Annotated in this window: 43 protein-coding genes (2 of these 43 cut by a window edge); 29 read left to right on the top strand and 14 right to left on the bottom strand. The window is 72.6% G+C overall.

The annotated features are described in order from the left end of the window. Positions 1-363 carry the 5' portion of a hypothetical protein gene (locus tag F6W97_RS34490; RefSeq protein ID WP_155374734.1) on the bottom strand. Its footprint begins 21 nt before the window's first position, so 363 of the gene's 384 nt are visible here — the first part of the coding sequence; the start codon lies at positions 361-363; its stop codon lies off the left edge, out of view. After that, positions 360-803, bottom strand: a complete 444-nt coding sequence (locus F6W97_RS34485) for a YbaB/EbfC family nucleoid-associated protein (RefSeq protein ID WP_196279445.1) — start codon at positions 801-803, stop codon at positions 360-362. Before F6W97_RS34485 ends, F6W97_RS34490 begins: the two co-directional genes overlap by 4 nt. Before the next feature lie 192 nt (positions 804-995). On the opposite strand from F6W97_RS34485, the gene F6W97_RS34480 reads away from it, so the two are divergent. The 4 genes from F6W97_RS34480 to F6W97_RS34465 all read left to right on the top strand — a co-directional run bounded on the left by F6W97_RS34480 (position 996) and on the right by F6W97_RS34465 (position 13778). Continuing rightward, a complete protein-coding gene (locus F6W97_RS34480; RefSeq protein ID WP_155374732.1) occupies positions 996-11111 on the top strand; it encodes a toxin glutamine deamidase domain-containing protein in 10116 nt (3371 codons plus the stop codon). After that, complete coding sequence (locus tag F6W97_RS34475) at positions 11108-11680, top strand: hypothetical protein (protein ID WP_155374731.1); 573 nt, start codon at positions 11108-11110, stop codon at positions 11678-11680. The genes F6W97_RS34480 and F6W97_RS34475 overlap by 4 nt, the downstream gene beginning before the upstream one ends. A 90-nt stretch (positions 11681-11770) precedes the next feature. Beyond that, positions 11771-12346, top strand: coding sequence for a hypothetical protein (locus F6W97_RS34470; RefSeq protein ID WP_155374730.1), 576 nt, complete (start codon positions 11771-11773; stop codon positions 12344-12346). A gap of 178 nt (positions 12347-12524) precedes the next feature. After that, on the top strand, positions 12525-13778 hold the full coding sequence (locus tag F6W97_RS34465; protein ID WP_155374729.1) for an SUKH-3 domain-containing protein: 1254 nt from the start codon (positions 12525-12527) through the stop codon (positions 13776-13778). Positions 13779-13886: 108 nt separating this feature from the next. On the opposite strand, the gene F6W97_RS34460 is transcribed toward F6W97_RS34465, so the two are convergent. Further along, positions 13887-15245, bottom strand: coding sequence for an SUKH-3 domain-containing protein (locus tag F6W97_RS34460; protein WP_155374728.1), 1359 nt, complete (start codon positions 15243-15245; stop codon positions 13887-13889). 122 nt (positions 15246-15367) lie between these two features. Between F6W97_RS34460 and F6W97_RS34455 the strand changes: the two genes are divergently transcribed. Then, positions 15368-16033 carry a DUF2567 domain-containing protein gene (locus F6W97_RS34455; protein ID WP_155374727.1) on the top strand — a complete coding sequence of 222 codons (666 nt, stop codon included), beginning with the start codon at positions 15368-15370 and terminating at the stop codon, positions 16031-16033. Here F6W97_RS34455 and F6W97_RS34450 read toward each other — a convergent pair. Further along, the gene (locus F6W97_RS34450; protein WP_155374726.1) at positions 16003-16686 is read right to left on the bottom strand and encodes an LON peptidase substrate-binding domain-containing protein; all 684 of its coding nucleotides are present in this window, start codon (positions 16684-16686) and stop codon (positions 16003-16005) included. The two genes, F6W97_RS34455 and F6W97_RS34450, sit on opposite strands and share 31 nt — an antisense overlap. 142 nt (positions 16687-16828) lie before the next feature. Between F6W97_RS34450 and hisD the strand changes: the two genes are divergently transcribed. From hisD to priA, 6 genes are all read left to right on the top strand, one after another. After that, positions 16829-18169 carry a histidinol dehydrogenase gene (hisD, locus tag F6W97_RS34445; RefSeq protein ID WP_155374725.1) on the top strand — a complete coding sequence of 447 codons (1341 nt, stop codon included), beginning with the start codon at positions 16829-16831 and terminating at the stop codon, positions 18167-18169. Beyond that, positions 18166-19245 carry a histidinol-phosphate transaminase gene (locus F6W97_RS34440; RefSeq protein ID WP_155374724.1) on the top strand — a complete coding sequence of 360 codons (1080 nt, stop codon included), beginning with the start codon at positions 18166-18168 and terminating at the stop codon, positions 19243-19245. Before hisD ends, F6W97_RS34440 begins: the two co-directional genes overlap by 4 nt. Further along, complete coding sequence (hisB, locus tag F6W97_RS34435) at positions 19242-19865, top strand: imidazoleglycerol-phosphate dehydratase HisB (RefSeq protein ID WP_155374723.1); 624 nt, start codon at positions 19242-19244, stop codon at positions 19863-19865. Before F6W97_RS34440 ends, hisB begins: the two co-directional genes overlap by 4 nt. Positions 19866-19932: 67 nt before the next feature. After that, on the top strand, positions 19933-20556 hold the full coding sequence (gene hisH, locus F6W97_RS34430) for an imidazole glycerol phosphate synthase subunit HisH (RefSeq protein WP_155374722.1): 624 nt from the start codon (positions 19933-19935) through the stop codon (positions 20554-20556). A gap of 111 nt (positions 20557-20667) precedes the next feature. Next, positions 20668-21000 (top strand): hypothetical protein, encoded by a 333-nt coding sequence (locus F6W97_RS34425; RefSeq protein ID WP_155374721.1) that lies wholly within the window; start codon positions 20668-20670, stop codon positions 20998-21000. Beyond that, complete coding sequence (priA, locus tag F6W97_RS34420; RefSeq protein WP_155374720.1) at positions 21000-21722, top strand: bifunctional 1-(5-phosphoribosyl)-5-((5-phosphoribosylamino)methylideneamino)imidazole-4-carboxamide isomerase/phosphoribosylanthranilate isomerase PriA; 723 nt, start codon at positions 21000-21002, stop codon at positions 21720-21722. The genes F6W97_RS34425 and priA overlap by 1 nt, the downstream gene beginning before the upstream one ends. 98 nt (positions 21723-21820) lie before the next feature. Here the strand turns inward: priA and F6W97_RS34415 are convergent, their stop codons facing one another. Next, positions 21821-22729 (bottom strand): LysR family transcriptional regulator, encoded by a 909-nt coding sequence (locus F6W97_RS34415; RefSeq protein ID WP_155374719.1) that lies wholly within the window; start codon positions 22727-22729, stop codon positions 21821-21823. Positions 22730-22801: 72 nt separating this feature from the next. Between F6W97_RS34415 and F6W97_RS34410 the strand changes: the two genes are divergently transcribed. Together F6W97_RS34410 and hisF are read left to right on the top strand one after the other, a co-directional pair. After that, a complete protein-coding gene (locus F6W97_RS34410) occupies positions 22802-23758 on the top strand; it encodes an EamA family transporter (RefSeq protein ID WP_155374718.1) in 957 nt (318 codons plus the stop codon). Beyond that, on the top strand, positions 23755-24513 hold the full coding sequence (hisF, locus tag F6W97_RS34405) for an imidazole glycerol phosphate synthase subunit HisF (protein WP_155374717.1): 759 nt from the start codon (positions 23755-23757) through the stop codon (positions 24511-24513). The genes F6W97_RS34410 and hisF overlap by 4 nt, the downstream gene beginning before the upstream one ends. A gap of 186 nt (positions 24514-24699) precedes the next feature. Here the strand turns inward: hisF and F6W97_RS34400 are convergent, their stop codons facing one another. After that, positions 24700-25425 (bottom strand): Bax inhibitor-1/YccA family protein, encoded by a 726-nt coding sequence (locus tag F6W97_RS34400; protein ID WP_155374768.1) that lies wholly within the window; start codon positions 25423-25425, stop codon positions 24700-24702. A gap of 245 nt (positions 25426-25670) precedes the next feature. Between F6W97_RS34400 and F6W97_RS34395 the strand changes: the two genes are divergently transcribed. From F6W97_RS34395 to F6W97_RS34375, 5 genes are all read left to right on the top strand, one after another. Further along, entirely contained in the window at positions 25671-28799 is a 3129-nt protein-coding gene (locus tag F6W97_RS34395) for an efflux RND transporter permease subunit (RefSeq protein WP_196279444.1), read from the top strand. Between the two features lie 8 nt (positions 28800-28807). Further along, a complete protein-coding gene (locus F6W97_RS34390; RefSeq protein ID WP_155374715.1) occupies positions 28808-29269 on the top strand; it encodes an efflux RND transporter periplasmic adaptor subunit in 462 nt (153 codons plus the stop codon). A 16-nt stretch (positions 29270-29285) separates the two neighbouring features. Beyond that, positions 29286-32675 (top strand): efflux RND transporter permease subunit, encoded by a 3390-nt coding sequence (locus F6W97_RS34385; RefSeq protein ID WP_196279443.1) that lies wholly within the window; start codon positions 29286-29288, stop codon positions 32673-32675. Then, a complete protein-coding gene (locus F6W97_RS34380) occupies positions 32668-33342 on the top strand; it encodes a phosphatase PAP2 family protein (protein ID WP_155374714.1) in 675 nt (224 codons plus the stop codon). Before F6W97_RS34385 ends, F6W97_RS34380 begins: the two co-directional genes overlap by 8 nt. 184 nt (positions 33343-33526) lie before the next feature. Next, complete coding sequence (locus F6W97_RS34375; protein WP_155374713.1) at positions 33527-34804, top strand: alpha/beta hydrolase family protein; 1278 nt, start codon at positions 33527-33529, stop codon at positions 34802-34804. Positions 34805-34887: 83 nt separating this feature from the next. On the opposite strand, the gene F6W97_RS34370 is transcribed toward F6W97_RS34375, so the two are convergent. From F6W97_RS34370 to F6W97_RS34355, 4 genes are all read right to left on the bottom strand, one after another. Beyond that, on the bottom strand, positions 34888-36831 hold the full coding sequence (locus F6W97_RS34370) for a multicopper oxidase family protein (RefSeq protein WP_230687217.1): 1944 nt from the start codon (positions 36829-36831) through the stop codon (positions 34888-34890). 361 nt (positions 36832-37192) lie between these two features. After that, complete coding sequence (locus tag F6W97_RS34365) at positions 37193-38470, bottom strand: ketosynthase chain-length factor (RefSeq protein WP_155374712.1); 1278 nt, start codon at positions 38468-38470, stop codon at positions 37193-37195. Further along, positions 38467-39735, bottom strand: coding sequence for a beta-ketoacyl-[acyl-carrier-protein] synthase family protein (locus F6W97_RS34360; RefSeq protein ID WP_155374711.1), 1269 nt, complete (start codon positions 39733-39735; stop codon positions 38467-38469). Before F6W97_RS34360 ends, F6W97_RS34365 begins: the two co-directional genes overlap by 4 nt. A gap of 79 nt (positions 39736-39814) precedes the next feature. Further along, a complete protein-coding gene (locus F6W97_RS34355) occupies positions 39815-40627 on the bottom strand; it encodes an AfsR/SARP family transcriptional regulator (protein WP_230687216.1) in 813 nt (270 codons plus the stop codon). Positions 40628-40967: 340 nt separating this feature from the next. On the opposite strand from F6W97_RS34355, the gene F6W97_RS34350 reads away from it, so the two are divergent. From F6W97_RS34350 to F6W97_RS34310, 9 genes are read left to right on the top strand one after another with little or no spacing between them, the layout of a single operon-like run. Then, on the top strand, positions 40968-41900 hold the full coding sequence (locus F6W97_RS34350) for an SRPBCC family protein (RefSeq protein ID WP_155374709.1): 933 nt from the start codon (positions 40968-40970) through the stop codon (positions 41898-41900). Next, positions 41890-43815 (top strand): AMP-binding protein, encoded by a 1926-nt coding sequence (locus tag F6W97_RS34345; RefSeq protein WP_155374708.1) that lies wholly within the window; start codon positions 41890-41892, stop codon positions 43813-43815. The genes F6W97_RS34350 and F6W97_RS34345 overlap by 11 nt, the downstream gene beginning before the upstream one ends. Before the next feature lie 36 nt (positions 43816-43851). Further along, complete coding sequence (locus F6W97_RS34340) at positions 43852-44112, top strand: acyl carrier protein (RefSeq protein ID WP_155374707.1); 261 nt, start codon at positions 43852-43854, stop codon at positions 44110-44112. Beyond that, a complete protein-coding gene (gene accA / locus F6W97_RS34335) occupies positions 44109-45848 on the top strand; it encodes an acetyl-CoA carboxylase carboxyl transferase subunit alpha (protein ID WP_155374706.1) in 1740 nt (579 codons plus the stop codon). The genes F6W97_RS34340 and accA overlap by 4 nt, the downstream gene beginning before the upstream one ends. Continuing rightward, positions 45845-46624 carry an acetyl-CoA carboxylase biotin carboxyl carrier protein gene (locus tag F6W97_RS41075; RefSeq protein WP_230687215.1) on the top strand — a complete coding sequence of 260 codons (780 nt, stop codon included), beginning with the start codon at positions 45845-45847 and terminating at the stop codon, positions 46622-46624. The genes accA and F6W97_RS41075 overlap by 4 nt, the downstream gene beginning before the upstream one ends. Before the next feature lie 9 nt (positions 46625-46633). Next, on the top strand, positions 46634-48019 hold the full coding sequence (locus F6W97_RS34325; RefSeq protein ID WP_155374705.1) for an acetyl-CoA carboxylase biotin carboxylase subunit: 1386 nt from the start codon (positions 46634-46636) through the stop codon (positions 48017-48019). After that, on the top strand, positions 48012-49280 hold the full coding sequence (locus tag F6W97_RS34320) for an FAD-dependent oxidoreductase (protein WP_155374704.1): 1269 nt from the start codon (positions 48012-48014) through the stop codon (positions 49278-49280). The genes F6W97_RS34325 and F6W97_RS34320 overlap by 8 nt, the downstream gene beginning before the upstream one ends. A gap of 40 nt (positions 49281-49320) precedes the next feature. Then, the gene (locus tag F6W97_RS34315; RefSeq protein ID WP_155374703.1) at positions 49321-50088 is read left to right on the top strand and encodes a cyclase family protein; all 768 of its coding nucleotides are present in this window, start codon (positions 49321-49323) and stop codon (positions 50086-50088) included. A gap of 44 nt (positions 50089-50132) precedes the next feature. Then, on the top strand, positions 50133-50597 hold the full coding sequence (locus F6W97_RS34310; protein ID WP_155374702.1) for a nuclear transport factor 2 family protein: 465 nt from the start codon (positions 50133-50135) through the stop codon (positions 50595-50597). A 106-nt stretch (positions 50598-50703) separates the two neighbouring features. Here F6W97_RS34310 and F6W97_RS34305 read toward each other — a convergent pair whose 3' ends face one another. Then, positions 50704-51852, bottom strand: a complete 1149-nt coding sequence (locus tag F6W97_RS34305; RefSeq protein WP_155374701.1) for a ScyD/ScyE family protein — start codon at positions 51850-51852, stop codon at positions 50704-50706. A gap of 298 nt (positions 51853-52150) precedes the next feature. Next, positions 52151-52834: a membrane protein YczE gene (yczE, locus tag F6W97_RS34300; RefSeq protein WP_155374764.1), complete on the bottom strand. Its 684-nt coding sequence runs from the start codon at positions 52832-52834 to the stop codon at positions 52151-52153. A gap of 175 nt (positions 52835-53009) precedes the next feature. Between yczE and yczR the strand changes: the two genes are divergently transcribed. Both yczR and F6W97_RS34290 read left to right on the top strand, forming a co-directional pair. Next, positions 53010-54461, top strand: a complete 1452-nt coding sequence (gene yczR / locus F6W97_RS34295; RefSeq protein ID WP_155374700.1) for a MocR-like transcription factor YczR — start codon at positions 53010-53012, stop codon at positions 54459-54461. A gap of 139 nt (positions 54462-54600) precedes the next feature. Then, entirely contained in the window at positions 54601-55203 is a 603-nt protein-coding gene (locus F6W97_RS34290) for a DUF1349 domain-containing protein (RefSeq protein ID WP_155374699.1), read from the top strand. Between the two features lie 161 nt (positions 55204-55364). Here the strand turns inward: F6W97_RS34290 and F6W97_RS34285 are convergent, their stop codons facing one another. Together F6W97_RS34285 and F6W97_RS34280 are read right to left on the bottom strand one after the other, a co-directional pair. Beyond that, complete coding sequence (locus tag F6W97_RS34285; RefSeq protein ID WP_155374698.1) at positions 55365-57188, bottom strand: AMP-dependent synthetase/ligase; 1824 nt, start codon at positions 57186-57188, stop codon at positions 55365-55367. A gap of 139 nt (positions 57189-57327) precedes the next feature. Further along, positions 57328-57671, bottom strand: partial view of a TIGR03085 family metal-binding protein gene (locus F6W97_RS34280; protein WP_155374697.1) — the 3' portion only. Its footprint extends 289 nt past the window's final position; the window shows 344 of its 633 coding nt (coding positions 290-633); its start codon lies off the right edge, out of view — the gene reads right to left on this strand; its stop codon occupies positions 57328-57330.

Below are 57671 nucleotides of genomic sequence, written 5' to 3'. Positions count from 1 at the left end.
GTGGTTGCCGGCGGCGTCGGTGCGCTTGGCGGCGGCCACGTCGGTGTCGGTCGTGACGGTGGCGGCCTGGGTGATGTTGCCGCCCATGGACTCCAGGGCCGTGCCCACCTGCCGCCACAGGGCGAGGATGTTAGGCGCGATCTCCGAGTAGCCCTTGTCCAGTGCCTTGCCGACGTCGTCCATCCCCCAGGGCTTGGCCTGCCCGGCCGACTCGATGCTCGCCCCGGTGCCGTTGCGCAGCGCCGTCACGTCCTTGCCGGCCGCCGTCATCCGGCTGCCCGCGTCGCGGGCCAGGTCCAGGTCGAGGTGTGTGCCGTCGCCCGCGGGCCAGCTCATCGGGCGGATCGGGATCCCGTCGCTCATCGGCCGGCTCCGGGCTCGTCGCGCGGCTCCGGGCGGTAGTCCATGATGTCGTCGTGCCGCTTGAGCAGGTCGTTCATGTCGTTGGTACGCAGGAACGTCACCGCTCCCGAGTCCTGCGGCATCACCTCGGCCATCAGACCCGACACGCCCGCCCCCGCGGCGTCGGCCGCCCGCGCGACCGTCTTGGTGATCTCCTCGGCGAGCCCGGCGGCGCTGTAGTTGCGCAGCGCGGCGGGCTCCAGCTCCAGCTTGACCAGCCGGCCACGGGCGTCGACCGACACCTTGATCAGGCCGTCGCGCGACTTCTCCGTCGCCCGGTAGGCCTTGAGCTTGGTCTGCAGGTCGCCCATGCCGTTGCGCAGCCGCGTGTACTGGTCGTGCACCTGTGCGAAGCGTTCCCGCAGCGCCCAGTTGGCGTCGCGATCGGAGCGTTGTGCCACGGCGGCTCCTTCCCTCGTGCGGCCGGAGGCTGTCGACTCTAGCCGGGTTGCGCATGGCATGCCGCAACCGGGTTGGCGCGCTCTTGTCCGGATCGAGTAACTTACCCAGAGCGCCTGCGCGCCACCGGATGTCCCGTGCCCCGGGCACGGACCGGGGCCGCGCGGGAAGGCCGAACTCTGGGGAGGGTGCGGATGTCGTGGTTGCCGTCGCCGATACCGCATCCGCTGTCCTACTTCGACGCACCGGGGTGGATGAAGGAATGCCTCGACTGGGTCATCGGCATGGACTGGCCCGAAGGCGACGAGCAGGCCACCTGGGACATCGCCGACGACTGGTACGCCGTCGCCGGTGACCTCGCCGACCCGCTGACCGAGTCGGAGCGGGCCGCCCTGGACGCGGTCGCCGCGTTCGGCGGCGCTGAAGGCAAGGTCGCCGCCGCGATCAAGGAGGCCTGGGGGCAGATCGGCAGCGGCGAGGAGAAGTCCGCGCTGCAGGCCGCCGCGTACGTCGCGGGTGCGCTCGGCGAGATGCTCGAAGGCGGCGGCTGCGACATCCAGGGCGCCAAGCTGGAGTACTACATCGAGCTGGGTCTGCTGCTGATCGAGCTGATCGCGCTGGCCGTCGCCGCGTTCTTCACCTTCGGCGCGTCCACCGCCGCGGCCGGCCCGGCCTGCATGGCGACCCGGTTCGCCATCAAGGAGATCCTCAAGCGGCTGCTCAAGTCGCTGATCGAGCGCGGCATCAAGCGCGCCCTCAAGGACAAGCTCAAGGACCTCGGCAAGGACTTCGGCAAGAAGCTCGGCAAGTGGGCGATCAAGGCCGGCAAAGAGGGCCTGGACGAGATGAAGGAGGAGCTGCTCACCCAGGGCGCCATCCAGTCGTATCAGACCGCGACCGGCCGCCGCGACGGGCTCGACCTCGGCGATCTCGCGATGGCCGGCTGGGCGGGCTTCGCCGGCGGCGCGGCCAGCACACTCGCGGGCGGCCACAACGGCGGCTTCGTCAGCAAGGTCTCCCACGGCGTACGCGGCGAGGTGCTCGGCGACGTCGGCGGCTCGCTGGCCACGGGGCAGATGCCCGACGTCGGCAACCTGGGCATGGCGGCGACCTCGGGCGCGCGTTCCAGCGTGACCAGCCACCTGACCGGCGAACTCAACAACATGACGAACAACATCGTCAGCAACCTCGCCGGGACCGGGCTCGACGGAGATCCGAGCACGAACATCACCACCGCCGCGGCGGCCACGGCAGCCGCGGGAGGCAGCGGTTCGGGAGGCTCCGGCGGCCCGCACGGCGGGACCACGGGGTCCGGCGGCTCGGGCGGCGGCTCGGGTGGGGGCTCCGGCGGTTCGCACGGCGGCTCCGGCACCGGCTCGGGCGGCTCGGGCGGCCTGGCCGGGGTGGCCCCGCCCGAAACGACCGCGGCCCCGGCGGCTCCTGCCGCCCCGCCACCGGTCGCGAACGTCTCCGCGCAGGCCAACACCGTGATCGCCCCGGCGGCGGCAGCTCCGCAGAGCATGGCCTCCCCGGCCGCCGCCGCACCTGCGGCCGCCGCCCCCGCGTCCGGGCTGGCAGGCACGTCAGCCGCCCCGGCAGCGCCGTCCGTCGCGCCCTCGGCGGGCGCGTCGGCGTCCACCTCGGTGTCGTCAGGGTCCGGGGGTCTGTCCGGCTCGGCCTCCGGCGGCGGCTCGACCTCGGCCGGCGGAACCTCGCCGAGCACGGGCTCCGCCGCTGGCGGTAGCGGCACCGGCTCGGGCGGCCCGTCCGGGTCCACGTCCACGTCGGGTTCCGGCACGGCCCCCGGGTCGAACGCATCGGGGTCGAACACGTCCGCTTCGACCAGCGCGAACCCGGCGAGCAGCGCGCGGCCCACCGCGGGTGTCACCGTGACCGGCCCGTCGACACAGGCCGGCCTGACCGCGCAGACCGGCACGCCGACCCAGACCGGCCCGTCCGTCCAGGCCAATGCCTCGACGACCACCCCGTCGACGCAGACCAACGCCTCCGTGACGACGCCGTCCCCCACGACGAGCGCCACCACGACGAGCGCCACCACGACGAGCGCCACCACGACGAACGCCACCACGACGAACGCCACCACGACGAACGCCACCACGACGAACGCCACCACGACGAACGCCACCACGACGAACGCCACCACGACGAACGCCACCACGACGAACGCTTCCACGACCACGCCGTCCGCGCAGGCCAACGCCTCCACGACCAGCACGCCGTCCACGCAGGCGAACACCAACGCGCAGACGCCGTCCACGCAGACCGGGCCCACGGCACAGGCGAGCACCGGGGCGCAGACCAACCCGGCGAACCAGAGCGGCACCACCACCGGTCCGCAGGGCACGACCCCGTCCACCAGCACGCAGGGCTCCACGGCCACGCAGCAACCGGCGTCGCAGAACCCGGCCAACGCGCAGCACCAGGGGCAGACGACCGCGCCGCAGAGCCCGTCGACCAACCAGCAGCCGGCCCCGGCCCAGCAGACGCCGGGCGACCCGGCCCGCCCGCAGCCGGCCCCGGCCACGCAGACCGACCCTGCGACGCCCGTGGTCGCCGTCGTGCCCGGCACGGACACCCGCGGCCCCGGCCCGGACACCGACACCAGGCCCCCGGCCGCCGACGGGCGGCGCGACGGCGAGCGCAGCCGGGCCGAGGCGCGGCGCTGGAGCGACGCGTACCACGGCGGGTTGCGCGCGCAGCGGCGCGAGATCCTCGCCTCGATGGGCAGGCCCGGTGCGCTCGCCGCGGCGGCCTGGGACGCGCTGAACCGCCACGACGGCGCGGACTTCACCCGCGGCGGCGTCACCACCGACGACACCTCGGCGCTGACCGGCACCGATCAGCCGCCGTCGGTCGACGCGACCCGCCGCTACGACCAGCGCGGCGGCTACCGCCCGGTGCTCACCCAGCACCAGCTCGACCTGGAGAACGCGGTCCCGCGCGACGCGGACGGCCGCCCGCTGCAGTTCCCGCCGCTGCGCTCGGGATGGCTGCGCTTCGCCAACGACGGCGGCCCGCAGGCCGACCCGACCCGCGCGGTGAACTGCGTCGACGTGCTGCTGTCGGTCGCCGACACGTGGCTGCACGGACGGCCGCGCTGCGCCGCGCCGCGTACCCTCGACGGGTTTGCCAGCGGGAACCCGGACCATCCGTCCGGCCCGGAGCCGCGCGGGCCGCATCGCATCGAGGACTTCTTCGGCGGCCGGTTGCAGCAGCTGTGCCCGGACACCCGGGGCCTGGACCGCCAGGCGGCCCGGCAGACGGTCGACGCGTCGTACGCCCGCCTGGCCGACCAGCTGCGCCAGGCCGGACCGGGCGCGATGGCCGTGATCATCCACCACTCGTCCGACGGCACCGCGCACACCTGGCCGGTCTTCAACGACGGCGGCGTCATCATGTACGCCGACCCGCAGCAGCCGCCCGGCACGCCGACGACCACCCCGCCCTACACCGACGGCATCATCCAGATGGACGCCATGGTGATCGGGCCGGACGGGGAGCAGTCCGTGATGGACGGCGCGCCGACCGGGGCCTGGTCGCAGTACCAGGGCCAGCCGGACCCGGCCGCCGCCCCGGCCGGGGTGCACGCGACGCAGCTCGACGCGGACATGCAGCGCCCGCTCACCGACGAGGAGATGGCCGACCTCGGGGTGGGCGAGGCGACCATGGCCGACCTCGGCTATCCGGACCCGTCGGTGCTCGACGACGCCGAACGGGCACGGCTGGAGGCGCTGCTGCCGCAGACGGCGCTGACCAACCCGCAGGACCTGCGGTTCACCCAGCGTTCGGTCAGCCCGAACAGCGGCGACCTGAGCATGGACGAGTTCGCCGCGCAGATGGCCGAGACCGGCTGGCGCGGCGGCCCGGCGCACGTCATCGCGTGGGGCGACGGCTCGATGTCCAGCATGGACAACCGCCGGATGCGCGCCGCCCGGGTGGCGGGGCTCACCTCGGTCCCGGTGTGTGTGCACCGGCCGGACGAGCCGCTCAGCAGCATGCCCGAGGCCGAGGACCCGGATCGCGACAAGTACCGCAGACCGCTCGCGACGGACATCCGGATGGTCGACGGCCGCCTGGTGGTCGGCGGCGACCGCGGCCCAGTGGTTCACCAGGCAGGCACGGTGCCCACGACCTTCGGTGAGGCGGCTCTGTTCCGTGCCGCCGAGCAGCGCAGCCTGCTGCCGGGCCGCCTTTACGGCTCGGACGTCACCCCGGCGACGATCGGCAAGCCGCCCGGCCCGGACCGTCCCCTGGTCGAGCTCAACCCGCACCAGCAGGAGGTGCTGAACGACCTGCGCGCGGCTGCGGTGAGCCGAGCGGAGACGGCGCTACCGGTGCTGCGCCGTATCGCCATAGACCTCAACGCGGCGCGGAACGTCACCACCGACAGGGTGCTGGACGAGGAGATCGAAGGCGATCCGAACGACCCGGACTTCACGCCGGAGCCCGAGCCGCAGGTGCGGCTTCGCGGCACCGGGCAGATGGTCAAATCGCAGAGCTCGCTGGAGCGCAAGTTCTGGACCGAGGGCCGGCGGCAAGGTGTCGACCAGTTCGCCGGCGAGGTCAACGATGCGGCTCGGTTCAGCCTGCAGTTGCCCGGCGGCCCGGAGTACATGGGCAGTTTGCGTCAGGCGATCGCCGCGTTGGAGGACGCCGGTTACGAGCTGACCGATCTCAAGAACTTCTTCCGGCCCGGCAACCGCTACCAAGGTCTGAACGCCACCTTCAAAGCCCCCGACGGCGGCTTGATGGAGATCCAGTTCCCCACGGCCGAGTCGTTCCGCGCGTGGGAACAGACGCATGACGCCTACGCGGTCTTCCGTCAGAAGAACGAGCTGGAACCGCGCCGGGTGCATGCGCTGCTGAGCATGCTCGCGGTCAACCGTGAGCTCGGCCTCAACGAGGCCGTTCCGCCCGGTATCGACGATTTCGTGCGGGAGCGCTTCCCGGACCCCGACCCCTCGGACGAGGACGCTGAGCGGGTGCCGCCGGTGATCGACACCAGCCTCACCACCTGGATCTCCAACAAGCCCGAGATCTGGCAGGCCTACCGAGCGTGGTTGGATCAGCAGGGCGTCTCGCACGACGGCTTCGCGTCGATCCTCGCCGAGTTCGGCCTCGACAGCCAGGACACACCCGTCAACCCGGAACTGGCCGCCCGGCTGGAGGACATCGATGATTCGCTACTACCAGAGCTACGTCAGGCGCAAGGGGGACGGCCTGCCCCGGGGGATCTTCGTGACGGGGACGTACCCGGACGCGATGCTGTGGGACTACGACCAGAAGGCCTGGGTCTACGACCCGTGGTCGATCGACGAGTTCACGGACAAGCCGGAGAACGTGGAGAAGTTCGACCAGATCAGTCGGACCGAGGCGGAAGCCCTGATGCTGGAGATCACGAAGGGAACCGAAGCGCTCCCCGACGAGGAGACGATCCTCTGGATCTTCCAGTGGAAGGGAGCCCCGCCGCAGGACGAGGACTGACCCCGTCCGCGGACACGGCGGCATCGCCCGATCTCGCCACGGACGCGTCGGTGGACTTGTCCGACGCGGCGCAGCGCCCCGCCGGGACGCCGGCTGACCAGGCCGGCCCGCCCGCGGTGCCCGCGCAGCGTGACGGCGACACCGATCCGGGCGACCCCGCGCCCCCGGCGCAGCCGCCGGCGGGACCGCCGCCGGACCCGATGGGCCGCTTCTTCGGGCCGCCGCCGTCCGACCGGCCGGACGGCTACGAGGACGGCATGCTCGACGACGTCTACGAGCGGGCGCTGGAGGCATCCGAGCGCGTCCTGGGCGACCTGCAGCGGATGACCGCTGCGGTGGAGGCGGAACTGGGGCTGCCCGAGGGCTCGCTGCCGCTGCGCGATCCCGAGCACAGGGCCAAGAGCCGGGAGTCGCTGGAGCGCAAGTACCTGCTCGAAGGCCGGCAGGGTGGCCCGGAGCAGTTCGCGTCGACGGTCAACGACTCGGTACGCTTCTCGATCCAGCTGCCCGACGGCGCCGGATACCAGCCGGCGCTGGACGCGGTCGTCGCGCAGTTGACGGCGGCCGGCTACGAGCTCGAAGGAAAAATCAACAACTTCTGGCGTGCGGGCAACCGCTTCTACGGCATGAACACCACGTTCCGGGCGCCCGACGGCACTCTGTTCGAGGTGCAGTTCCCGACCGAGCGGTCCTACCAGGTATGGCACGCCACCCACCGCGACTACGAGGTGCTCCGGGACGACAGGGCCACCCCGGAGGCCCGGGTCCGGGCGTTCCTGCACATGCTGGAGGTCAATCGCCAGGCCGGTATGCTCGACGCCATTCCGCCGGGCGTCTCGGGAGACCGGGCCAAGGACGCGAGTCTGGCCAAATGGATCGTCAACAACGACCAGGTCTGGGGCGCGTTCACCGAGCAGCTTGCGGAGGAGGGCCGTACCGTCGGCGAGATCATCGCCGAGTACGACCTCACGCCGGACGACTTCCCGATCACCCCTGAGGTCGCCGCCAGCTTGGAGGAAATCGATGTTGTACTACAAGGCCATCTACCGCAAGGACATCGAGGACTTCCCGGACCAGGAGCCAGTGGGCCTGATCATCTCGGGACAGGGCTACCGGGAGCACATGATCTGGGACCATCGGGCCCAGAGCTGGCGGTACGACCCGGAGACGGCGGGGTACATCCTGGGCCGGGAGGACTACGACTTCCGGCGCAGGCCGGTGAAGCGGGCCGAGGCCGAGCAGATCGCGATGGCGATCACGAAGGGGACCGACCCGATGCCGAGCGAGGAGGAGATCCTCGAAGTGTTCCGGGAGTCCCACCGCCGCCGCGCAGCGGGGACGCTGGACTAGACAACGCGGGACCGTCCGATCCGGCAGGCCCACCGCCGGAGCCGATGGGCCGGTTCTTCGAGCCGGAGCCGACGCCGCAGGACCTGTCGCCCGAAGAGTTCGCCATGCTCGACGAGGTCTACGAGACCTCGCGGCAGCGCTCGGCCGAGATCATGGCCGACATCCAGGACTCGATGGCGGCCGTCAACGGCTCGCCCGAGCACTCGGGCGCGGACCTGCACCTGCTGGCGGACACCGACGACACCCGGTACAAGAGCCGGTCGTCGTTGCAGCGCAAGTACCTGCTGGAAGGCCAGGCGCACGGGCCCGAGCACTTCGCCGCCACCATCAACGACGCGGTGCGCTTCTCGGTCGTCATGCCGGACGGCGACGCCTACCGCCCGGCGCTCGATGCGCTGGTCGCCGAGATGGCCGAGCGCGGTTACGTGCTGGACGGGCCGCCGAAGGACTTCTGGCGTCCGGGCAACCGCTTCTACGGCACCAACGCCACGTTCCGGGCCGAGGACGGCACGTACTTCGAGGTGCAGTTCCCGACCCAGCAGTCGTTCGAGCTGTGGCAGCAGACCCACCACGACTACGAGGTGCTGCGCGACGACAGCCTGCCGGCCGAGCAGCGCCTGCGCGCCCTGCTGTCGATGATCGAGGCCAACCGCCGCGCCGGTATCATGGACGCGATCCCGGCGGGCATGGGCGGCGACTCGGCCAAGGACAACGGCCTGGCCAAGTTCCTCGCCGAGCAGCCGGAAGTGCTGGACGAGCTGCGTACGCAGCTGGCGCAGGAGGGCCGCACCCTCGCCGACCTGATCGCCGAGTTCGACCTCGACCCGGACGACTTCGCGGTCACCCCCAAGGTGGCCCCCAACCTGAGGGAAGAGGATGCTGCACTACTTCGCTCTCTACGTGAGGGACATCGAGTACCACCCGGACCAGGAACCGACGGGTCTGATCGTCAAGGGCCCGGGGACCCGGGAGGCGCTGATGTACGACCACCGAGCGGGGGGCTGGCGGTATCGCCCGGACGCGGTGTCGGAGATCATGAACAGCCTGAGCTGGGACGACCGGCGTCGTCCGGTGGACCGGGCGGCAGCCGAACGGATCTCGCTGGCGATCTCGCAGGGGACCGGCCCGCTGCCGAGCGAGGCGGAGATCGAGGAGATCTTCGCGGAGTCGCACCGTCGCCGCGCCCAGGAGACGCAGCCCTAACCGACGACGCGAACCAAACCGGCGATGCCGCCTTGGCCGGTGACGCCGACCCGGCGACCGCGGCCGACCCGCAGACCCCGCCGATGCCGGGCAGCACGCCGCCCGAGCCGGTCGGCATGGACCCGTCCGACCCGAACCACCCGCAGTGGCCGTACCGGGCCGGTCTGCAGACCCGGCGTATGTCGCTGGAGCTGCAGCGGCGTCAGCAGGAGGCGGACGCGCTGGCCGCGGAGGCGGCCAAGCACCTCGCCGAGATGCACAAGTACCGGTCCTGGGCGCAGTTCTACACCGAGCAGCAGCCCGACGCCGAGCAGGTCAAGCTGTGCGAGCAGTGGGCCGACCAGCACCAGCAGGCGGCCGCCGAGTTCGGCAAGTACTCCAAAGCGGCGTACAACGGGGCCTGGACCGCGAACCAGACCACCACCGTGCCGGACGCGGACTGGCCCGCGGCCAACACCGACGACGGCGCCCTCGACGGCGCCGACCCGGCACCCGACGGGCGCGTCTACGGCCAGCGCGGCGGGCTGCGCCCACCGCTGCAGCAGCACCAGGACGACCTGGCCGCGGCGATGCCGCGCGATCCCGACGGCAGCCTGCAAGCGCTGCCCGACCCGCGGGTGGGCAACTGGTTCGGGCTGGCCAACGACGGCGGCCCGGAACTGGATCCGGCTCGCGGCGTCAACTGCGTGGACTGCATGATCTCCGCGTGGCGGACCTGGCGGGGGCAGCCGCAGGTGTCCGCGCCGCGGACCTTCGACGCGTATGCCGGCACCGACGTCAACCAGGTCGCCAACGGTGAGACCGGCGGCATGGCGCGCGTCGCCGCGGCGGTCGGCGGGGCCTGGCAGACCGTGTTCCCGAACATGGCGACCGCCCCCGCCGCCCAGGTGCAGCAATGGTCCGACTGGGGCTTCGCGGCGGTCACGCACGAACTCCAGCAGGCCGGGCACGGCGCGGCGATGCTGATCGTCACCGAGTGGCAGGCCGGGTCGTCGCACGCCTGGCTGGCGGTAAACCAGAACGGCACGATCCTGTTCCTGGACCCGCAGACCCGCCAGATCAGCGAGAACGTGTCGATGTACGGGCACACCGGCGACCCGTCGAACACCGGCAACGTCGTCGGCATGCACGCGATCCTGCTGGACGCCCAGGGCGACCCGCAGCCGATCGGCAGCCTCGCCCAGACGTCGTGGGGCCAGGCGGCGCTCGCCCAGCAGCAGCAGCAACAGCAGCAGCCGTCGCCGCAGCCCGCGCCGGACCCGCAGCCCGCCCCGGATCCGGTCACCGATCAGCAGGCCGACCCCGACCCGCAACCCGGCCCGGCCACCGACGAGCAGGCGGCCCCGACGCTGGAGAACCAGGCCGCCGTGGATGAGCAGGCCGCTCCTGCGGTGGATCAGCAGGGCGGCGTGAGCCTGGAGAAGAAGGCCGCGCCGGATCAGCAGGGCGGCGTGAGCCTGGAGAAGAAGGCCGCGCCGGATCAGCAGGGCGGCGTCAGCCTGGAGAAGAAGGCCGTCCCCGAGCAGCAGGCCGGGCCTGTCCTGGAGAAGCTGGTCGATCCGGTTCCGGAGGAGCAGACGGGCCCGCAGGAACCGGCCGGTGCGCTGCCCGATCCGGGTGGTGCGCCGGCGGGTCAGCCGCCGGGTGAGGGCATCCGGCACGGCGGCGAGTCCGAGCCGGGCGCGCAGGACGACTACGCGAGGATCCGGGGCTGGGCCGACGTCGTCGACCGGGTCGCGTCATACACCGGGCACCCGCCGGAGATCATCGAGCGGGCCTGGCGGAACCTCTTCGTCGACACGCACGACGTCGCCGTCGGGCCGGGCCAGGTCGAGCGCGGTGTCTGGTTCCCGGCCTACCACCACAATTCCCGGCCCTGGCTGCGGGCCTACGCCGGGAACTTCCCGGACGACATCGAGGTGCGGGGCTTCGCACTGCTGCTGGCCCACGAATACGTGGAGTCCCGCCTGATCGAGGAGGGTGTGCCGTACAACTCCGCGGATCCGCGCTGCTGGGAGCCCGATGAGGACGAGGAGGGCGCGTGGGTCGAGGGCACCGCGGACGGTGTCTACGCGGCGCACTTCCTCGCGCCGCGGCACAACCCGCTGCACCAGTTCGTCCAGTACCGCGGGATGGGACTGGTGCCGCTGGACATGTCGGTGCTGGCCCCGGAGACGGGTGACCCCCTGAGCGTGGAGAATCTTGAAGCGGTGGTCAGTGCCGTGCTTGAGATCTTGAGGAGCCGGGGATGAAGGTGGAAGCGAGCACCGAGCAGCTGATCGCGCGGCTGGACGCCGTGGTCTGGGACGAGCGCCTCGACCGCAACGGATCGCGGATGAAGCTGATGCAGGAGTACCTGCGCCGGTCGGCGCTGTGGGCGCGGGCGCTCGGCCGCACCGAGTACTGGCCCTTCTTCGACATCGCCTCGTTCGTCGACCCCGCTGCCCGGATCGACGAGCAGACAGCCGCGGCGGTGCGCCGGCGCATGGGCGAGACGGGCGCGCGGCCGATGGACGTCACGATCGTCCGGTACCTGCTGGACTTCAGCACGCTGGAGTTCTGGCCCGACGGGCTGCCCGACCCGTTCGAGCCGCTGCTGATGGTGTACGAGCGCGGCGGGCCTTTCGACCGGGAAGCGGGGCGGGTGCTCATCGGATCCGCGGTGGGCATACCGGAGGGGACCTGGGAGAAGTATGTCGGCCGTCCGCCGCTGGACGACGTGAGCCCGGCGGCGCTGGACCAGCTCGACGAGGCGTGGCTGGCCCGGCGGGCAGAGCGGGCACGTGCTCACCAGGCCGGTGTCCAGCACCGCGACAGCTGATGGCTCGGCAGCACCGCGCGATCCGGCCGCCGTGGCCCGGCGCCGCCGCCCGGTCGCGGCATACCCCTACGGCGACGTCCCGGAGGACAGGTGGACCAGGCACGCGCCCGGACCGAGCGGCTGGTCGCGCGACTCCGCGAGGTGACCTGGGAGGAGGACCTCGCCCGCAATGGTTCGCGGATCGCGCTCATGCAGGAGTACCTGCGCCGGTCCGCCCTGTGGGCGCGGGCGCTGGACCGGGCGGACCAGTGGCCGTTCTTCGACATCGCGGCGGCCGTCGACCCGAGTGCCCGGCTCGACGAGGAGTTCGTGGGTTCGGTGCTGGACGGGCTGGAGGGGCGCGGCCTGCGGCCGCTCGACCGGCGCGTCATCCGGTACATGCTCGACTTCAGCGCCCTGCCGGCGTGGCCGGCGAACCTGCCCGACCCGTTCGATCCGCTGCTCGCGGTGTACGAACGCGGCGGCTCCTTCAGTCGCTCGGCGGGCAGCATCCGGATCGGTGTCGGCGACGGAGTACCGGCGCGGAGGTTGGCGAGCCACGCGCGGCGCGCCCCGGCGGAGGAGCTGGGCCCGGCGGCGCTGGATGCGCTGGACAGGGCATGGGAGGAGCACCGTGCCGAGGTCGCGCGCCGGGTACGTGCGGCGGGTCAGCTGCCGGGCGGCTGATCGGGTCGTCCGTGAGACGCGCGTTGCCGCACTGGAGCATGGCGACCGAGGCGGGCCGGGAATTCACGATGATCGTGGGTCTACATTGGACATGTTACCGGGATCGCCCCTGCCCATGGCAGGGTGAAACCCGGCCCGCGCCCGGCGCGGCCCGGATCGTGCAGGGGAAGGGACTCCGATGACCGTCACGGCGCAGGACGCGCAGCGAGTGGCAGAGCAGCTGGCCCGAGGGGCGGGCGGCTCGCACCGGCCCTACGTCGCCGAGTTCCCCGAGTGCTTCATCGTCTGGACGCTGCCCGACAGCGACGGCCCGCCCGAGCCCGGGGCGGGCGCGCGGGTGGTCATCGACCGGCAGGACGCACGGGTCAGCACCTACCCGTCGGTCCCGCTGGAGCACGTGCGCCGCCTGCACCGGCAGCACCGGGCCGAGCAGGAGCAGGCCGCCCCGGTGACCGCCGACCCGCTGGCGGCGCTGCGGCGGCTGGGTGGCGGCTCGGCTCCCGGGGTCGCGGTGCGCATGGTGCCCGGCGACGGCCTGCCGCGCGAGACGACCGGCGCCAAGGGCGACCAGGTGCTCAACCACCACCCGCTGGTGGTCAAGTGGCTGGCGGTGCAGTCCCCGGGTTCGCTGGTACGCGGCACCCGCCGGCACGCCGAGCTGATCGTGCTGTCCGACTGGCTGCACGAGCTGGAGCACGCGGCGGTGTCCCGGGGCGAGCCGGGCTTGAACATCGCGCAGGTGCGGTCCGCCGCGCAGCAGGTGCAGGAGCTGCGGCTGACCCTGATCCGCGACCCGGGGGACCCGCTCGCCGGGACTCCGGCCGGGCCGTGCGACACCTGCCTGGCCGCCTGGATCCACTTCGGGCTCGCGCCCGCGTCCGCCGCAGTCGGGCCGGTCGAGCCGGTCGCGCCGCCGACGGGCATCCCGGGGCCGCTGGCGAACCTGTCCCCGGACGTGGCGGCGACGCTGGCCGCGGGCGGCTGGGACGTGCCGCTCAAGCTCGACGGGCGCATCGTGTCCGCGACCGAGTGGGCCGAGCTGTCGGTGCGGGCGCTGGGGGAGTACGGGCATCCGCCGCTGGAGCCGCTGCGCGCCGCGATCGAGAAGTTCCCGTACCTGGTCTCGGTGCGGCGCGGGCCGGGGGTCGCGCACTGGGTGCGCCCGTTCGAGCTGGGGGCTGACCTGGTCGGCGCGACGGCGGCGTCGCTGGCCGACTTCGGGCGGGTGATCGGCACCCAGCTGGCCCCGATCGGGGCTGAGCAGGCCGGCGACGCGATCATCGCGGTGGACGCGAACGGCCAGGTGTGGGTCCTGGACCAGGCCGGCGAGTGGTACGCCGGCCCCGACCTGGACACCGCCTTCGTCGTCCTCCTCCAGGGCCACCCGATGCCCCGCGTCCGCGACGACGGCACCCTCGAACCCCCGGCCTGACCCGGCCCTCGCCCGCCCCCGCCCCCTGCGGCGCTGATCATGAAGTTGTGGCGATGACACGCCGTCGAGCCGTGCCATAAGTTCATGATCAACGCGGGGCGGGGGGGCCTACCAGGTGCCGTTGGTGCGCAGGCGCGGGGTGGAGCGGCCGATGAGCAGGGTTTGGACGGCGTCGTCGAGGGTGGGGCCGAGGTACCAGGCGCCGGCGTGGTCGATGGCGAATACGCGGTGGTGCTGGTCGACGGCGAGGATGGAGTGCAGGCCGCCGGCCTCGCCGCCGATGGGGAACAGCCGCGCACCCAGGCGCTCGGCGAGGTCGCCCAGTGTGTCGGCGGTCTGCTCCCGGGTCCACACGTCGAGGGTGAACGACTCCACGCGCTGGGCCGCGCCGCTCTGGCTCTGCAGCACGGGGTGGAACGGCGCGTACGGCTCCAGCAGGTCCACCAGGAACGGCAGCGTGGGCAGCCGGTGGCGGGCCCCGGGCACGGCGATCGTGGCGGCCACCGCCTCGGCCGTGATCGCCCGCAGGGCGGCCCGGCCGACCGCGCCGCGCTGCGGCGGCTCCGGGCGGACCAGGTCGCGCGGCAGCTCACCGGGCATGCCCAGGCTCACCAGCACGGTGCCGCAGGTGTGGCAGGAGGCGGCGGGCGCGGGGCGGTCCGGGTCGGTGCCTTCGCGCAGCAGGTGCAGCCGCAGCGTCGCGCCGACGAGCTGGCGGGCGGCCCAGGCGGGGTCGGTGTGCGCCGCCCCGCCGAGTTCGAACAGGGCCTTGGACACCACGATCAGGTCGGGGTGGCGGTGCGCGCCGCGGGTGCGGCTGCCGGGCGGGATGGCGGCGAGCGCCTGCAGGACGGCCGGGTGGTGCACGGGTTCGGCGTCGGCGGTGTGCCCGAGCGCCTGGAACGTCCGGCCGACCACTTCGAGCGTGGCCACCACCTGCGGCAGTGCGGGAGCGGGCGCGCCGGGGCTGAGCCGGGCCAGCCGTGCCGCCAGTGCGGCGGCGCGCCGGTCCTGCTCGTCGGCGGACAGCCGGGGCGGCCCGAACGGGGAGGACGTCATGGCCGCGTTGGGCGGGGGCGGGCCCGGGGTCAGCGAGAGCGGATCGACCGGGGTGGCGAACGTGGGCGGCAGCGGCGGGGGCATCGTGCCGACCGCGCCGGGCGGGGGCGTGGGCAGCGCAACGGCGGGGTACGCAGCCTGGGCCGTCGCGGCGGGGCCGGTGTACCGGCTCATCGCGACCTGCGGCGGCAGGCCGGGCACGACGGTCAGCGCACCGGTCTCCCGATCGATGATCACGGTCTCGCCGTCGCCGGGCTCGGGCACCGGGCCGCCGGCCGGGCGCGGCGACCAGACCACCCAGCCGCCCGGGAACTCGGTCAGCCGGGGCTCGCACTCGTAGCCGCGGCGCAGGGTCTCGGCGACGGCCCAGTGCCGCGCGATCTCCTGCAGCCGTTCCTGTGAAATCATTGCGGCTCCCGCGTTCGGCGATCGGTCTGGACAACTTATCGCAGCAGGGCACGAAGGGAGGGATCCCGCCCATCCGTGCCCGGACGCGGACCCGGCCGCGCTGAGGGGACTACGGTTCGAACATGCTTTCCGACGACACATCGCAGTACCCGGGCCCGATCGAGCCGGGCCGGCCCGCGTCGTCGCAGCGCGGCGGCCTCGGCGCGGACGTGCTCTGGGCGCTGGCGCTGGCGGCCGTGATCGCCGTGCTGGGGCTGGGGCTGGGCCTGCTGTGGCACGCGCTCGCGCCGACCCTGCCGCTGCGCATCGTCGAGGAGGGCGCGGTCTACACCTCGCCCGAGCCGGAGGAGCTGGCCGCCGCCGAGGGCTGGTTCGTGCTGCTGGGCCTCGGGTTCGGGCTGCTGTGCGCGATCGCCGCCTGGGTGCTGCTACCCGCGCGCCGGGGGCCGATCCAGCTGGCCGGTCTGCTGGTGGGCACCCTGATCGCGGGCTGGGCGGCATGGTGGCTGGGGCACGACATCGGGCTGGCCGCCTACCAGGACAAGCTGGCGAACGCGCCGGTGGACACGCTGATCGAGCGTCCGGTGGACCTGCGCGCGGTGAAGAAGCTGACCTTCTTCCCGTACGCGGTCGGGGGCGCCCTGCTCATCCCGGCGCTCGCCGCGGTGGTGACCTACGCGCTGGCCGCGGCCTGGTCGCGTTTCCCCTCGCTGCGCCGCCACGAGGACGAGCAGGAGTGGGCCGACCGCGACGACGATCAGTTCATCGCGGGCGCCGGGCCGAGCTGAGACAGCTGCGCCGGCACCGCCCGGACCTCGCGCAGCAGCGCGGTCTCCCGGGCCAGCATGGTCAGCTCGTGCCGCAGCCTGGTGGCCGGGTCCGGGGCGGACAGCAGCTGCTGGCGATCGCCGACGGTCAGTGACGCGCTGGCCGCGACCAGGTTGGACAGCACGGTCGGGTCGTCGGGCAGCTGGTCGTCGGGACCGCCGCGCAGCACGCCCAGGTACTCCCGGAACGCGGCCAGCACCCGGGGCGCGAGCCGGTCGGCCAGCTCGTCGGGGGCCGGCTCGGGCAGCCACTCCACGCCGACCACCGGATACGGGTGCGGGCTGGGCACGAAACCGGTGATGCGGAACCGGCGCGCGCCGACGGTGACGATGTCGAACTTGCCGTCGGGCAGCTCGGTGATCTGACGCAGCTGCGCCACGCAGCCGACCTCGTGCACCACCACCTCGGAGGTGGCGACGCCGTCGTGCGGCGGGGGCATGACCTCCAGGCCGCGCTCGATGGCGACCACGCCGAACTCGCGCGCAGTGCCGTCGGGCAGCTCCATCAGGTTGCGCATCAGCGTGCGCCAGCGCTCCTCGAAGATGTGCAGCGGCAGCACCAGGCCCGGGAAGAGCACCGTGCCCAGCGGGAACAGCGGCAGCGTCCCGGTCATTGGCAGAGCCTAACGCCGGAGTGTGTCAACGGCCGATGCCGTAGGCCACCGAAATGGGCGCGTGCCGCAGTGGCCCGGGTCACTGTCCCAGTGCCTGGGCGTGCGCGCCGCCGCGTGCGGGTGCGCCAGTAGACTTTGGGAGGTGTTGACCCGTATCGACCTGCGTGGACGTGACATCGATCCGCGTAACCTGCTGCCCCGTGCCCAGATCGACGTCAGCCAGGCGGTGGAGCAGATCCGCCCGCTGGTCGACGGGGTGCGCGAGCATGGCGTCGAGGCGGTCAAGGAAGCGACGCATCGGCTCGACGGGGTGGACCTGGCCGCGTTGCGGGTGCCGGCGGAAGCGATCAAGGAAGCCGAGCAGGCGCTGGAGCCCGAGGTGCGGGCCGCCCTGCTGGAGGTGATCGCGCGCACCCGCAAGGTGCACGCCGACCAGCGCCGCAGCGACCACACCACCCAGGTGGTGCCCGGCGGCACGGTGACCGAGCGCTGGCTGCCGGTGTCCCGGGTCGGCCTCTACGTGCCCGGCGGCCTGGCCGTCTACCCGTCGACCGTGGTCATGAACGTGGTCCCGGCCCAGGCCGCGGGCGTGCCCAGCCTGGTCGTCGTCAGCCCGCCGCAGAAGGCGACCGGGCTGCCCGACGCGCGGGTGCTGGCCGCGTGCGCGCTGCTGGGCGTCGACGAGGTGTACGCCGTCGGCGGCGCGCAGGCCGTGGCGATGCTCGCCTACGGCACCCGCGGCACCGCCGACCCGGAGCGCGAGCTGCCCGCCCACGACGACTGCGCGCCGGTCGACCTGATCACCGGCCCCGGCAACCTGTGGGTCACCGCGGCCAAGCGCCTGGTGCGCGGCGTGGTCGGCATCGACGCCGAGGCCGGGCCGACCGAGATCGCGATCCTCGCCGACGACACCGCCGACCCGGCGCACGTCGCGGCCGACCTGATCAGCCAGGCCGAGCACGACCCGATGGCGGCCAGCGTGCTGGTCACCGACTCGCCCGCGCTGGCCGACGCGGTCGACGCGGAGCTTTCGGCGCGGGTGGCCCGCACCAAGCACAGCGAGCGGGTGACCATCGCGCTGAGCGGGCCGCAGTCGGCCACCGTGCTGGTCGACGACCTGGCGCAGGGGCTGCGGGTGGTCGACGCGTACGCCGCCGAGCACCTGGAGATCCAGACCCGCGACGCCCGGGAGTGGGCTATGCGGGTGCGCAACGCCGGGGCGATCTTCGTGGGGGCGTACGCGCCGGTGTCGCTCGGCGACTACTGCGCCGGCTCCAACCACGTGCTGCCCACCGCGGGCTGCGCCCGGCACAGCTCGGGCCTGTCCGTGCAGTCGTTCCTGCGCGGCATACACGTCGTGGAGTACACGGCCGACGCGCTGCGCGACGTGGCCCACCACGTGGTGGCCCTGGCCAACGCCGAGGACCTGCCCGCGCACGGCGAGGCCGTGACCGCGCGCTTCGAGGACGGGAGCGCGGCATGAGCGCCGAGTGGGTGCAGGAGCTGCTGCGCGAGGACCTGCGCGGGCTCAGCGCGTACGGTGCGCCGCAGCTGGACGTGCCGGTGCGGCTGAACACGAACGAGAACTCGTACCCGCTGCCCGACGAGGTGGTGCGGGCGGTGAGCCGGGCGATCACCGGGGAGATCGCGGACCTGAACCGCTACCCCGACCGCGACGCCGTGAAGCTGCGCGCCGACCTGGCCGCCTACTGCGGGCACGGGCTGACCGCCGAGCAGCTGTGGGCCGCCAACGGCTCCAACGAGGTGCAGCAGCAGCTGTTCCAGGCGTTCGCGGGGCCGGGTCGCACCGCGCTGGGCTTCGGCCCGGCGTACTCGATGCATCCGCTGCTCGCTGTCGGCACCGCCACCACCTGGGTCGACGGCCGCCGTGACGCGGACTTCGGGCTGACCGTGGAGCACGCGGTCGCGCAGGTCCGGGAGCACCGGCCCGCGCTGACGCTGCTGTGCTCGCCGAACAACCCGACCGGCACCGCGCTGGACTTCGCCGTGATCGAGGCGGTGCTCGCCGAAACGAGCGGCCTGGTCGTGGTGGACGAGGCGTACGCCGAGTTCCGCCGCCCCGGCACGCCCAGCGCGCTGGAGCTGCTCGACAGGCACCCGCGGCTGGTGGTCAGCCGCACCATGAGCAAGGCGTTCGCCTTCGCCGGGGCGCGGGTCGGCTACCTCGCCGCGCACCCGGCGGTGATCGAGGCGGTGCAGCTGGTGCGCCTGCCGTACCACCTCTCCGCGCTCACCCAGGCCGCCGCCCGCGCCGCGCTCGCACACGCGGACGTGCTGCTCGGCACCGTCGAAGCGATCAAGGCGCAGCGCGACCGCATCGTCGCGGAACTGCGCGCGGGCGGCTGGACCGTGGCCGACTCGGACGCGAACTTCGTCCTGTTCGGACGGTTCGCCGACCAGAAGACCGCCTGGCGTAGCCTGCTCGACCAGGGAGTGCTGGTCCGCGACGTGGGCCTGCCGGGCTGGCTGCGCGTCACCGCGGGCACCGAGGAAGAGACCTCCGCCTTCCTGGCGGCTATGAAGGAGTTGGCAGCATGAGGACCGGACGGGTCGAGCGGGTCACCAAGGAGACCAAGGTCCTCGTCGAGATCGACCTCGACGGCACGGGCCGGGGCGAGATCAGCACCGGGGTCGGCTTCTTCGACCACATGCTGAACCAGATCGCCCGGCACGGCGGCTTCGACCTCACCGTGCGCACCGAAGGCGACCTTGAGATCGACGCGCACCACACCATGGAGGACACCGCCCTCGCCCTCGGTGAGGCGTTCGCGCAGGCGCTCGGCGACAAGGCGGGCATCCGCCGGTACGGCGACGCGGTCGTGCCGATGGACGAGGTGCTGGTGCAGGCCGCGGTCGACCTGTCGGGGCGGCCGTACGTGGTGCACGACGAGCCGGAGAACATCGCCGACTACATCAACCCCGGCAGCGGGCCGGTCTACCCGACCTCGATGACGCGCCACATCTTCGAATCGTTCGGGCAGACCGCGCGGATCACGCTGCACGTGTCGGTGCTGCGGGCCTCCCGCCCGGGGCAGAAGCCCGACGCGCACCACGTCATCGAAGGCCAGTTCAAGGCGCTGGCCCGCGCCCTGCGTACCGCGGTGGAGATCGACCCCCGCAGCGCGGGCACGGTCCCCAGCACGAAGGGTGTCCTGTGAGCGCGCGCGGCGAGCTCATCGGCCGGGCTCGGATTCACGCCGCCGACGAGCGCAGCGAGGAGGAGGCATGAGCCCGAAGGTGACGGTGCTCGACTACGGCTCGGGCAACCTGCGCTCGGCGCAGCGGGCGCTGGAGGCGGCCGGCGCGGACGTGGTCGTCACCGAGGACCTGGCCGCCGCCGAGCGGGCCGACGGCCTGGTCGTGCCGGGCGTGGGCGCGTTCGCCGCGTGCATGGCGGGCATCGAGGCCGCGCAGGCCGGGCCGGTGATCGCCGACCGGGTCATGACCGGGCGGCCCGTGCTGGGCATCTGCGTCGGCGCGCAGATCATGTTCGACTCCGGCGACGAGCACGGCGTGGTCACCAAGGGCCTGGGCCTGCTGCCCGGCGCGGTGACCCGGCTGGCCGCACGCCGGGTGCCGCACATGGGCTGGAACCTGCTCGACGCGCCGGCCGGCTCGACGCTGTTCACCGGCGTCGACGCGGACGCGCGCTGCTACTTCGTGCACTCCTACGCCGCGCTGCCCAACGCCGAGCTGGACGCGGTCGCGCTGGTCACGACCTCGACCCATGAGCACGCGACGTTCGTCGCCGCCGCGGAGCGGGGGCCGCTGGCGGTCGCCCAGTTCCACCCGGAGAAGTCCGGGGCCGTCGGCGCACGGGTGCTGCGGAACTGGATCGCCACGTTGTGAACCCGCTCGTTAGGCTCGCCCCGACGTCGAGGGCGATGGAGTGGGCATGAGCGAGCGGATCGAGTGGAGCGGTGCGGCTCCGGCGCGAGCCGGGCACGGCGGAGCTGACGCATGAGCAAGGAGCGGAAGCTGCGCCGGGAAGCGCGCGAGGAGGCGGCCCGCAAGGCTGTGGCCGTCGAGGAGCGCCGGGCGGGCCGCCGGATGGCGCGTCGCGCCGCGTGGCGGCGGCTCAGCCTGTATGAACTGCGCAAGCGCCGTACCGGCCGGTTGTCGGCACGGCGCAGCGCGGCCGAGCGGGCCGGGGTCGCCATCGTGGCGGCGCTGGCGCTGTTCGTGATCTGGACGCTGGTGCCGTCGACGGCGCTGGCCCTGGCGCTGTCACTGCTGCTGGCGCTGACCCTGCCCGTGTTCGTGATCGTCGCATTCGATCGAAGGAGTTCCTGATGGCCCTGGATCTGCTGCCCGCCGTCGACGTCGTCAACGGCCAGGCGGTGCGCCTGGAACAGGGCGCCGCTGGGAGCGAGACGTCGTACGGCGAGCCGCTGGCCGCCGCGCTGGACTTCCAGGCGGCCGGAGCGCAGTGGATCCACGTCGTCGACCTCGACGCCGCGTTCGGCCGGGGCTCCAACGCGGCGCTGCTGGCCGAGCTGGTCGGGCGGGTGGACATCAAGGTCGAGCTGTCCGGCGGCATCCGCGACGACGCCTCGCTGACCGCGGCCCTGGCCACCGGCGCGGCCCGGGTCAACATCGGCACCGCGGCGCTGGAGGACCCGGCGTGGTGCGACCGGGTCGTCGGCGAGTACGGCGACCGGGTCGCGGTCGGGCTCGACGTGCGTGGGCGGGTGCTGTCCTCGCGCGGCTGGACCCGGGAGGGCGGCGACCTGTTCGAGGTGCTGGAGCGGCTCGACAAGGCCGGGTGCGCGCGGTACGTGGTCACCGACATCCTCAAGGACGGCATGTTGCAGGGCCCGAACCTGCAGCTGTACCGCGACATCTGCGCCGCGACCTCGGTGCCCGTGATCGCGTCCGGTGGGGTGTCGACGCTGGACGACCTGCGTGCGCTGGCCACGCTGGAGCCGGTCGGCGTCGAGGGCGTCATCACCGGCAAGGCCGTGTACTCGGGGGCGTTCACGATCCCGGAGGCGCTGGCCGCCCTGGGCGGCTGAGCCGTTTTCATAGACGTTGGCCTATTACATCGAGTTTGATCATCAAATTATCGATGTAATAGGCCAACGTCTATAAGGGGCCGGGTCGGCGGGCGGGGTCAGGCGCCGGCGCGGGCGGTGGTGCGGGTGGACCAGGCGTTGGTGACGGCTTCGAGCACGGCTCTGACGGCGGGGCGCTGGTAGTGGGCGGTGCGCCAGGTGACGCTGACGCGGCGGGTGGGGACCGGGTCGACGGGCACCACGGCGGTGCCCGGGGCGGTGGTGATCCGGGCCAGGCGGGGCAGCAGGGCGACGCCCAGGCCCGCGGCGACCAGCGCCTGCTGCGTCTCGAACTCGCCGACCAGGTAGGCGGGGCGCAGGCCGGGCAGGGCGCGGACCAGCCAGTCGTGGCAGATGGTGCCCTCCGGCGAGGCGATCCAGCGCTCGTTCGCGGCCCGGTCCAGCGGGCCGGGTCCGGCTGTCGCGAGCGGGTGGTCGGCGGGCACGACCAGGTCGGCGGTGTCCTCGCCGAGCACGGTCGAGGAGACGCCGGGAGGCAGGTGCAGGCGCACCTCGCGCCAGTCGTCGATCACGGCGACGTCGACGCGGCCGCGGTCGAGGGCCTGGAGCGCCTCGTACGGGTTGGTCTCCACGACCCGGGGGCGCAGGCGCGGATACGACGTGGCCAGTGCGGTCAGGGCGGGCGGCAGCAGGCCGCGGCAGGCGGTGGCGAAGCAGGCGACGGTGACCTCGCCGACGACCTCGCCGCGGTAGGCGTCCAGGGCGGCGGTGGCGGTGTCGGCGGCGGCCAGCACCAGGGCCGCGTGTTCGGCCAGCAGCCGACCGGCGTCGGACAGGCGCAGCCCGCGGCCGTCCTTGTGGCACAGCACCGTGCCGGTCTCCCGTTCCAGCTTGGAGAGCTGCTGCGACACGGCGGACGGGGTGCAGTGCAGGGCGGCCGCGGCGGCGTGCACGGTGCCGTGGCGGGAGAGCGCGTCGATGGCGCGCAGGCGACCGAGATCGAGCATGTAGCGATTCTAAACGAATACTGAAGAACTATTCGCTGGTGCTGCACAGTTGTCGGGGCTGAGACTCGGCTCATGAAACCCAGGGACATCATGCTGGCCGTGGCCGTCGCCGCCGCGTGGGGCTGCAACTTCGTGGCGATCGAGGTCGGCCTCGGGCAGATGCCGCCGCTGCTGTTCGGCGCTATGCGCTTCGCCCTGGCCGCGTTTCCGGCGGTGCTGCTGATCGGCGGTCCGCGTACGCCCTGGCGATGGGTGCTCGGGATCGGCCTGGTGCTGGGCGTGGTCAAGTTCTCGCTGCTGTTCGCGGGCATCGCCGCAGGGCTGCCGGCCGGGCTGTCCTCGCTGCTGCTGCAGAGCCAGGCGATCTTCACTACGGTGTTCGCCGTCGCGCTGCTGCGGGAACGGCCCGGCCTGCGCCAGTGGGCCGGGCTCGGAGTGGCCGTGCTGGGCGTCGGGCTGGTCGCCTCCCGGCTCGGGTCGGACCGGCCGGTGGAGGGGTTCGTGCTGGTGCTGGCCGCGGCCGTGGCGTGGAGCGTCTCCAACATCATGATGCGCCGGGCCGCCCCGCCGGACATGCTGCGCTTCATGGTCTGGGTGTCGGCGGTGGCGACGCTGCCGCTGTTCGCGCTGTCGCTGCTGTTCGAAGGGCCGACCCGGGTCGGTGCGGCACTGTCCGGGCTGGACCTGTCCGGGCTCGGCGCGCTGGTCTACATCGCGGGTGTCTCCACCCTGGCGGGATTCGCCGGGTGGGGTGTGCTGATCAAGCGGTACGGCGCGGCCACGGTGGCCCCGTTCTCGATGCTCGTCCCGTTCTTCGGGATGAGTTCGGCGGCCCTGTTCCTGGGCGAGCCGCTGCAGGCGGGCGACGTGATCGCCGGAGCGCTGGTGATCGGGGGAGTGCTGCTCGGGGCTACCGGCGGCGGCCGGGTCGCGGACTCGGCGGCCGGCGCGGACGGGCGCCACGCCGTGTCCCACGAGCCGGACCAGCGCCTCGCCGCGGCGGGACGGCAGGTAGCGTCGGGCGCATGAGTGTCGCGGTGCGGGTCATCCCCTGTCTGGACGTGGACGCCGGGCGGGTGGTGAAGGGGGTCAACTTCGTCGACCTGCGCGACGCCGGTGACCCGGTGGAGCTGGCGGCGGCGTACGACGCGGCCGGCGCCGACGAGATCACCTTCCTCGACGTGTCCGCCTCCGTCGAGGGGCGCGGCACCATGCTCGACGTGGTCCGGCGTACCGCGGAGACGGTCTTCATCCCGCTGACCGTGGGTGGCGGGGTGCGCTCGGTCGAGGACGTGGACGTGCTGCTGCGCGCGGGCGCGGACAAGGTCGGCGTCAACACCGCCGCGATCCACCGCCCCGAGCTGATCACCGAGATCGCCCGCCGCTTCGGCAACCAGGTGCTGGTGCTGTCGCTGGACGTACGGCGGCTCAAAGACGGCAGCGGGTTCGAGGTGACCACGCACGGCGGGCGCAAGTCGGCCGGGCTGGACGCGATCGAGTGGGCTCGCCGCGTCGCCGACCTGGGCGCGGGCGAGATCCTGCTGAACTCCATGGACGCCGACGGCACCAAGGAGGGCTTCGACCTCGAACTGATCAAGGAGGTCCGGGCCGTGGTCGACATCCCCGTGATCGCCTCCGGCGGCGCGGGCAAGGCCGCCGACTTCCCACCCGCCATCGACGCCGGAGCCGACGCCGTGCTCGCGGCCAGCGTCTTCCACTTCGGCGAGGTCACCATCGCAGAGGTCAAATCCGCCCTCCGCACCACCGGTCACCCCGTCCGCTGACCCCGCGCCGCCCCGCCGCGTCCGCTGACCCCGCGCCGCCGCCCCGCCGCGTCCGCGCCGCGTCCGTGCTCGCTCCCGGTCGAAGATCGCTGTTTCGTGTCCGAAACTGTGGTGTGACCCGACTTTCTGGCACGAAACAGTGATCTTCGACCCGCAGCGTTAAGAAGGTGCCCTTCCTTCGGCCTCTCAGCGGCCGCGGATGTAGCTGAGGAGGCGGAGGATCTGCCAGTAGAGGAAGATCAGGCCGACGAGCATGCCGAAGGCCAGGTACCAGCCGTAGCGGGGTGGCAGGCCGGCGGCGACCGCGCGTTCGACCTGGTCGAAGTCGACGACGAAGGTCAGCGCGCCGACGACGATGCAGACGACCGCGAACAGCACGCCCAGCGTGCCTGCCTGGTAGATCGGCAGGGCGTGGCCGAAGAAGCGCAGGGCCAGGTCGAGCAGGCTCAGGACCAGGATGCCGAGCAGCGCGCCCGTGATCACCTTGGTGAAGCGCTTGGTCGCGCGCAGGATGCGGGCCCGGTAGAGCGCGGCCATGGCGAAGAAGACTCCGAACGTGCCGACGACGGCCTGCACGACGATGCCGGGGAACTGCTGCTCCAGCTCGCGGCTGACCACGCCCAGGAAGACGCCCTGGAGTAGGGCGTACCCGCTGATCACGAGCGGGTTGGTGATCTGTTTGAAGGTGATCACCAGGGCGAGAACCAGGGTGGCCAGGGTCGAGCCGAGCACGGCGAGCCCGGTCCAGGCCGGGGCCTGCAGCAGGTTCCAGGCCGCGGCGGCGGCGGCCACGGTGACCGCGATGAGCACCAGGGTGCGCCCGCACACGCCGTCCAGGGTCAGGCCACGTCGCTGGTCGAGCACGACCGGCGCTTCGATCGGACGGGTGAGCACGGGATTGGAACTCTGCATCACCACGGACGTCCTCCGCTGACGACGTGACCGGCATTCTCAACCGGACATTAGCCGCCTAAGGGCGCTGAGACTGTGCGTTCACTGAGATATCTCTGAAATCCGAATGAGCCTCTCAATTGGGTCGGATGCGGATTACGGTCAGCTTATGCGTGTTGCGTGAACCGCGTTCGCGCCCCATCGGACGGATACACCTTCCGCTCCGCCGGTCGCTGGAAGGGAAGTCCACGGCCATGATCCGCTGGATGGTCAGCACCAGTCTCAAGTTCCGCCTCCTGATCCTGCCGCTCGCGGCGGCACTGCTGATCCTGGGTGCGGTGCGGCTCAAGAGCGCGCCCGTGGACGTGCTGCCCGAGTTCAGCGCGCCGCGGGTCGAGGTGCAGACCGAGGCGCTCGGCCTGTCCGCGGAGGAGGTCGAGCAGCTGATCACCGTGCCGCTGGAGTCCGATCTGCTCAACGGCGTCGCGTGGCTCGACCACATCAACTCCGAATCGGTGCCGGGGCTCTCCTCAGTGGAACTGATCTTCGAGCCGGGCACCGACGTCTACCGGGCCCGCCAGATGGTGCAGGAGCGGCTGACCCAGGCCGGCGCACTGCCCAACGTGTCCAGCCCGCCGGTGATGCTGCAGCCGCTGTCGTCCACCAACCGCGTCATGATGGTCGGCCTGACCTCCAAGGACGTCCCCCTCACCGAGATGTCGGTGCTGGCCCGCTGGGTCATCAAGCCGCGCCTGATCGGCGTGCCGGGCGTGGCCAACGTGGCGGTCTGGGGCAACCGCGAACGGCAGCTGCAGGTGCAGGTCGACCCGGCGAAGCTGCAGCAGAACGACGTGACGCTCAACCAGGTCATCTCCACCGCGGGCAACGCGCTGTGGGTCTCCCCGCTGACCTTCCTGGAGGCGTCGACCCCGGGCACCGGCGGCTTCATCGACACGCCCAACCAGCGCCTGGGCATCCAGCACATCCTGCCCATCCGCACCCCGCAGGACCTGTCCCAGGTGACCATCGAGAGCGAGGGTGGCGACAAGCGCCTGCGCCTGGGTGACGTGGCCACCGTGGTCGAGGACCACCAGCCGCTCATCGGCGACGCGCTCGTGGAGAGCGGCCCCGGCCTGATGCTCGTGATCGAGAAGCTGCCCGGCGCGAACACCATGCAGGTGACCAAGGACGTGCAGGCCGCGCTCGGCGCGATGAAGCCCGGCCTGACCGGCATCGAGATGAACACCAACGTGTACCAGCCGGCCGCCTTCATCGACCGGGCGCTGGACAGCTCCGCCCTGGTGGCGCTGCTCGGGCTGCTGCTGCTCGCGCTGGTGCTGGCGCTGTGCTTCTGGGAGTGGCGCACCGCGCTCACCGCGTTCTGCGCGGTCGTGGTGTCGGTGGCGCTGGCCTGGGTGGTGCTGAGCTTCGCCGGGTACGGGCTGAACCTGATGCTGCTGGCCGGGATCGTGCTGGGGGTGGTGTTCGCGATCGCGGACGCGGTCGGCGACGTCCGGCACATCGCGGGCCGGCTGCGGGAACGGCGGCTGTCGGGCAGCGAGGAGCCGGTGGGCCGCAGCATCTTCCAGGCGGCGCTCGAGGTGCGCAAGCCGATGGCGTACGCCACCGTCATCGCCCTGGTCGCCGCCGCACCGGTGCTGCTGCTGCCGGAGCTGACCGGGCTGTTCTTCCGCCCGCTGGCACTCGGCTTCATCGCGACCGTGCTGGCCTCGACGATCGTGGCGCTGACCCTCATCCCGGCCATGTCGCTGGTGCTGCTGCGCAACGCCGAGCTGGAACGGCACTCGTCGCCGCTGCTGCGCCTGGCGCACGACTGGTACCCGAAGTCGCTGTCGCCGGTGCTGCGCACCCCCGCGATCGCGTACGGGCTGGCCGGGCTGGTCGCGCTGGGCGGCGTGCTGGCCCTGTTCCAGCCGCTGGCCCAGACGGTGATGCCGTCGCTGCGCGAGCGCAGCCTGCTGGTGCACTGGGACACCACGCCCGGCACCTCCGGCATCGAGATGACCCGGATCACGGAGAAGGTGAGCAAGGATCTCCAGGCGCTGCCCGGGGTGCAGGCCGTCGGCGCGCACCTGGGCCGGGCGATCACCTCCGACCAGGTGGTGAACGTCAACTCCGGCGAGCTGTGGGTCAACATCGACCCGGCCGCCGACTACGGGGCCACCCGCGACGCCATCGCCTCCCTGGTGAAGAGCTACCCGGGGCTGGACACCGACGTGCTGACCTACCCGGAGGAGCGGATCACCCAGCTGCTCGGCGGCGACGAGGAGGCCGTGGTGGTGCGGGTGTACGGCCAGGACCTCGACGTGCTGCGGACCAAGGCGGCCGAGGTGCAGCAGATGCTGGGCACGGTCGACGGCGTGGTCAACCCGACCGCGGACCTGCCGGTGGAGGAGCCGACGGTGCGGGTCAAGGTGGACCTGGCCAAGGCGCAGCAGGCCGGCATCAAGCCCGGTGACGTACGCCGGGCCGCCGCCGCGATGCTGTCCGGCATCCAGGTCGGCAACCTCTTCGAGGACCAGAAGGTCTTCGAGGTCGTGGTCTGGGGCGCGCCGGAGGTGCGTAACAGCCTGTCGAGCATCCAGGACCTCAAAATCAACACCCCGGCGGGGCAGCAGATCAGGCTCGGCGACGTCGCCGACGTGTCGATCGCGCCGAGCCCGACCGTCATCGAGCGGGACTCGGTGTTCCGGTACGTCGACGTGAGCGCGGGCATCAAGGGACGCGACTACCGGGCCGTGGTCGGCGACGTCGAGTCCAAGCTGGCCGCCGTGCCGTTCCCGCTGGAGCACCACGCGGAACTGCTGGGCGCCTACGAGCACCAGCAGGAGAACCAGAACCGGCTGCTGCTGGTCGGCATCGCCGCGCTGATCGCGGTCTTCCTGCTGATGCAGGCGGCGATCGGCAGCTGGAAGCTCACCGCGCTGGCGTTCCTGGCGCTGCCGGTGGCGATGGCCGGTGGGCTGGTGACCGGGCTGATCACCGGTCTGTCGGCGATCACGACGCTGACCGCGCTGGTCGCCGTGGCCGCCATCACCGCCCGGTTCGTGCTCCAGATGGTGGGTCACATGCAGGCCCTCGAACGGCAGGGCGCGGAACCGTTCGGCCCCGGCCTGGTGGCGCGGGCGGCCCGCGAGCAGGCCGGTTCGATCCTGGTCACCGCGGTGTGCGCCGTCGCCCTGCTGCTGCCGCTGCTGTTGCTCGGCGGCCGGGCGGGCATGGAGCTGCTGCGGCCGATCGTGCTGGTCATGCTGGGCGGCCTGGTGGTGGCCGTGCTGCTCAGCCTCTTCGCCGTCCCCGCGCTGTACCTGCGGTTCGGGGCCGGCTCGCAGCGCGAGGATCTCGCGCTCAACACCGAGCCACGGTTGGGGTGAACACTGCGATGAAGCATCGTTTCGGCGAGAAGCTCGACCGGTGGACGGTCGGCGGCCTGCTGGTCGGCCTGCTGGTGGTCGGCGCGCTGGGCGTGTCCGCGGCGAAGGGAGTGCCGACGAGCACCTCGACGCCCGCCAAACCCGCCAAGGTCGAGGCGATCGAGGGCAGCAAGATCAAGAAGGTCACGCTCACCGACGAGGGGGTGGGCCGGCTGGGCCTGACCACGGTGCCGCTGGCCGAGGCGGCGGGCGTCAAGTCCATCCCGTACTCCGCGCTGATCTACCTGCCCGACGGCACCACGTGGACGTACGTCGAGACCGCGCCGTTGAGCTACCAGCGGGAGCCGATCACCGTCACCAAGATCGAGGGTGACCAGGTCAGGCTGTCCCAGGGACCGGCGGCCGGGGCCAAGGTGGTGTCGGTCGGCGCGGCCGAGCTCTACGGCGCCGAGACCGGCATCGGCAAGTGACGGGGGCGGCGCGGCCATGATGCGGTGGATCGTCGGATCGAGCCTGAGGTTCCGGGCGCTGGTGGTCGCGATCGCCTGCGGCATGATGTTCTTCGGCGTCGGCCAGCTGCGCGACATGCCGGTGGACGTGTTCCCGGAGTTCGCCCCGCCGCGCGTCGAGGTGCAGACACCCAGCCTGGGCCTGTCCGCCGCGGAGGTCGAGGCGCTGGTCACGGTGCCGCTGGAACAGGCGCTCAACGGGGTCGAGGGGCTCGCCGACATCCGGTCCAAGTCGGTGTCGCAGCTGTCGTCGATCGTGCTGATCTTCGAGCCGGGCACCGATCTGCTCAGGGCCCGCCAGCTGGTGTCCGAACGGATCAACGAGGCGGCAGCGATCCTGCCGACCTGGGCGAGCCCGCCGGTGATGCTGCAGCCGCTGTCGTCGACCAGCCGGGTCATGAAGATCGGGCTGTCCTCGGACAGCCGGTCCGTGATGGAGATGTCGATGGTCTCCTACTGGACCATCCGCAACCGGCTGCTGCGTGTGCCCGGCGTGGCCAACGTGGCCATCTGGGGCGAGCGCATCCAGATGATGCAGGTGCAGGCCGATCCCGCCAGGATGCAGGCGCACGACGTGTCCCTGAACGAGGTCATGGAGGTCACCGCCGACGCGCTCGACGCGGGTCTGCTGCGCTACTCGGACGGCGCGGTGATCGGCACCGGCGGCTTCCTGGAGACGCCTAACCAGCGCATGGCGATCCAGCACGTGCTGCCGATCGTGACCCCGGCCGACCTGGCGAAGGTCCCGGTGGCCGAGCGCGACGGCAAGACCGTGACCCTGGCCGACGTCGCCACGGTCAAGGAGGACCACCAGCCGCTGATCGGCGACGCCGTGATCAACGGCGGACCCGGCCTCATGCTCATCGTCGAGAAGCTGCCCTGGGGCAACACGCTGGAGGTGACCGAGGGCGTCGAGGCGGCGATGAAGGAACTGGCGCCGGGCCTGACCGGCATCACCGTCGACACGACGATCTTCCGGCCGGCCACCTTCGTGGAGACGGCCATCCACAACCTGGGCCGGGCGCTGCTGCTGGGCTGCCTGCTGGTGGTGCTGGTGCTGGCGCTGTTCCTGTTCGAGTGGCGCACCGCGCTGATCAGCGTCGTGGCCATCCCGCTGTCGCTGGTGGGCGCGGGGCTGGTGCTGCATGCGTTCGGGTACGGCATCAACACCATGATCCTGGCCGGGCTGGTGATCGCCGTCGGGGTCGTGGTGGACGACGCCATCATCGACATTGAGAACATAGTCAGACGGTTGCGTCAGGCGCGGCGGGCCGGCGCCGACGACTCCGTGCCGACGACGGCCAAACTCGTGCTCGACGCCTCGCTGGAGGTCCGGGGTCCGATCGTCTACGCCACGCTGATCATCATCGCCTCGGCCGTGCCGATCTTCTTCCTGGAGGGCCTGACCGGCGCGTTCTTCCGCCCGCTGGCACTGGCCTACATGCTGGCCGTGCTGGTGTCCATGGTGGTCGCGCTGACGGTCACCCCCGCCCTCGCGCTGATGCTGCTGCGCAAGGCCCCGCTGGAGCGGCGCGAGTCGCCGCTGGTGCGCTGGCTGCAACGGGGCTACCAGTCGGCGCTGAGCCGCATCACCAAGCGGCCGGTGCGGGCGTACGCCCTGATCGCGGTCATGACGCTGGCTGGCCTCGCGGTGCTGCCGGGCCTGGGCCAGGCGCTGCTGCCCTCGTTCAAGGAGCGCGACTTCCTGATGCACTGGGTCACCGAACCCGGCGCGTCGCACCCGGAGGAGGTGCGCATCACCGAGCAGGCCAGCAAGGACCTGATGGCCATCCCGGGGGTGCGCAACTTCGGCGCGCACATCGGGCAGGCGCTCATCGCCGACGAGGTGGTCGGGGTCAACTTCGGCGAGAACTGGATCAGCATCGACCCGGACGCCGACTACGACGAGACCCACAAGAAGATCGAAGCGGTGGTGAACAGCTACCCGGGCCTGGTCCGCGACGTGCAGACCTACCTCAAGGAGCGCATCCGCGAGGTGCTCACCGGATCCGGCAACGCGATCGTGGTGCGCATCTACGGCGAGGACCTCAAGGTCATGCGCGAGCAGGCCGACAAGGTGCTCGCGGCGATGGGCGGCATCGACGGCGTGATCGACGAGCACGTCTCGCTGCAGAAGGAGGTGCCGCAGGTCGAGATCGAGGTCGATCTCGCCAAGGCGCAGCAGCTGGGCATCAAGCCCGGCGACGTGCGCCGCGCGGCGGCCACCCTGATGGCCGGCGAGGAGGTCGGCGACGTCTTCCGCGACGGCAAGGCATACGACGTGCAGGTCTGGAGCACGCCCGAGACGCGGGCCAACGTCACCGCGATCCGGCAGCTGCCGATCGACGTGCCCGCCGGCGGCACCGTGCCGCTGAGCGAGGTGGCCGACGTGCGCATCGCGGCGACGCCGAACCAGATCGAGCACGACGGCACCCTGCGCAAGATCGACGTCACGGCCAACGTGCAGGGCCGCGACCTCGGCTCGGTGGTCGGCGAGCTCGACGAGAAGATGGCCGGGATCGAGTTCCCGCGCGGCTACTACGCGCAGACCCTGGGCGAGTACGCCGAGCGCCAGGCCGCCGACCGGCGGCTGCTGGTCTACGCCGTGCTCGCCGCGGTGGCCATCTTCTTCCTGCTGCAGGCCTGCTACGGCAGCTGGCGGCTGGCGGCGCTGTCCTTCCTCACCCTGCCCGCGGCCCTGGTCGGCGGCCTGCTCGCGGCGTTCCTCACCGGCCGGGTGATCTCGCTCGGCTCGCTGGTGGGCTTCTTCACCGTGCTCGGCATCGCCGCCCGCAACGGCATCCTGCTCATCAACCACTACCAGCACCTGGAACGCGAGGAGGGCGAGCCGTTCGGGCTCGGCCTGGTGCTGCGCGGTTCCCGCGAGCGGCTCTCGCCGATCCTGATGACCACCCTGGCCACCGCGCTGGCGCTGGTGCCGCTCGTGGTGCTGGGCAACCTGCCGGGCCACGAGATCGAGTACCCGATGGCCGTGGTGATCCTCGGCGGTCTGGTCACCTCGACCCTGCTCAACCTGTTCGTGCTGCCGGGGCTGTACCTGAAGTTCGGCAAGGGCCGGCGCGGCGACGCGCTCGACGCGGGACCGACCCCGCCCACCACGCCGTCCGGGCCGCGCCACGGCGCGCCGGAACCGCAGCCGGGCGGGCTGTCGCCGGGCGTGGCGATGGACCGGACGCCGCCCGGTCGCCTGTCACCAGGCGCGGCGATGGCGAGCGCGAACCAGCCGGACGGCGGGCCGTCGCCGAGCCTGGGGCCGGTGCGGCGCGCAGACGGCGGCGGGGTGCGCGCAGGACCGGCGGCCGCCGGTCGCCTGCGCACGATCCGGGTGAGGTTGCGCGTTGCCTGATCGTGCGCTGCGAGGGTGGCTGGCCTTCGGTGCGGGCGCGACGCTGGTCGGGCTGTGGGTGCTCGCGGGCATCACCGACGACGTGGTCGCACACGAGGAGCTGAGCAGCACAGATCCGCCGGTCGCGAGTTGGCTGGCGGATCACCGCACGCCCTGGCTGACCCGCTGCATGCAGGCGGTGACCTGGCTGGGCAGCGGCTGGATCACCGTCCCGCTGCTCGTGCTGGCGGCGCTGCTGCTGCCGCTGTGGCGGAACCGGCGGCGCACGTTGGCACTGGTGCTGGCCGTGTCGATGGGCAGCGCGCTGCTGGTCACCATCGGCAAACTGCTCACCGTGCGTCCGCGGCCCGTGGTCGGCGAGGTGCTGACCACGGCCACGGGGTATGCCTTCCCGTCCGGCCACAGCGCGCAGGCCGCCGCCGCGTACGGCGTGCTCGCGCTGCTGGTGAGCCTGCGCGTCGGGCGCGCGGCGAAGCCGCTGGTCTGGCTGGCGGCCACGGCCGTCGCGCTGCTGGTCGGCTTCTCGCGGCTGTATCTGGGCGTGCACTGGCTCACCGACGTGCTCGCCGGCTACGCCCTGGGCGTGTGCTGGCTCGCCGTCGTGGTGGCCGCCGCGGTGGTGCACGACCGCCTGCGGGCTGCCTCGCGTCCTCGGGTGAACGTCTGACCTGGACTGATTCGGTCTCGCGGCGCCTCGCAGTGTGCCAGGGTGCTTAACGGGGACGGTGCCGCTTGAGGTCACGGCGGGAACCGTCGGGCAGCCCTGCGGCGCCGCTGTGCGCCATCGGGACGGTGTGCCGGCGCGCAGGTGCGCCGGTCGGCGACGGTGTCGCGCGACTAAGGAGATCGACATGGACCAGGTCACGGATCGCACGGACACCCGGATGACCACCACTGCGCCTGTGGAGCGCCCCGTCCGCAGTACCCGGCGCTGGCTCGTCGAACGCGACCGGCTGGAGGCGGCCATCGCCGAGACGGGAGTGGACTTCGACCAGCCCCGCTCCATCTACTGGAACGCCTCCTGCGGCGTGGAGGCCGGGGCCGACTTCGCCACGGTGCGGGCCAGGGTGCGCCGGTACGCCGACTTCGCGCCCACCTTCGAGGCGGTCGCCCGCCGCCGCGAGGCGCGCGCCGAGGCCGCCGCCGCCGACGGGCACCAGGTCACCGCCCGCGACAACTACTTCATGGCGGCCGTGCACTGGGGTGCGGCGCAGTGGCCCATCCACAGCGACGACGAGGTCAACCGCTTCTACCACCGGCGCAAGCGGGCCTGCTTCGCCCACTACGCCGAGCTGGCCGACCACCGCATCGAGGCGGTCACCATCCCGTTCGCGGGCGGGGCCCTGCCCGCCTGGTTCCACCTGCCGCCCGGCTACCACGGCGGCCGCCTGCCGGTGGTGATCGCGGTGCCCGGCATGGACAGCTTCAAGGAGGCCACCGTCGCGCTGCACGGCGACCGCTTCCTGACCCGCGGCTTCGCGGTGCTGGCGATCGAGGGGCCGGGGCAGTACGAGGCCGCGATGATGGGCATCCACACCACCGTGCCCGCCTGGGCGCGTACCGGCACCGCGTGCGTGGACTGGCTGTCCCGGCGCGAGGAGGTCGACGCGCAGCGGATCGTGCTCAGCGGCATCAGCTTCGGCTCGTTCGCCGGGACCATCGCCGCCGCGCACGAGCCCCGGATCAAGGCCTGCGCGGTGATGAACACCTGCCACCAGCCGGGCTGGTCGGCGGCGTTCGAGCAGGCGTGGCCGACGTACAAGATGCGCTTCATGTACATGTCGGGGCACACCGACGAGGACACGTTCGACGAGTTCGCCCGGACGCTGACCTGGGAGGGCCACGCCGAGCGGCTGAACATGCCGTACCTGGTGCTGGCCGGGGACCGTGACGAGCTGAGCCCGCTGGAGTGCACCGAGGCGCTGCTGGCCGAGGTGGCCGGCCCCAAGCAGCTGGTGGTGTACCAGGACTCGCGGCACTCCATCGGCGGCGTGCCCGCGGCGAACCTGGGCCCGTTCGCGCCGACGCTGGCCGCCGACTGGCTCGCCGACCGCGTGCGCGGGGTGCCGATGACCAGCGAGCGCTGGTACGTCGACCACGGCGGCAAGGTGACCAGAACCCCGCTCTGAAACCGCAGCTCACCGGGCTTAGCCCGTTAGGAAGGGCACCTTCACATCGCATAGCGATGTGAAGGTGCCCTTCCTTTCCTCAGCTAGGCGACGAGGATGGGGCGCATCATCTCGTTGTCCTCGTGTTCGAGCATGTGGCAGTGCCAGACGTAGCGGCCGGGGCGGTCGAAGACGGCCTTGACGCGCGTCACCTCGCCGGAGTGGACCAGCACGGTGTCCTTGCGGCCGGACTCCCAGGCCTCCGCGGGGCGGGGCTTGGGCGGGATGCCGAAGGGCTGCCGGCTGACCACCTCGAACTGCACCTGGTGCAGGTGCACCGTGTGCGAGTGGTCGGTGAAGTTGAGGATCTCCCAGGTCTCGCTGCGGCCCAGCACCGGCTTCTCGGTCGGGGCGTCGTGCCAGCGCAGCGGCGTCTGGGTGCGGTCCGGCGCGACCGTGCCGAGCGTGGCGACCCGGTGGTTCACCCCGGTCAGCGACGCCGAGGGCAGGTCGTCGAGCAGGACCCGCCAGCTCGCCGCCGAGTCGGGCAGCTTCGGCGCGGCGGGCAGCGTCAGGAACTCCGGCGGCACGCTGGTGTCCTTGCCGCGCAAGCCGACGACCAGGAGCTTCATCACCTGGCCCGTGGTGGCGATGTTGGCCGGCTGGTAGTCCGTGCCGAGCACACCGGCCGCGTACGGCACGTCCGGGGCCTCGTTGATCACGAACAACTCGGTGCCCTCGGCCAGGCCGGTGAGGTCGACGATGACGTCGGCCCGCTCGCCGGGTCCGAGCAGCAGCTGCTCCAGCTTCACCGGCTCGCGCAGCCAGCCGCCGTCGGAGCCGATCTGCCAGAACGGCGTCACCGCGGCAGCCGGGCGCGGCGCGGTCGCGCTGGTCGCGATCTTCAGGATCAGGCTGCGCGAGTTGCTGCCGTTGAGCAGCCGCAGCCGGTAGCGGCGGGGCTCGACGGCCAGCTGCGGCCAGGTGCGGCCGTTGACCACGATGGCGTCGGCGAGGTACGCCGGGTTCCAGATCGGGGCGATGTCGCTGGCCGGCACGTACGGCCCGGCGAACGCGTCGTGGAACTGGCTGCGGCTGTCCGGGTAGTACAGCGAGCCGTCGGTGCGGAACGAGCGGTCCTGGATGACCAGCGGGATCTCGTAGTAGCGGGTGTTCTCCGGGTCGTCCGGGCCGGGGGCCGGGCCGGGCAGCGTGCCCTCGGGCAGGTCCTGATCGCCGCCGCGGATCAGGTAGAAGCCGACCGGGCCCGCGTACACGTTGAGCCGGGTGATGCCCAGCGCGTGGTCGTGATACCAGAGCGTGCCCGGGGCCTGGTCGTTGTCGTAGCGGAACACGGCCTGGCCGGGCTTCCAGCGCGGGCCGTAGCTCTCCGCCTTCTCCCGCATCGCGGCGTAGTCCGAGCCGGTGGCCGCGAATCCGCGCGCCAGCTTGGCGTCGGGCAGGTACCAGGCCGTCGGGTAGCCGTCGGCCTCCTCCGCGGCGTGCGCGCCGTGCACGTGCGTCACGATCGGCACCGGGCCGGTGTAACGCGCCGGCGTGCCGGTGAAGTGGGCGGGCATGTCCCGGTGTCCGGCGCCGCCGGCCGGGTTGGCCCAGTGCAGGGTCGGGTCCACCGGCAGCAGGTGCGGCCGGGCCCGGCCCTTGGCGTCGACCAGCCCGTTGATCCAGGTGACCTCGACCGGCCGGTCGGCGGTGGCCTCGATGGTGCGTGCCGGGTACCCGAACGTCTTCGGGTGGCCCGCGGAGCCGTATCCCCAGACTGTGGTCTGCGGCATACCCGGCGGCAGGATCTGCTGGCGGAACTGGCGCACCTCCACGGCGTACCGGTCGGCCTTGCCGTTCCTGGAGACCGCCGGCATGGCGGCCGGGATCGGCAGCCGCGTCTTGTACTTGTGAATCTTCGAGGCGTCGAGCTTTCCGGCGGCCATCGCCGCGGCCGCGGCGCGCGCAGCGCTCGCCGGGGCCGGGATCAGCATGGCCGCGCCGGACAGCACGCCGGTGGTGAGAAGTTGTCGTCGGGAAGGCATCGGTCGCCCTTCGGTCGCGATGTCGGAAGACCTGGCGACCGGCACAGGACTAGGGAACCCAATTTGTCCGATTTGCCAGGAACTCCGCCACCCTAACCACCGACACCCACCAGCCCAAACAGGCGCACCGCACACCCACCCCCAGATCCCACCGCGCCCCCGCGCCCGCGCCGCCTCCCGCGCCCGCCGCGCACGCCAAGATCGCCGTTTCGTGTCAGAACCTGGGGTGGGACCGAAGGTTATGACACGAAACGGCGATCTTCGGGCGACCGGCGACCGGCGGCGGGCGGCGGGCGGCGGGCGGCGGGCGACCGGCGGCGGGCGGCGGGCGGTGACCGAGTCGCGGGACGGCCTGGCGGTCCTACGGGGCGGTGACCACCACGGCGGCGTTGAAGCCGCCGATGCCGCGGGCCAGCACCAGCGCCCGCCGCAGCGGCGCGGGGCGGGCCGCGTCGAGCACGAGGTCCAGGTCCCGGCAGCCGTCGGCGAGCGAGCCGACGTTGACGGTCGGCGGGATGACCTGGTCGCGCAGGGACAGCAGCGCGGTGGCGACGTCGAGCCCACCCGCGCCCGCGGCCAGCCGCCCCGTCATCGTCTTGGGCGCGGTGACCGGCACCCGGCCCGCGCCGAACACTCCGTTCAGCGCCTTGGCCTCGGCGAGGTCCAGTTCGGGCACTCCGGCTGCGTCGGCGAAGACGACATCGATCTCTGCTGCGGCGCAATGCGCGTCGGCCAGGGCCAGTTCGATCGCGCGGCGCAGGCCCGGCGGGCGGTTGCGGTCCGGGGCCGGGTCGAAGGTGGCGGCGTAGCCGCTGATCTCGCCGTACACCTTCGGCGCGGCCCGGCGGCGGGCGGCCTCGCGCTGCTCGACGACGAGGATCGCGCCGCCCTCGCCCGGCACGAAGCCGTTCGCGTCCCGGTCGAAGGGCAGGTAGGCCCGCTCCGGGTCGTCGGACTCGCTGATCTGCCCGGTGGCCAGCTGCCCGATCCAGCCCCACGGGCACAGCGAGCCGTCGACGCCGCCGGTGATCGCCAGCGCGGTGCCCGCGCGCAGGTGGCGGCGGGCCTGGCCGATCGCGTCGAGCCCGCCGGCCTGGTCGGTGACCAGCACCCCGCTGGGGCCGCGCAGGCCGTGCCGGATGGAGATCTGCCCGGTGTTGACCGCGTAGAACCAGGCGAACGACTGGTACGCGCTGACGTGGTCACCACCCTTGGACCACAGCTTCTCCAGCTCCTTCTGCCCGAACTCGAAGCCCCCGGCCGAGCTGGCGGTCACCACGCCCATGTCGTAGTCGCCCAGTGCCGCCGGGTCGACCGCCGCGTCGGCGAGGGCCTGCGCCGCCGCGGTCAGCGAGTACCGGGTGACGTGGTCGGTCTGCGCCAGCAGCCGGTCGGGCAGGTGGGCGGCGGGGTCGAAGTCGCGGATCTCGCCGGCCAGCCGGGACGGGTACTGCGCCGGGTCGAACCGGGCGATGCGGCCGATGCCGCTGCGCCCGTCCAGGACGGCCTTCCAGTAGGTCTCGGTGTCCAGTCCGGTCGCGGCGACCACGCCGATACCGGTGACCACGGGTGCGCCGGTGGCCGTCCGCCCGCTTCGCGCGGCGGCGGCGGGTGCGTCCGGGATGCTGCGCTCGCTCATCGGGCGTCTCCTTCCGGGCGGGCCAGCAGCATGGCGCTCTGGAAGCCGCCGAACCCGCTGCCCACCGACAGGACCGCGTCCAGCCGCCGGTCGCGGGCTTCCAGGGGCACGTAGTCCAGGTCGCATTCGGGGTCGGGCTCGTGCAGGTTGGCCGTCGGCGGCACCACCCCGTTGGTGATGGCCAGCGCGCAGGCGGCCACCTCGATCGCGCCGATCGCGCCGAGCGAGTGCCCGACCATCGACTTGATCGAGCTCATCGGGGTGGCGTACGCGTGCTCGCGCAGGGCCAGCTTCACGGCGGCCGTCTCGTGCCGGTCGTTCTGCTTGGTGCCCGAGCCGTGCGCGTTGACGTAGCCGATCGCGGTCGGGTCCATCCGGGCCGTGTCCAGGGCGTTGCGGATCGCCTCGGCCATCTCCCGGCCGTCGGGGCGCAGCCCGGTCATGTGGAAGGCGTTGCAGCGCGAGGCGAACCCGACGATCTCGGCGTACACCGGCGCGCCGCGGCGGCGGGCCCGTTCCAGGTCCTCCAGCACGAACATCGCCGAGCCCTCGCCGAGCACGAAACCGTTGCGGCTGTTGTCGAACGGCCGGGACGCGTGCGCGGGGTCGTCGTTGCGGGGCGTGGTCGCCTTGATGGCGTCGAAGCAGGCCACCGTGATCGGGGAGATGGGCGCGTCGCTGGCCCCGCCGACCACCACGTCGGCGCTGCCCTCGCGGATCAGCTCGGCGGCGTACGCGACGGCGTCCAATCCGGAGGTGCAGCCGGTGGAGACCACCGCGGCCGGGCCCTCCGCGCCGATCGACCAGGCCACCTCGGCGGCGAACGAGCCGGGCACGTAGTAGTCGTACAGGTGGGGTGAGGTGCGCGCGTTCTCGACCAGCCAGCGGCGGCCCCTGTCGGAGGCGATGACGTACTCGCGCTCCAGGCTCATGGTCGCGCCGACCGCGCTGCCCACCACCGTGCCGACCCGGTACGGGTCCAGCTCGGCGAGCTCCAGGCCGGCGTCGGCGACCGCCTCGGCGGCGGCGACGACGGCGAACTGCGCGGCCCGGTCCATCCGGATGGTCTGCGCGGGGGACAGGCCGTGTGCGGCCGGGTCGAAGTCGCACTCCGCGGCGACCTGGGACCGGAACGGCGAGGGGTCGAAGAAGCTGATGGTGCGGGTCGCGGTGCGTCCTGAGGTCAGCAGCTCCCAGAACGCCTTGGCGCCGATGCCGCCCGGCGCCACCACGCCCAACCCGGTAATGACGACACGTCGTTGCATGGACGCCTCCTGCGGGGTCGGTGGACCTCCGTCGAGCGTCCCTCGCGCCGACTTGAGGCCTGCTTGAGAAATGGGCTGTTCAGTGCAGGCCGCGGCCGGCGGAGACCAGTTCGGCCCCGGCGGAGGCGGACTCCCAGGTCCAGGCGGTGTCCAGGGCGGACGCCGTGTCCAGCACCGGGTCGGCGGTGAGGATGGCGTGCTGCACGCGCTGGATGCGCCGCGAGGGCTCCAGGCCCAGCTCGCCGATGAGCACCTCGCGCAGGCGGCGGAAGGCGTCGAGCGCGTCGGTGCGCCGGCCCGCCCGGTACAGCGCGATCATGAACTGGGCCTGCAGGTCCTCGTGCAGCGGGTGGCGGGCGGCCAGGCAGCCCAGCTCGCCCAGGATCTCGCGGTGGCGGCCCAGCTCCAGGTCGGCGTCGATGCGCTGCTTCCAGGTGGCCAGCCGAGCCTCCTCCAGGCGCTGCGCCTCGACCCGCAGCACCGGGCCGAGCCGCACGTCGACCAGCGCCGAGCCGCGCCACACGGCCAGCGCCGCGCCGAGCAGCCGCGAGGCGTGCCCGTGGTCGCCGCAGAGCTGGGCCAACCGGCCCTGGTCGGCCAGGCGCTCGTACTCGTGCAGGTCCAGCGACCCGTCGGCCAGGTGCAGCTGGTAGCCGTCGGCGTGGGTGACCAGCAGCTCCCGGGCCACCCGGGCCGGGTCCATGGCGCAGGTGCGGGCCAGCATCCGCCGGATCTGCAGGATGTAGGTCTGCAGCGTGGTCAGCGCGCTCGCGGGCGGCTCGTCGTCCCACAGCTCGGTGGTGAGCAGGTCGATCGGCACCACCCGGTCGGCGTGGATCAGCAGCAGTGCCAGCACCTTGCGCGGTTTGGGCGCGGTCAGGTCACCCGACATCCCGCCGCTGCGTACATCCAGCGGGCCGAGTACTCGACATTGCATGTGCACCCCCGAATGGCTCGTCGCGCTCGCAATGTGCGAAAGCCGCCTCCACCACTATTAGTGCTCGCGAGGGGCGATCTGTCCCATTCGACGGAACTGGTGACGATCTTTCTGGCTCGGCCGGCGGTCGGCGGCGCCGGCCTGCCGTGATCGCGGCGTGGTGGCTTGACCTGGGCATTCAAGCCGACTTCCAGCGGTCCTCAAGTGGCGGGCTGCGACGGTTCATGGCAGACCGGTTCGCCGCGGATGACCGCGTGCGGCCGAAATCCCCATCCCGGCCCGTAGAGGAGCGCCGATGTCCAAGAACAAGGTGTACACCGAGACCCAGCGCGCGGAGGTCTCCGCGCCGGCCGCGGTCGCCTTCGAGATCATCAACGACCTGCGCCACTGGCCGCAGTTCTTCCCGGACGGCGTGCACGCCGAGCCGGACGCCGACGGCGCGAACGTGCGCTGGTGGGCACTGGACGGTGACGCCGTACGCCAGTGGAGCACCACCCGCACCGTGGACAAGGCCGGCCTGCGGGTCGTCACCGAGCAGCGGGACTGCGCAGCACCGCTGGTGTCGGTGCGCACCGAGTGGACGTTCGCCCCGCAGGGCGAGCAGGCCTGCGAGGCCGAGCTGACGGTGACCGTCACCGCTGCCCCGGGCGAGCAGGGCGCGGACGCCGCCGCCGCGCAGCTCGAAGGGGCCGCGGAGATCGTCGCCCGGGTCAAGGCCCTGGCCGAGCAGTGGGACGAGCTGGAGCAGCTGGTCATCTCCTTCGAGGACCCGCTGTTCATCGCCGGGCAGCCGCAGCAGGTCTACGAGTTCCTGTACGCGGCCGACAAGTGGCCCGAGCGGGTCCCGCACGTCACCGCCCTGTCGATGACCGAGGACCAGCCCGGCGTGCAGTTCTTCGACATGGACACGGTGACCCCGGAGGGCCGCGCGCACACCACCCGCTCGGTGCGCGTCTGCCTGCCGCACAAAATCATCTACAAGCAGATCGGCCTGCCGAAGCTGCTCGACGCGCACACCGGGCACTGGCACTTCGTCGAGACGCCCGAGGGTGTCACCGTGCACGCCCGGCACACGGCGACCATCAAGCCGTCGGCGCTGAACCTGCTCGGCGAGCAGACCACGGTCGCCGACGCGCGCCGCTACCTGCGCCGGGTGCTCAGCACCAACTCGCTGCAGACGCTGCGCCACGCGCAGGCGTACGCCGAGGAGCCGGCCAGTGCCAAGTAGCACCGACGCCGTCGCCGCCGAGCGGGAACTGGCCGACCTGCTGGCCCGCTCCGGCGGCACCCTCGACGGGCTGCTGCGCCGCGCCGCGGTCAGCGCCCCGCACCGGATCGCGGTGCAGACCGGGTCAAGGGCGATGACGTTCGCCGAACTCGACGCGGCTGCGGACGGCTTCGCGGCGAAGCTCACCGCCCTGCTCCCACGGGACGCGGCACCACCGCGGGCGGGCCTGCCGGGCGCCGTCGTCGGCATCGCGGCCGCGCTGCACCCGGCCTTCGCCGTGGCCTACTACGGCACGGTGCGGGCGGGCCACGTGTGCGCCGTGATCAACCCGCTGCAGGGCGAGGAGGAGCTGGCGTACGCGCTGGAGTCGGCCGGGGTGCGGGTGCTCGTCGGGGTCGCCGACATGGCCGACAAGCTCCAGCGCATCCGGCTCGACCTGCCCGGACTGGCGCACGTGTTCTACCTGGACCGTCCGGGTGAGCACTGCGTGCCGGCCGCGGGCGCGCCGGCGGGCCGGTCGGCCCGGTTCACCTCGCCGGTCGAGGACCCGGACGAGGTGGCGGTGGTCCAGTTCACCAGCGGCACCACCGGGCGGCCCAAGGCGGTGCTGCTGACCCACCGCAACCTGGTCTACAACGCGGCCCAGGTGGCGGGGGTGCACGGACTCGGTCCGGACACGGTGACGCTCAACCACCTGCCGACGTACCACCCGATGCACCTGAACTCGGCGGTCTGCGCCGCGGCGACCCAGGTGCTGTGCCCGGACGCCGACCCGACGCAGGCCGTCATCACGGCGGCCCGCACCGGGGCGACGCACTTCTACAGCCTGCCGGTGCGGCTGGCCCGGATGGCCGCCGACCCGCGGCTGCCCACCTGGCACATGCCGGGGGTGCGGGCGATCCTCTCCGGAGGGTCCGCGCTGGCCCCGGCCGCCGCGGCCCGGCTCTGCGCCGGGCTGGGGGTCCCGGTCATCCAGGGGTACGGCCTGGCCGAGACCGCGCCGCTGACCCACTGCGACCGGATCGACCGGCCGTCGGCGGGTTCGGTGGGCCGGCCGGTCGCCGGCACCGAGTGCCGGGTCGTCGACCTGGACACCCGGCAGCCGCTGCCCGTCGGCACCCCGGGTGAGGTGCAGGTCCGGGGCCCGCAGCTGATGGCGGGCTACCTGACCCCAGACGGGGTGCAGCGCCCGTTCGACGCCGAGGGCTGGTTCGACACCGGAGACGTGGGCCGCCTCGACGACGAGGGCACGCTGTTCCTGGTCGACCGGCTCAAGGACGTCTTCAAGTGCGACAACTGGCTGGTCTCACCCGTGGAGCTGGAACGGGTGATCATGCGCCATCCGGCGGTGACCGACTGCATGGTCGTCGACATGCCGCACGAGTACCGCGGCGCTGTCGCGTACGCCCTGGTCGTCACCGACGACGAGCAGCTCGGCCCGGACGAGGTCATCGCGTTCGTCAACGCGGGCCTGCCCGAATACCAGCACCTGCACGGCATCGAGCTGGTGCAGGAGATCCCGCGCTCGCCCAACGGCAAAGCCCGCCGCCGGGACGTGCGCACCCACGTACACGAGCGGCACGGCGCCGCCCACACCCGAAGGAGCGACCACATGGTCACGTTCATCAACAAGATCACCGTCAACGGCGACGTAGCCCAGTTCGAGCAGGTGCTCGACGAGATCTCGGCGTACATGAGCGCCCAGCCGGGCTTCATCGGCCGCCAGCTCTACCGCTCGCGCCGCCAGCCCGAGGTCTTCATCGAGACCGCGCAGTGGGCCGACGCGGCGGCCCACGCCAAGGCGGTGCAGGCCCCGGGCTTCCGGGAGCAGGTCATGAAGCTGGCCGGGCTGGCCGTCCCGGAGCACGACCTGTACGACGCGGTCGGCGACCACGCCCCGGTCGCCTCCCGCTGAGCCGTACGCCGATGCCTAAACGGAAGGGAGCGCGTCATGAACGACTTCACCATCGAGGACGTGCGGCGCATCCTGCGCGATGTCGCAGGGGCGGACGAGAGAGTGGACCTGGACGGGGACATCGCCGACACCAGCTTCGCCGACCTGGGGTATGACTCCCTGGCGCTGCTGGAGACCACCGCACGACTGCAACGCGACCTCAGCATCCGCCTGCCCGACGACGCGGTGCTGGCGGTGAGCACGCCTGGACAGCTGATCGACCTGGTCAGCTCCACCCGGACAGGGGTTTTGTCGTGACCGGAGACGCGGCCGGATCGGGCGAACTGCCCGGTCCGGCCGGACCGGCCGCGCCGTGGGTCTCCTGCGGCCGCTGCCAGGCCGTCGTGTACGGCAAGCGGCTGGCCCGCAGCAACGGCATCTGCCCGCAGTGCGGGCACTGCCGCCCGCTGGGCGCCTGGGACCGGCTGGCCCTGCTGGCCGATCCCGGCTCGGTCGAGCCGCTGGACCTGGTCGCCGACGCCGCGGATCCGCTGCGGTTCGTCGACGACAAGCCCTATCCGCAGCGTATCGCCGAGGCCCGGCACGCGACCGGGCTGGCCGAGGCGGTGGTCTGCTGCAAGTTGCGGATGACCGGCACCCCGGCGATCGCCGCGGTGATGGACTTCCGCTTCATGGGCGGCAGCCTGTCCGGCGCGGTAGGTGAGCTGATCACCTGCGCGGCCGAGACGGCGCTGGCGCAGCGGCTGCCGTTGCTGCTGGTCACCGCGTCCGGCGGGGTGCGCATGCAGGAGGGCGTCATCGGCCTGATGCAGATGGCGAAGACCGCCCAGGCGCTGCACCAGCTCGACGAGGCCGGGCTGCCCACGGTCTGCCTGGTCACCGACCCGACCTACGGCGGGGTCGCCGCCTCCTTCGCGATGCTCGGCGACGTCGTGGTCGCCGAACCCGGCGCGCGGCTCGGCTTCGCCGGGCCCCGGGTCATCGCCCAGACCATCAAACAGGAGCTGCCGCCCGGCTTCCAGACGGCGGAGTTCCTGCTGGACCGCGGCTTCCTCGATCTGATCTGCCCGCGCCCGGCGCTGCGCCACCGCCTCGGCCGGCTGCTGGCGATCGGCACCCGCCGCGACGCGGTGCCGCCGGCCCCGGTCGAGGGCGGCGCGCACACCGTGGTCCGCGATCCCGCGCTGCTGGCCGAGCGGCGCGCCTGGGAGGCGGTCCGCCGGGCACGCAACATAGCGCGGCCCACCACCTCCGACTACCTCAGCATGATCCTCGACGACTTCGAGGAACTGCACGGCGACCGGGTCGGCGGCGACTGCCCGGCGATCATCGGCGGGGTCGGCCGGCTCGGCGGCACGCCGCTGGTCGTGATCGGGCACCAGAAGGGCCACACCACCCGCGAGCTGGCCCTGCGCAACTACGGCATGCCGGGACCGGCGGGCTACCGCAAGGCCGCCCGGCTGCTGCGGCTGGCCGCCAAGTGGGGGCTGCCCGTGGTCACGCTGGTGGACACGCCCGGGGCGCACCCGGGGGTCGACGCCGAGGAGCAGGGCCAGGCCACGGCGATCGCCGAGAACCTGCGCCTGATGGGCTCACTGCCCGTCCCGGTGGTCACGGTGATCACCGGTGAGGGGTGCAGCGGCGGGGCACTCGGCATCGCCGTCGCCGACCGCGTACTGATCATGGAGAACGCGTTCTACACCGTCATCAGCCCCGAGGGCTGCGCGGCGATCCTGTGGCGCGACGCCGCCGCCGCACCCACCGCTGCCCAGGCGCTGCGCGTGGATGCCCGCTCCCTGCTCGAACTCGGTGTGGTGGAAGGGGTCATCCCGGAACCGCCGGGCGGCGCCGAGGCCGACCACACCGGCGCGGCCGCCGCGCTGCGCGCCGCCGTCCATGCCGAGCTGGCCGATCTCGCGGGGCTCGACCAGACCCGCCTCGTCGCGCAGCGGCGTGCCCGCTTCCGGCGCTTCGGCAGCTCGCGCCGGCCCGATGAGGCCGTACTGATCCCGACCGAAGGAGGTTCGTGGTGACCGGTCTGCTGGATCCACATCTGCGCGTGCCACCCGTTCCGGTGGACACCGCCGACGCCTGTCCCATGCACGGCTCACTGCCCGACACCGGCCGCACCGTCGCCGACGACCTCGACGACGTGCGCCGCAGCGCCCAGCAACTGCTGTCCGGAGTGGACAGGCAACCCCGCGTGCTGCGTATCCGGGCCGGCGAGGTGCTCGTCGAACTGGAGTGGGCCGACGAGTCCACACCCGCCGGCGCGGCACAGGCAGCCGCCGCCGCGGTGGCTGCCCTGTCCACGCCGGGTGCGATCGCGCCGGCGGTGCATTACCTGCCCTGGCAGCCCGGCGTCCAGTACCCGGAGCACCACGGCGGCAACGCCACCGTGGGCCACGGCCCTGAAGCCCATGGCGCCGCCGCCAACGGCGCCGCGGGCCACGGCAACGCCGCGTCCGGCCACGGTGCGGCGGGCAGCGGTGCCGCGGCCGCCCAGGGCCAGAGCACGGCGGTCGCCACGGCGGGCTCCGGCCCGGCCGCGGGCGACGGCTTCGTGGACATCTGCGCGGGCACCGTCGGCACGTTCTACCGTGCCGCGGAGCCGGGCACGGCCCCGTTCGTCGCCGAGGGCGACCACGTCCGGCGCGGCCAGCAGGTAGCGATCATCGAGGTGATGAAGCTGATGATCCCGGTCGAGGCCGAACGGGACGGTCAGATCGTCGCCGTGCACGTCACCGACGGCACGTCGGTGGAGTACGGCGACCGGCTGCTCACCCTCGCCCCGGCGACCGGGCACTAGGGGGCCGCCGTGTTCACCACCGTGCTCATCGCCAACCGGGGCGAGATCGCCCTGCGCGTCGCCCGTACCTGCCGCGAGCTGGGGCTGCGCGTGGTCGCCGTCTACTCCACCGAGGACCGCGACGCCGCGGTGGTGGACGCCGCGGACGAGGCCGTCTGCATCGGACCCGGCCCGGCGCGCTCCAGCTACCTGAACATGTCCGCGATCCTGGAGGCGGCCCGGCGCACCGGCGCGGACGCGGTCCACCCCGGGTACGGCTTCCTCTCCGAGGTGCCCGACTTCGCGGAGGCCTGCGAGGCGTACGGCATCACCTTCGTCGGCCCGCCGGCGGCGGTGATCGAGCGGCTGGGCGACAAGGCCGCCGCCCGCGCCGCGATGGCCGCCGCCGGGCTGCCCATGCTGCCCGGCAGCGACGGGCCGGTGCAGTGCCCGGACCTCGCGGTCAAGGTCGCCGAGCAGATCGGCTACCCGGTCATCGTCAAGGCGGTGGCCGGGGGCGGCGGGCGCGGCATGCAGGTCGTGCACGAGCCGGGCGACCTGGTCCGGCAGTTCCGGGAGGTGAAGTCGGCGGCGCAGTCGCTGTTCGGCGACGACCGGCTCTACCTGGAGCGCTACCTGCCCACCGCGCGCCACGTCGAGGTGCAGATCCTCTGCGACCAGTACGGCGACGGCGTCTACCTGGGCCTGCGCGACTGCTCGGCGCAGCGGCGGCGGCAGAAGATCATCGAGGAGACGCCCGCGCCGGGCCTGCCCGCCGACCTGGCCCGGCAGATGGGCGAGGCGGCGCTGCGCGGGGCCCTGGCCACCGGCTACGTCGGGGCGGGCACCTTCGAGTTCCTCGTCGACGGCGCCGGCGGCTTCCACTTCATGGAGGTCAACTGCCGCATCCAGGTCGAACACCCGGTCACCGAACTGACCCACGGCATCGACCTGGTCCGCGAGCAGCTGCTGATCGCCGCGGGGGAGCGGCTCAGCCTGCGCCAGGAGGACCTGGTGCCCCGCGGCGCGGCCATGGAGTGCCGGATCAACGCCGAGGACCCGGCCCGCGACTTCGTGCCCGCACCGGGGCGGCTGGTCGAGCTGCGGCTGCCAGCCGGCCCGTTCGTGCGCGTCGACACCGACGCCTACCCGGGCGGCCGGGTGTCCCCGGCGTACGACCCGCTGCTGGCCAAGGTCGTGGTGTGGGCGCCGGACCGGCCGCAGGCGCTGCTGCGCATGCGGCGGGCGCTGGGCGAGTTCCACGCCGCCGGGCCGGGCCTGGCCACCAACCGCGACTTCCTGCTCGCGGTGCTCGACCATCCGCAGTTCATCGACGGAACCCATGACACCTCGCTGGTCGGCGGCATCAAGTGCGCCGGGGCGCGGGGCCTGACCGAGGAGGCATCCATTGGCTGACAGGGACAGCGACGTCCTCACCGATGTCTGCGTGATCGGCGGCGGACCGGCCGGGCTGGCGCTCGCGCTGCTGCTGGCGCGGTCCGGCGTCGACGTCACGGTGGTGGAGAAGTCGTCCAGCTTCGATCGGGCGTACCGCGGGGAGATCCTGCAGCCCGGCGGCCTGGCCGTGCTGAACGAACTCGGGGTGCTGGCCGCGGCCAGCAACCGCGGCAGCCACGTGCACGACCGCTTCCAGCTGGTCAACAAGGGCAAGGCGGTGCTCGGGGTGGACTACCGGGCGCTGCCGGGGCCGTACAACTACATGCTCAGCGTGCCGCAGCAGTACATCCTGGAAGAGCTGCTGGCGGCGTGCCGCCGGGAGCCGACCTTCCGCTACCTCGCCGGGACCCGGATCACCGACCTGGTCCGCGACGGCGGCGCGGTGCGCGGGGCTGTCGTGTCCGGCCCGCGCGGCCATCGCACCATCCGGTCCCGCTGCGTGGTCGGGGCGGACGGGCGCTACTCCAAGACGCGTCAGCTGTCGGGCATCCCGTACGACCGGCGCGACGTGTTCACCTTCGACCTGCTGTGGTTCAAGCTGCCCGCGGCGGGCGAGTCGGTGCGCGACGTGACGATCCGCGGCGGCGGCGGCCGCATGCTGCTCAGCTACAGCAGTTACCCGGAGGGCATCCAGCTCGGCTGGGCGCTGCCGCACGGCGGCTACCGGCAGTTCGCGGCGCGGCCGTTCACCGAGTTCCGCGACCAGCTGTGCCAGGCGGTGCCGGAGTACGCCGGGCGGGTGTACGAGAAGGTGCGCGGCCTGGCCGACCTCAGCCTGCTCGACGTGTTCGCCGGGACCGCCCGCGAGTGGGCGCGCGACGGCCTGCTGCTGATCGGCGACGCCGCGCACACGCACAGCCCGCTCGGCGCGCAGGGCCTCAACCTGGCCCTGCAGGACGCGGTGCTGGCCCACCCGGCGCTGGTCGCGGCGCTGCGCAAGCCCGGTCCGGTGGACGCGGCGGCGCTGTCGGCATACACCACGCCCCGTAATGCCGACATCAACAAGGTGCTCAAGTTCCAGCACCTGCAGGCCAAGGGCATGCTCGGCAGCCGCAACCGGACCTTGGAGATGGGCCGGCAGGCGGTGGCCTCGATCGTGCACCGCACCCCGATCGGCCACAAGCTCACCCGGATGGTCGCCTTCGGCAACCCGCGCTGCCGGGTGCGCACCGACCTGTACGCCACCGCGACCGGCACCAGCCCCGCGTCGCCGAACTGACGCCCGCCTCGACCCACCCTTTCCAGCAAGGAGACCGATCATGCCCATCATCGACCTGTCCACGGCCGTCGACGCCGCGGCCTGGGAACCCGAGCCCGTCATCCACGACGTCATGACCCCCGCCCAGGGCGCGGTGCACATGGCCGAGGAGATGGCCCTGCACTTCGGCGTCGACTTCGACCCGTCCGTGCTGCCCGACGGCGAGCTGCTGTCGGTCGACACGCTCAAACTGACCACGCACACCGGCACGCACATCGACGCGCCGTCGCATTACGGCAGCAAGGCCAGCTACGGCGTGCCGCGCCACATCGACGAGATGCCGCTGGACTGGTTCCACCGGCCCGCGTTCTGCCTGGACCTGCGCTCGGCGACGGGCCCGACCGTCGACGCGGACTTCCTGGACAAGGAGCTGGCCCGCATCGGCTACCAGCCGCAGCCACTGGACATCGTGCTGCTGCACACCGGTGCCTCGGCCTGGGCCGGCACCCCGCGCTACTTCACCGAGTTCACCGGCCTGGACGCGAGCGCCACGAACTTCCTGCTGGACAAGGGCATCCGGGTCATCGGCACCGACGCCTTCAGCCTGGACGCCCCGTTCGGCGCGATGCTCAAGCGCTTCAACGAGACCGGCGACCGCGGCGTGCTGTGGCCGGCCCACTTCACCGGCCGCGACAGGGAGTTCTGCCAGATCGAACGCCTGGCCAACCTCGACGCGCTGCCCCAGCCGTACGGCTTCACCGTGTCCTGCCTGCCCATCAAGATCAAGGGCGCCGGCGCCGGCTGGGCCCGCGCCGTAGCCATCCTCTGACCTCGCCCGACCTGCTGTCCGCACCTCGACCGAAGGAGAACACCATGGCGATGACCGCCCTGCCCGAGCTCACCGACACCTCGGCGCTGTACCTGTCCGTCCAGCAGTTCTACGCCCGCCACATGCACCTGCTCGACTCCGGCCGCGCCCGCGAGTGGGCCGACACCTTCGCCCCCGACGGCACCTTCACCGCCCCCGGCCTCGACGCCCCGGTCCGCGGCCGCGAAGCCCTGGCCGCCGCCGTCGAACAAACCCACGCCCGCCTGGCCGCCAACGGCGAGACTCACCGCCACTGGCACGGCATGGTCTGGGTCACCCCCGGCGCGGACGGCGCCGCCCACGTCCGCTGCTACGGCATGGTCATCGCCGTCACCGCCGACGGCACGCCCCGCATGCACCGCCACTGCATCTGCGAGGACGTCCTCGTCCCCGCCCCCGCCGAACCCGAAGGCTGGCTGGTCGCCTCCCGCCACGTCACCCCCGACGCCGCCCCACCCGCCGCCAACTGAAAAGCGACGATCTTGCGCGGACTGTGGGTACGACACGCCCCTAACGGGCATATCGGCAACAGTTCGCGCAAGATCGTCGCGATCTTGCCGCGGTAGCGGCGCAGGGTCAGGCGGGGAGGCGGAGTTTCATGACGCTTCCCGTGGTGGCGCAGACGGAGCAGGTGGTGATGTAGGCGTTGCGGTTGCGGATGGCGATGCCGCCGGGGTGGTCGACCTTGTCGAGGACCAGCTCGGGGGCCTGGCCCTCGCCGCGGATGCGCATCAGGGCGCCCACGCCTCGGCTGGGGCCGAACATCGAGGTGTGGGTGAACTCCAGGGCGTACAGGGAGCCGTCGGGGCCGAAGGCGATGTCGACGACCGTGGTCAGGCCTTCGGCGTACACCGTGGGCTCCTGGCCGGGGACGACCTTGAAGATGCGGGCCGAGCCCTGGGTGAACGGGCGGCCGGTCAGCTCGGCGACGTAGTAGGCGCCGTCGCGGTAGACCACGCCCATCGGCACCGACTGCATCGGCAGCATGGTGCCCGCCGGCAGGTTGAACGAGGGCGGCGCGGGCATCTGCCGCTCGGGGAACACCGCGAGGGTGCTCACCTGGCCCGCCGTGGTGACGAACAGCAGTGCGTTCGCGCCGGCGTCGACGACCGCTGCCCCGCCGGGCCCGAACGCGACCGATTGCGCGTTGGAGTCCAGCTCGCCGCCGTCGGAGTTGTTCGCCGCCTCGTGGCCGGCGATGTCGGCGGTGCGCTGGGTGGTCAGTTGCTGCGAGTGCCAGTTCCCGGACGGGTCCCGGCGCACCGTCAGCAGGCGGCCCATCTGGGCGCCCGGCTCGGGCAGCCCGTCCCGGATCGCCGGGGCCTCGCTGAGGCCGACGGTGAGCAGGGCGGGGTGGTAGCGGTTGAACGCGATGTCGTCGGGCCCGATCGCCTCCGTGCCATCGGGCCCGGCCAGCGAGGGCAGGCCGGTCAGCACGCGGGTCAGCGTGCCGTCGCGGTTGAGGCGGGCCAGTGCGCCGGTCGCGCCCAGGCAGCCGATGCCCTGCGGCCTCGGCAGGCAGGTCGGGTTGGCGGCGCCGTCGGCGCCCCGCCCGGCCTCGGTCACGTAGAGGGTGCCGTCGCGGTCGAAGGCGAGGCCCCGCGGGTTGCTCAGCCCGGTGGCCAGCACGGTCACGTCCGGCGCCGCGGTGGCGGGAACGCCCTGGGCGATGGCGGACAGGAGCACGGCCGACGCGATGGCCAGCCGTTTCATGGATACGAACACGAAGTTTGCCTCCGGCGGGCAGGGTCAGGTGTCCATACCAATAAAGCCCATTTGGCCGCATTTACCCTGTGTGACGCGCCCGCCACGCTGTGCCAACTCCGCGCGGCACGCTCGACCGCCGCCCGCACAAGATCGCTCGACTTGCCTGGCAGGTGTGCGAAAGCGTGCCCAAGATACGTACAGGTGCCGGGCAAGTCGAGCGATCATGAGGCGGGCGCAAGCGGCTGAGGTGGGGCCGGGGCGCGAGGGCCTGAGGTGGGGCCGGGGCGCGAGCGCCTGCGGTGGGGCAGGGCGCGGGTCAGCAGGAGGCGGGCTCCGTGGCCGTGGCTACCGGTGTCGATGCCGGTGTCGATGCCGATGCCGGTGCCGGTGCCGGGGCGGGGGCGGCGGTGCGGCTGCGGACGGTGAGCATCGGCAGGAAGAACTGGGCGAGCGGGCCGATGGCCAGGGCGTACAGGATGGTGCCGAGCCCGGCCTTGCCGCCGAGCGCGAAGCCGACGGCGACCACGGTGATCTCCAGCAGGGTGCGCCAGCCACGCAGTGACCAGGTCCGGGCGGCCAAGCCGGTCATCAGCCCGTCGCGCGGTCCCGGGCCCAGATTGGCTCCGATGTAGAGGCCACTGGCGAAGCCGCACAGCACGATGCCACCGATCATGAAGGCCCAGCGGGCGAGCACGTGCGACGGCTCGGGCAGCAGCTGGTTGGCCACGTCGACGACCAGGCCGATGACGACGATGTTGGCGATGGTGCCGATGCCGGGGCGCTGGCGCAGCGGGATCCAGCACAGCAGCACGGCCGCGCCGACGATGATCAGCACGGTGCCGACGCTGAGCCCGGCGCGCAGGGCGACGCCCTGGTGGAGTACGTCCCAGGGCTGGTTGCCCAGGTGCGCGCGCAGCATCAGGCTGATGCTGACGCCGTACCCGATCAGGCCGATGAGCAGCTGGAACAGGCGGCGGGGGAGGCGCTCGCGCAGCGGCATGGGGGCCGGGCGGCGGGAGGTCGGGGCGGCGGTGGACGCCCGGCGCTGGGTCGTCCGGAGTGGCATGTGCAGTGGCTTGCGTGCGCCTGTCATGTCTGCCAGTCTGGAAGCCAATCGACAAGCCAGAAAGGGCCAATCCAGCAGGACTGGCTCTTGCGGCGGGGGAGTGCCTGCGATGTCCGTCTCCGTACGCGGTGTGCAGCTGGCCCGACTGCTCGGGCGCTGGCACGCGCTGCCCGCCCGGCGGCGCAGCCCCGACTACGCGGCCCTGGCCTCGTCCGTACGCGGCTTGCTCGCCGACGGCCGGCTGCCCCTGGGTGTACGCCTGCCCGCCGAGCGCGAACTCGCCGAGGCTCTGGAGATCTCCCGCACCACGGTCAGCGCGGCCTACCGTGAGCTGCGCGACTCGGGCCACCTGACCAGCCGCCGCGGCGCGGGCAGCTGGACCACCCTGCCCAGCGGGCACCGGGTGGCCAGCAGCGGCCTGTGGATGGCCGACGACGAGCTCGACCTGATCGACCTGAGCTGCGCAGCCCTGCCCGCGCCCGAGCCGCTGCTGGCGGCGGCCCGCGAGGCCGTCGAGGAGCTGCCGAACTACCTGGGCGGGGCCGGCTACCACCCGAGCGGTATCACCGAGCTGCGCGAGGCCGTGGCCGACCAGTACACCGAGCGTGGCCTGCCGACCAGCCCCGAACAGATCATGATCACGAATGGGGTGCTGCACGCGCTCGACCTGATCCTGCGGTTGCAGGTGCCGGTGGGCGCGTCCGTGCTGGTCGAGTCGCCGACCTACCCCAACGCGCTGGCCGCGTTCGCCGCCCGCCGGGCCCGGATCAGCACGCACGGCCTGGACGAAGGCGGCTGGGACGCCGAGCTGCTGCTCGGCGCACTCCGCCAGACCCGGCCCAGCCTGGCGTACCTGATCCCCGAGTTCCACAACCCGACCGGCCACGTCATGCCTGCCGCGCTGCGCGAGCAGCTCGTCGCCACCGCCCAGCGCACCGGCACCGACCTGGTCATCGACGAGTCCTTCGTGGACCTGCCGCTGGACGGCGTGCCGATGCCGCCCGCGGTGGCCTCGTTCGACCGGCACGGCCGGGTGCTCACCATCGGCGGCATGAGCAAGCCGTTCTGGGGCGGCCTGCGCGTCGGCTGGATCCGCGCCTCCGCGCCGATCGTGCAGCGGCTCGCGGCGGTCCGGGTCGGCGTGGACACCGCCGGGCCGGTGCTGGACCAGCTCGTCGCGGTGCGCCTGCTGGCCCGCGCGGGCGAGGTCATCCCGCAGCGCCGGGCGCAGCTGGCCGCGCAGCGCGACGCGCTCGTGGCCGCGGTGCGCGAGCACCTGCCCAGCTGGCGGGTGACCGTGCCGTCGGGCGGGGTCACCCTGTGGGCCGAGCTGGACGGCCCGGTGTCCAGCGCGCTGGCACGCGCGGTGGAACCCTTGGGCGTACGCCTCGCCCCCGGCCCCCGGTTCGGCGTGGACGGCACCCTGGAGCGCTTCATCCGGCTGCCCTTCACCCAGCCCGTCCCCGAACTGGTCGACGGCGTACGCCGGATCGCCGCGGCCCGCTACGACCTGGACCGCACCGGCCGTCCACAGTGGAGCGAGCCCGCCCTGATCGCCTGAGCCGCGGCAGTGCGCTGCCGCGCCCGGATCGTCTGAGCCGCGGCAGTGCGCTGTCGCGCCCTGATCGAATGGCTGTGGCAGTGCGCTGCCGATGCCGCGCGCCGCCCACCGGCGCCCGCACCGTGGCACAATCCGCCGCATGAACGTGACCTTCGGCGGGCTGGACCTGCGCTGGCAACCGGAACCCGCCTCCTGGCACCTCGCGGACGGCGTGCTGTCCGTGGCGGCCGGGCCGCAGACCGACATGTTCGTCGACCCGGGCGACCCGCAAGCGCCACCGGTGCTCAACGCGCCCCGCGCGCTCGCCACCGCGCCCGCCGGGGACTTCCGGTTCACGGTGCGGGCCCGGGTGGACTTTGGCGAGAAGTACGACGCCGGGGTGATCCTCGTCTGGACCGGTGAGCGGCACTGGGCCAAGCTGTGCTTCGAGCGCTCCCCGGCCGGCGAGAACACCGTCGTCACCGTCATCACCCGCGGCGACTCCGACGACGCCAACGCCTGGCCGGTCGCCGGGGACACGGTGTGGCTGCGCGCCAGCCGCCTCGGCCCCGCCTGGGCCTTCCACAGCAGCCCCGACGGCGAGGTCTGGCAGCTGGTCCGCTACTTCAGCCTCGGCCCGGACGCGGGCCCGCCGCTGATCGGCGTCGAGGCGCAGTCCCCGGTCGGCGCGGGCTGCACCGTCGTCTTCGACCAGGCCCACCTGACCCCGGGCCGCCTCTCCGACCTCCGCGACGGCAGCTGACCCTGGCGCAGTTTCGGGGAAACTGCAGCATCCGGTGCGCGGATTCGTGCAGTTTCCCCGAAACTGCACGCCGGCTCGGCGGGTGACCTGGGCAAAAACGTAGGGGCGGCTTGTGGCCGCCCCTACGTACCTCACTGCGTGGGAAAGTGCCTCGCGTTCGATCAGATTTCGACGAGGGAACCCGCGTACATCTTCTCGATATCCGATGCGAAATTGGTCTCCACCGTGCGTCGCTTCAGCTTCATCGAGGGGGTGATCTCCCCGTGCTCGATGGTCAGGTCGCGCGGCAGGATGGTGAACTTCTTGATGGTCTCCCAGCGGTTGAGCTTCGCGTTCAGCTCGTCGATGTGGCCCGCGACCATGGCCTTCGCCTCGTCCGAGCCCACGATCTCCGCGTAGGACTTCCCCTCGAGCGGCGTGCCCGCCGCCCAGCCGGTGATCGCCTCGGGGTCGAGGGTGATCAGCATCGAGCAGTAGTTGCGCGAGTTGCCGATCACGAGCACCTGCGAGGTGTACGTGCACAGCGCCTTGAACAGGCCCTCGATGTGGCTCGGCGCGATGTACTTGCCGCCTGACGTCTTGACCAGGTCCTTCTTGCGGTCCGTGATCTTCAGGAAGCCGTCGGAGTCCAGCTCGCCGATGTCGCCGGTGCGGAAGAAGCCGTCCTCGGTGAACACGGCCGCGGTCTCCGCGGGCAGGTTGTGGTACCCGCGCATGATCGGCGCACCGCGCAGCAGGATCTCCCCGTCCTCGTCGATCCGGATCTCCAGGTCGCCGAGCGGCTGGCCGACCGAGCCGATCTTCAGCGCGCCGGGCCGGTTCACGAACGCGCCCGCGCAGTTCTCGGTCAGGCCGTAGCCCTCGCTGATGGGCAGGCCGGCCGCGGCGAAGAACTCCGCGATCGGCACCGACAGCGCGGCCGAGCCGGACACCATGTAGCGGATGTTGCCGCCCAGCCGGGCGTGCAGCTTGCTGAAGACCAGCTTGTGCGCGATGCCGTACTTGCGCAGCAGGCCGCTCGGGACCGGCTTGCCGGCCTGCTCCAGCGCGACGCGCTCGCGGCCGACCCGCACCGCCCAGCCGAAGATCTTCGCCTTGAGCCCGCCGGCCTCGGTGGCCTGGCCGACGACCCGGTTGTAGACCTTCTCGAAGATGCGCGGGGCCGCGCACATCAGCGTCGGCTTGATCAGGCCCAGGTTGTCAATGATCTTGTCGACCCGGCCGTCCACGTACGTCGGCACGCCGACGTGGATGATGCCGCAGATCAGCGTCTTGCCGAACGAGTGCGACAGCGGAAGCCAGAGGAACTGCACGTCGCTGGGGAGCAGCACGCCGACGTCCGACTGCGCCACACCCTCCCAGGTCCAGCCGCGGTGCAGCAGCTCGACGCCCTTCGGGCGGCCGGTGGTGCCCGAGGTGTAGATGAGGGTGGCCAGGTCGTCCGGGCCGATGCCGGCGATCAGGTCGTCGACCAGGCCCGGGTTGGCGGCCAGCGCCTCGGCGCCGCGGCGCTCCAGGTCGGCGAGGGTGAGCTGGGGGAAGGCGGCGGCCGGGTCGGCCTCGCCGTCGATCAGCACGATGTGGGTGAGCGCGGGCACCGCGGCCGGGCTCATCTTGGCCGCCTGGGCCGGGTTCTCCGCGATCAGCACCTTGGACCCGGAGTCGGCGACGATGAAGCACGCCTCCTCGGGCTCGGTGGTGGGGTACACCGTGGTCGTCGCGGCGCTGGAGCACATGATGCCGAGGTCGGCGACGATCCAGTCGAGCCGGGTGTTGGCGAGGATCGCGACGCGGTCCTCCTTGCCGACGCCGAGCGTGGTCAGACCCGCGGCGATCGCCTTGGCGCGCTCAGCGATCTGGGCCCAGGTGTACCAGACCGGCGCGTTGTCCGCGTCCGGGCCGCCGAAGGCGCGGGCGTCGGGGGACGCCGCCACTCGCTGCAGGAACATGTCCGGAATAGACCGGTAGGGCACGTCAATGGTCATGAGTCGGGGCCGCCTCTGGTAGGCAGTAGTGACGGGGGACACGTTAACTTGGTGTTACCGAAGGGTAATGCTGAGCACCGGCTGGGGGAACCCCTCGGGAAGATCTTTTCTCATGGTCACGGGGTTGCCGGCGGCGCGCTCAGACGCCCAGCCGCGCGCCGCGCAGCCGGCTCGTCAGCTCGGGCGGGCCGTCCAGGCTCGCCCGCGCGTGGCCCTGCCGGCCCGACAGGAACATCAGCAGCTCGCTGGGGGTTCCGGTGAGGTTGAGCGGCTGGGTGCCGGGCCGCCCGGTGGTCACCGTGCCGTGGCCCGGTGAGATCACCCGCACCTGCACCGGGTAGCGCCGCAGCGCCAGCGACGCGCGCCGCCGCGCCTGCCCCCACAGCGCCTCGGACAGTCCCGGCGCCAGCTTGCGCGGTGTCCAGTCGGGGACCGCCCGGCGGATGTCCTCGTGATGGATGAACATCTCGGCCAGGTTCACCA

It is taken from the genome of Catellatospora vulcania (assembly GCF_009720385.1).
Classification (GTDB): domain Bacteria; phylum Actinomycetota; class Actinomycetes; order Mycobacteriales; family Micromonosporaceae; genus Catellatospora; species Catellatospora vulcania.
This window is presented reverse-complemented; position numbering and strand designations above follow the sequence as displayed.

Coding starts and splice junctions, on each gene's coding strand:
- F6W97_RS34480 (WP_155374732.1), top strand. CDS start 996: ATGTCGTGGTTGCCGTCGCCGATACCGCATCCGCTGTCCTACTTCGAC.
- F6W97_RS34475 (WP_155374731.1), top strand. CDS start 11,108: ATGAAGGTGGAAGCGAGCACCGAGCAGCTGATCGCGCGGCTGGACGCC.
- F6W97_RS34465 (WP_155374729.1), top strand. CDS start 12,525: ATGACCGTCACGGCGCAGGACGCGCAGCGAGTGGCAGAGCAGCTGGCC.
- F6W97_RS34460 (WP_155374728.1), bottom strand. CDS start 15,245: ATGATTTCACAGGAACGGCTGCAGGAGATCGCGCGGCACTGGGCCGTC.
- F6W97_RS34455 (WP_155374727.1), top strand. CDS start 15,368: ATGCTTTCCGACGACACATCGCAGTACCCGGGCCCGATCGAGCCGGGC.
- F6W97_RS34450 (WP_155374726.1), bottom strand. CDS start 16,686: ATGACCGGGACGCTGCCGCTGTTCCCGCTGGGCACGGTGCTCTTCCCG.
- F6W97_RS34440 (WP_155374724.1), top strand. CDS start 18,166: ATGAGCGCCGAGTGGGTGCAGGAGCTGCTGCGCGAGGACCTGCGCGGG.
- hisB (WP_155374723.1), top strand. CDS start 19,242: ATGAGGACCGGACGGGTCGAGCGGGTCACCAAGGAGACCAAGGTCCTC.
- hisH (WP_155374722.1), top strand. CDS start 19,933: ATGAGCCCGAAGGTGACGGTGCTCGACTACGGCTCGGGCAACCTGCGC.
- F6W97_RS34425 (WP_155374721.1), top strand. CDS start 20,668: ATGAGCAAGGAGCGGAAGCTGCGCCGGGAAGCGCGCGAGGAGGCGGCC.
- priA (WP_155374720.1), top strand. CDS start 21,000: ATGGCCCTGGATCTGCTGCCCGCCGTCGACGTCGTCAACGGCCAGGCG.
- F6W97_RS34415 (WP_155374719.1), bottom strand. CDS start 22,729: ATGCTCGATCTCGGTCGCCTGCGCGCCATCGACGCGCTCTCCCGCCAC.
- F6W97_RS34410 (WP_155374718.1), top strand. CDS start 22,802: ATGAAACCCAGGGACATCATGCTGGCCGTGGCCGTCGCCGCCGCGTGG.
- hisF (WP_155374717.1), top strand. CDS start 23,755: ATGAGTGTCGCGGTGCGGGTCATCCCCTGTCTGGACGTGGACGCCGGG.
- F6W97_RS34400 (WP_155374768.1), bottom strand. CDS start 25,425: ATGCAGAGTTCCAATCCCGTGCTCACCCGTCCGATCGAAGCGCCGGTC.
- F6W97_RS34395 (WP_196279444.1), top strand. CDS start 25,671: ATGGTCAGCACCAGTCTCAAGTTCCGCCTCCTGATCCTGCCGCTCGCG.
- F6W97_RS34390 (WP_155374715.1), top strand. CDS start 28,808: ATGAAGCATCGTTTCGGCGAGAAGCTCGACCGGTGGACGGTCGGCGGC.
- F6W97_RS34385 (WP_196279443.1), top strand. CDS start 29,286: ATGATGCGGTGGATCGTCGGATCGAGCCTGAGGTTCCGGGCGCTGGTG.
- F6W97_RS34375 (WP_155374713.1), top strand. CDS start 33,527: ATGGACCAGGTCACGGATCGCACGGACACCCGGATGACCACCACTGCG.
- F6W97_RS34370 (WP_230687217.1), bottom strand. CDS start 36,831: ATGCCTTCCCGACGACAACTTCTCACCACCGGCGTGCTGTCCGGCGCG.
- F6W97_RS34365 (WP_155374712.1), bottom strand. CDS start 38,470: ATGAGCGAGCGCAGCATCCCGGACGCACCCGCCGCCGCCGCGCGAAGC.
- F6W97_RS34360 (WP_155374711.1), bottom strand. CDS start 39,735: ATGCAACGACGTGTCGTCATTACCGGGTTGGGCGTGGTGGCGCCGGGC.
- F6W97_RS34355 (WP_230687216.1), bottom strand. CDS start 40,627: ATGTCGGGTGACCTGACCGCGCCCAAACCGCGCAAGGTGCTGGCACTG.
- F6W97_RS34350 (WP_155374709.1), top strand. CDS start 40,968: ATGTCCAAGAACAAGGTGTACACCGAGACCCAGCGCGCGGAGGTCTCC.
- F6W97_RS34340 (WP_155374707.1), top strand. CDS start 43,852: ATGAACGACTTCACCATCGAGGACGTGCGGCGCATCCTGCGCGATGTC.
- F6W97_RS34315 (WP_155374703.1), top strand. CDS start 49,321: ATGCCCATCATCGACCTGTCCACGGCCGTCGACGCCGCGGCCTGGGAA.
- F6W97_RS34310 (WP_155374702.1), top strand. CDS start 50,133: ATGGCGATGACCGCCCTGCCCGAGCTCACCGACACCTCGGCGCTGTAC.
- yczE (WP_155374764.1), bottom strand. CDS start 52,834: ATGCCGCTGCGCGAGCGCCTCCCCCGCCGCCTGTTCCAGCTGCTCATC.
- yczR (WP_155374700.1), top strand. CDS start 53,010: ATGTCCGTCTCCGTACGCGGTGTGCAGCTGGCCCGACTGCTCGGGCGC.
- F6W97_RS34290 (WP_155374699.1), top strand. CDS start 54,601: ATGAACGTGACCTTCGGCGGGCTGGACCTGCGCTGGCAACCGGAACCC.
- F6W97_RS34285 (WP_155374698.1), bottom strand. CDS start 57,188: ATGACCATTGACGTGCCCTACCGGTCTATTCCGGACATGTTCCTGCAG.